Genomic DNA, 56,564 nt, shown 5'->3' with positions numbered 1-56,564 from the left:
GGACGGGGTGGAGGAGATCCGGCAGGTCATCGAGCTCATCGCCGCCGGCCCGGGGCCCGCGGTCTTCCACTGCACCTCGGGCAAGGACCGCACCGGCCTCATCGCCGCCCTGGTCCTGTCCCTCCTGGAGGTGTCGCAGGAGCAGATCCTGGCCGACTTCGCGCTGACGGAGCTGGCCACGCAGCGCCTGCTGGCCGACTGGCACGCCGCCAACCCGGGACGCACGATGCGCTGGCCCTCGTACGGCCGCGCCCCGGCCACGGTGCTCTCCCTGACCCTCGCCGACCTGGCCGCCCGCCACGGCTCGGTGGCCGCGTACCTCACCGACGGCGTGGGCATCACGGAGCAGACCGCGACCCGTCTTCGGCAGCGCCTGCTCGACTGACGGCGTATACCAAATCGCGTCGCCCCCTTGCTAGTTGACGAGGCGACTCCCAACAATGCACATGACAACCGAAGGATCTTCGGTTGTGTCGTCTCGTCATCAGAGGGGAACCCCCACATGAACAAGCCTCTCGTCGGCGCGATGCTCTCGCTGCTCCTCTTAGGAGCAGCGGCAGCCCCGGCCGCGGCCTCGACCACCACCCAGGACCGCGCAGCCGCGCCCGTCGCCGTGAACTTCGCGGGGACGGTCGCGCTCAGCAACTGCTCCGGCTCCGTCGTGCGCACGCCGAACTCGCAGCCGGGCGACCCCGCCCTCGTCCTGTCCAACGGGCACTGCCTGGAGACGGGCTTCCCGGCCGCGGGCGAGGTCATCAAGGACCAGCCGTCCAGCCGCTCCTTCACCCTGCTCACCGCCTCTGGCTCGCGGGCGGGCACGCTGCGGGCGAGCAAGGTGGCGTACGCGACGATGACCGACACGGACATCTCGATCTACCAGCTCACCAAGACGTACGCCCAGATCCAGAGCCAGTACGGCATCAGCGCCCTCACCCTGAACGACGCCCACCCGGTGCAGGGCACCGCGATCAAGGTGGTCTCCGGGTACTGGAAGCGGACCTACAGCTGCAACATCGACGGGTTCGCGTACCGCCTCAAGGAGGGCGCCTGGACCTGGAAGGACTCGGTCCGCTACACCTCGTCCTGCAACACCATCGGCGGAACCTCCGGCTCCCCGGTGATCGACACGACGACCGGCAAGGTCGTCGCGGTCAACAACACGGGCAATGAGGACGGCGGCCGCTGCACGGACAACAACCCGTGCGAGGTCGACGAGAACGGCGCGGTGACGGTCCGCCAGGGCATCAACTACGCCCAGGAGACCTACCAGATCGTCCCCTGCATCACCACGGGCAACAAGATCGACCTCACCCGCCCCGACTGCACCCTCCCGAAGCCGTAACCCCTACCCCGCCCGCCCCGCCCCGCTCGCCCACCTCGCCCGCCGAGGTGCGGGCGGGCGGGGCACGGGCGGCCCTCAGCCGTCCGGGGCGGCATCCGCCGACGGGCCGTGCCGCCTACGGGCACTGCTGCGGGAGTGTGCGGCCCAAGCCGCCGATAGGCGGTCCACCAGTTCCGCAGAGGTCTGCGCGGCGAAGGAGCAGGGGAGGCGGATGTGGTCGTCGTGGGCGCCGCTCGGATCCATGGCGTCGCCCGGGATGACCTCCGCGCCGTGGCGCAGCGCCACCTGGGCGTAGACCCGGGCGTCCGTGCCCTCGGGCAGCCGGATCCACAGGACGGAGCCGCCCCGCGGTTCCTGCCAGCTCCACTGCGGAAGCCGTTCGGCAAGGAGCCGGGTCATGGTGGCGAACTGCTCGCGGCGGATGCGGGCCCGCTCGGGCGCGAGGGCCGGGAGCGCGGGGAGCAGCCGGGCGGCGAGGGCCTGGTCCAGGAGCGGGCTGCCGAGGTCGCCGAGCGCCTTGAGCCGTGCCAGGCGGGCCACGACGTCCTGGGGTGCGCGGAGCCAGCCGATCCGCAGACCGCCCCATACGGCCTTGGTCAGCGAACCCACCGTCAGCACGGTTCCCCCGGCCGAGTGCGCGGCGATCGGCGGGGGAGCCTCACCGGGGGCGAGGGCCGCCTCGTGGGCACTGTCCTCCAGGACGGGGACACCGTGTTCGGCGGCGAGCTCGGCCACCCGGCGACGGCGGCCGGCGGACATCAGGACGCCCGTGGGGTTGTGGTAGGTCGGCATGAGGTAGAGCAGCGCGGGCCGGTGTCCGGCGAGCGCGGCGGCGAGCCGGTCGATCCGGACCCCGTCGGAGTCGACCGGGACGCCGACCAACCGGGCGCCGGCGGCCCTGAAGACGTCCAGGCAGCCCGGCCACCCCGGTGATTCCACCAGGGCGGTGGACCCGCGCCCGAGGTACAGCTGGGCGCTCAGGGCGACGGCCTGCGTGGCACCGGTGGTCACCACCACCTGCTCGGGCACGGTCGGCAGTCCGTGCCGGGTGTGGTGGGCGGCGATCGCCTTCCGCAGCGCGGGCAGTCCGGCCGGGTGGTAGCCCGCCTCGCGGAGCAGCCCGGGCAGGTCCTCCCGTACCAGCTCGAGCAGGGCCCGGCCCAGATCCGGACCGCCGCCCTCGGCCGCCTGCCCCAGCGAGATGAGGTCCGGCGGTCGTGTGATCAGCCGCTGGACCACCGCGGTGGCCCGGCCCCCGCGCACCCGCCCGTCCACCGGCGCCCGGCGGCCGGCCGCCCCTCCCGACACCCGCGTGCCGCTGCCCCGGCGCGTCTCGACCAGGCCCGACCCGCGCAGTACGTCGAACGCGGCGACCACCGTCGCCCGGCTGACCGAGAGGGCGTCGGCGAGCCGCCGCTCGGACGGGAGGCGGTCGCCGGCGCGCAGGTCCCCGGACCGCACGGCCCGGCCGAACGCCTCGGTGAGCCGCCGGTACAGCGGCCCCTCGCCCGAACTCCAGTCGCCCAGCAGGTCGATCAGCCCGTCCGGCTCGGGCGCTTCACGGTTCCGGTCCACATTCCCCTCCATTGGCACGGGAGCACGGGCTCCCGTGCCGCGAGGCTAACGGCATGACCTCCACATCCACCTCACCCCTTGATCCCCGGCTGGCGGCCGTCTGCGACCTCTCCGTCCCCGCGGCGCGCGACGGCGCGGGACGCCACGAGTACGACGGAACCGTCCAGGACCTGTCCCCGGACGGCGTACGGCGCGGCCTCGCCGCGCTCGGCGGACCGGCCGGACCGGCCGGCACCGAGCCCTACGCGGACCCGCACGACGAGGCGCACGCGGCGGCCGCGGAGGAAGCCCTCCGGGTCCGCTTCGGCGAACTCGAACTGCACCGCAGCAACCCCCTGTGGCACATCGAGAACCTGGACCCGACCGGCTACGACCGCCCCTACGCACCCGGGAACGAGCGGGACGCGGCCCGTACGGCCCACCTGGGCCGGTGGCCCGACGCCGTGGACGCGGCGATCGAGTCACTGGACCGCGTCCCCGCGCCGCTGGCCGGGGCCACGCTGCCGCTCGCCCGCGGTCTGGCCGCCTGCCTCGACCCCCGGGGCGGCCCGGTCCACGCCGCCGCCGGCCGGGCACACGCCCGTTTCGTGGCCCACCTGGAGCGGGCCGCCGTCCAGGGCCCGCCGTCAGCGGCGCTCGGCGGGCCGGCCCTCGCCCGGCTCCTCGGCTCGGCCGAAGCCCGCACCGTCGACCTGGCCGCGCTGTCCGCCCGGGTGGATGCGGAACGGGACCGCCTGCGCGCCCTGCTCGACGAATCGCTGCGCCGCGTCGACCCGAGGGCCGCGCCCGCCGATACCGTACGGGCCCTGCAGGCCGACCATCCCGAAGCCGACGGCCTGCTGGGGGAGTTCGCGGCGCTCGTCGACGAGACGGTCGCCTGGACCGCCCGGCACGATCTGGTCCCGCACCACGACGTCGAGGTGGACGTCCTGCCGATGCCGGAGTCCCAGCGCCGGTCCCTGGCCGGCCTCTTCGCGTCCGCGCCCCACGAGGCCGACGCCCCCAGCGCCTTCCGCGTCTCCCTCCCGGACACCGGGTGGACGGGGGCGGAGCGCGACCAGTGGCTGTCGACGGGCTTCAACCGGACCCTGATGCCCAACATGGCCGTCCACGAGGTGGCACCCGGACACGCCAGCCACGGCAGGGCGCTGCGCCGGGCCGCGACCGACGTCCGCCGCACGCTCCACTCGGACGCCTTCATCGAGGGCTGGGCCCACTACTGCGAGGAACTGGCCCTGGAGCAGGGCTTCCGCGACGGCGACCCGCGCGTCGCGGTCGCGGTCGCCCAGGACGCGCTGCGCCGCGTCACCCGCTTCGCCTGCGCCATCGGCCTCCACACCGGAGCGATGACCCTGTCGGACGCGGCGGCCCGGTTCACCGCGGACGTCTCGCTGGCCGGGCCCGCCGCCCTGCACGAGGCCGAGCGCGGGCTGTTCGACCCCACGTACGGCCGCTACACCTGGGGCAAGTTCGCCATCCTCGACCTGCGCGAGCAGGCCATGGCCCGCTGGGGCGGCGCCTTCTCGCTCCGCCGCTTCCACGGCGCCCTGTTCGACCTCGGGGCCCCGCCCCTCGGCCTGATGCACACGGCACTGGAACGCGGATGAACTCACTCGCCGCCTTCGCCCTCGCCACGCTCGTCCTGGTGGCGGTGCCGGGACCCAACCTGATCTACATCCTCACGCGCAGCGTGCAGGACGGAGGGCGGGCCGGCATCGTCTCGGCCCTCGGAGTCGAGACCGGCACCCTCGTCCACGTCCTGGTCGCCGTCTGCGGACTGGCGGCTTTCGTCACCGACCATCCGATCGTCTTCGCCGTGTTGCGTCATGCGGGAGCCGGCTACCTCGCGTACCTCGGCGTGGGAGCGCTCCGCCGCCCGCCCTCCGCCGTGGCGGCGGGCGACGCAGACGCCCCTCCCGATCGACGCCGACCGATCCGCGTCTATCGCGATGCCGTCCTCGTCAACCTGCTCAACCCGAAGGTCGTCCTGTTCTTCCTGGCCTTCCTCCCGCAGTTCCTGCCGGCCGGCCTGACCCCCGCGGACACCCGTAGCCACATGCTCGTACTCGGCGCGGTCTTCCTGGCCATCGCCCTCGCCTTCGACCTCTGCTACGCGCTCGTCGGTGCCGCCCTCGCGGGCCGCCTGCGCGGCACCCCGCGTCGAGAGCGCCGCCTGTCATACGTGACGGGCGGCATCCACCTCGGCCTGGCCGCGCTGGTCCTCGTCTGATGCGGTCAGTGCCACACCTGGTTCAGACCGGCGTTCCACGGCTCCGTGTACGTCCTCGAGCCGTCACTGTCGAGGTAGAAGCCCTGCACCCAGTCGGCGCCCCGGTGCTGCAGCTTCCAGCCGCCCGGCGTCCAGATCTGCTCCCACTGCTGCCACCAGTTCCCGTCCTGGCAGGTCTCCAGGTAGACGAGGGTGTTGTAGGACGTCAGACACATGTTGCTCTGGTGTCCGTTCACGGTGTCGTCGGGCCGGAACGTCCAGAACCTGCCGTCCACCGACACCTCCTTCCACTGCGACCAGCCGTGGTAGGAGGTGTCACAGGCTCCCGGCCGAGCCAGCTCGTAGTTGCCGAAGACGTCGTTGCCCCAGTTGAGGCATTTGTGCGTGGCTGCGTTCTCCCAGTGAACGGTATCGCTCTGGGGCGCCGCCGATGCGGACGTCGACACCGTCAACGCGAGGGCCGGTGCGGCCAGGGCGACCGTGATCATCCGTGCGATTGCGTTCTTCAGCATGAACATGCCTTCTCCTTGGTCGGAAACACAGGGGCGGTGCAGCCATCGACCCGGAGCCGATGCCAGTCAACTGCACTACAGCCGCCGGGTGTTGGTGTGTGTGTCGAACGTAGGACAGGCCGCCGTGACGGCTGGTGTCGTGCCGCACGGTGACGGCGGCATTCCGGTGCCTGCACGCACAGCGGGCCGTGGGCCGGGCCACTCGGGCGGTTTCCAACCTTCATTCCTCAAGGGGGTTCCCACGTGACCAGCAGGACGTCAGCGGCGCACACGAAGGAAGGAGTGCCAGGACGGGGAGTGCGACGGGCCGATGACGTGCTGGCCCTGCAGCGCGCTGCCCGCAAAGGGGGATCCCACGCGGTGCTCGGCTGGCTCGCCGACCACACCCGTACGGATGCGCTGTTGGTAGACGCCTCCGGAGCGGTCATGTCCTCGGGCCGGCATCCGAGGTACGCAACCGGCAGGGCCCTTCGGCAGGCCGTCCGCTCCGGGGTGCGCGAGCTCAGCCGGCGCCGGGCGGGGGCCATGGCCCTCGACGCGGAGGCCCACACCGTCTTCCTGCATTCCCTGGAGCGCCCTTCAGAGCCCGCGCCCGCCCCCGTACTCGTGGCGGTGGCGCCGCGGCCGGGCCCGGACGGCCTGGCACCGCTGCTCGCGGACGCCGCATCCACTCTGAGCCTGTGCTGGAGGGCCGAGCACGCCGAACGATTGCGCCACCGGGCTGCCACGGCCGAAGACCGCACACGCCAAGCGGCACTGCACCTGCTGATGAACGGCCACACGGCGCCGGCGCACCGGCTCTCGACAGGGCTGCAGCCTCAACTGCCCGGGGCGATCCGCGTCTGGATCCTCGAGGGAGCACCCGGGACACGCCGTGAGCTCGCCGGCCGCGTGAGGACGAACACCCCGAACGCGTGGACCGTGCCCTGTCCGGCGAACGAAGGACACGTCATCGTCCTCGCCCCGCCCCACGACGAGCCGGCCACGGACGGATGCCGGGTGGTGGGCGTGAGCGACGCCGTGGCGCTGTCGGACGCCTCCACCGGATACGCCCAGGCCGTCCACGCCCTGGCCGCTGCGCGCCTGCGCACCGACCGCCGGGCCGCCTTCGCCTCACACCCGGACCTGATCCTCGCGATCGGCCCCGCCGTGACCGGATGGGCGGAAAGCCTCCTGGCCCCGCTGCGCGAAGCCCACAGCGCCAGACGGCCCCAGGACCCCGGCAGCAGGGAACTGCTCGCCACCGCCGCAGCCTGGCTCAGCCGCCCCTCCCAGGCCACGGCACACCTCAGCATCCACCGCAACACCCTGTCCGCACGCCTCAGGCACATCGCCCGCCAACTCGCCCTCGACCTCGACCGACTCGCCGACCGGTCGGCCCTCGCCCTCGCCCTACGCGCCCTCGACGCGCCCTGGCCCGCCGGCGGGCCCCAGCACGGCGGGCCCGCACTCCGCAGCCTGGACGACCTGCTGGACCGGCCGGCCGTCACCCGGTGGGCCCACACCCAGCTCCAGCCCCTGACCGACCCCACCCACCCCCCACACCTGGCGCAGACCCTGACCGCATGGCTCCACCACGACGCCCGCACCGAAGCCACCGCCGCCGCCCTGTCGCTGTCCCCCACAGCCGTACGCAAACGCCTGGCCCGCGCGGAAGCCCTCCTCCAACGCCCCCTCCACTCCCCACCAACCCGCCACACCCTCTGGCTCGCCCACCACGCCCTCGGCCTCAGCCCGGTGGCGCGACGTTGCTCGGCAGGCCGGTGATCAGGTCGAAGCATTCCGTCCAGGATCCGCCATGACCGGGAAGGGAAACGGAGGGGCCGTCCATGCGGAGGTTGGCCGGTTCATGAGGAACCGCACCCCGGCGCCCAGCGCGCAGAACTTGCCGATGCGCAGCTTCTCCGATCCGTAGTGGTAGAGCGCGTTGCCGGTCTCGAACGCGGTCGGGTCCTCCGGGGCGTCGTAGTAGAAGTACTCCCCGACCTCGATGGAGGGCGTGGTCACCAGCGGTCAGCAGACTACGCACGGCTGGCCGGGAAACGGGGCCGGAACGCCTCCGCTCTGCGCATGAGGCTGCGCGGATCGCCGCCGTAGCGGCCCGCACCCGGAAACGGCGGGCAGCGCGAACCGCGCCGACGGCGGCGGGTGTCACCGGGGGCCGGGACGAGGACTACACCGGGGACGACACCGAGGAAGCCCGCCCAGCAGAGCGCTGGAGGACGAAACGCAGGTCATGCCGCAGATGGCGCCCAGGGTGGGGGAGGAGGATGGCGGCCCAGGAGGAGATCTTCTTGAAGTCGTCACCCTCACCCTGCTGACCTGCGGAAATCGCCTGGATGGGGGCCCGGCCTGCGGCGATCCACCTTTCAGGATCTTTCAGCGTTCTGGCGATCGATGCGACTGATTCTCCCCGGCCGCTCCCCAGCGGGGCTTCATTCTCCCCAGCCGCTCCCCAGCCGAGGCTGCCTCCGCAGGTCGGCGGGCCACCGGCCAGGAGGCGGCCCGGGGGAGGGCGGGGTTACGCATCGTACCAACGGGCGGGGTGGGCCCTCACGGAGAGCAGGGGCAATCGATTCCGCTGTTGTGGATGTGGAATCGATTGTTCAATGTGACTCTTGCGCCTGAATCGGGCGGATGCTTTGCTGGTTCCGTACAGGAGGTAATGGGTCATGGACGACATCGACAGGGCGATCCTGCGCGAGCTCCAGGCGGATGGACGGATCCCGTACGCCGATCTCGGGCCCAAGGTCGGGCTGTCGCCCTCGGCGGCCCGCCAGCGGCTCCAGCGGCTGATCGACGCCAAGGTGGTACAGGTGGTCGGGGTCACCGACCCCATGGCCATGGGCGGCCAGACCATGGCCATGCTCGGCCTCCGCGTGGACGGCGATCCGCGCGCCGTGGCCGACGAGCTCTCGCGCCACGACGAGATCGTCTACGCAGTTCTCACCTCCGGCACCTTCGATCTCTTCGCGGAGGTCGTCTGCCGTCGTCCGCACGACCTGCTGGACTTCGTCAACGACGTCGTACGCCCCATCGAGGGCGTCGCGGCGGTGGAGAACTTCCCGTACTTCGGGATCCACACCCACCGCTTCCTCTGGGACGTCGACTGAGCACGGCCCCCCGGGGCCGGACGGCCGGCGGTGTGACCACCCCGGCCCCCGCCTGCCGCCGCCCCGCCATCCGGCCCCCCGGCCTGCAATCCCCGGGCCCGGAGCGCTCCCGCCACCCCGCGACGTCCCCCGTCCACTGCGGGCCGGCGGTGTCATCCGTGCCGCCTTCCTGCCCGCCCGCGCCCCCCGGGACGGGTCGGCTCTGCATGCGCACGGCCCCCGCAGCCGCCACTTCCCCCCGTAGGCGCGCACCCATTCCTCCCCCACCCCGAGCACCCGAGGTCCCGGCATGACGTACGACCACCAGCCCCGTTCCCGCACCGTCGACTTCTTCACCCGCCAGGCCCTGCCCGCCCCGCGCGTCACGGCCGACCAGGCGCGGCGGATCGCCGCCGAGCACTTCGGGCTCGACGTACGCGCCGAGTCGCTGGGCAGCCAGCAGGACGCCAACTTCCTCCTGATCCACGGCGACGGATCACCGACGGCTGTGCTGAAGATCGCGAACCCGGCCTTCACCGGGACCGAGATCGACGCCCAGGACGCCGCCGCCGACCTGATCGCCGACGCGCAGCCCGGGCTGCGGCTGGCGACCGTCCTGCGTGACGCCGAGGGCAACCGCAGGGCGGCCTCCGTGGGCACCGACAGCGGTCCCGTCACCGCCCGGCTGCTCCGGCACCTGCCCGGCGGGACGCTTTCGGGGCCGCGCCACCTCGCGCCCCGCACGGTCGCCGCCATGGGCCGCATCGCCGGCCAGGTCAGCACCACCCTGAGCGGCTTCCGGCACCCCGGGCTGGACCGCGTACTGCAATGGGACCCCCGCCACGCCGAGCGCGTCGTCGAACAGCTCCTGGAGCACGTCACCGAGACGGACCGGCGTACCGCCGTACGCTCCGCGGCCGCGGAGGCGTGGGCCGCGCTGCTGGAGGTCGCCGACCGGCTCCCGCGCCAGGCCGTACACCTGGACCTCACCGACGACAACCTCGTCCGTTCGCCCGACAGCCCGCTGCCCCTGCCTGACGGCATCATCGACTTCGGCGACCTCACGGACACCTGGGCGGTGTGCGAGCTCGCGATACCCCTGTCCTCGATGCTCCACCACGACGGCATGGAGCCGCACCACGTCCTGCCCGCGGTCCGCGCCTTCCACGAGACCCGCCCGCTGTCCGCCGACGAGGCGGCCGCCCTGTGGCCGCTGGTCGTGCTCCGCGCCGCGACCCTGGTGGTCAGCGGACGTCAGCAGGCCGCCGTCGACGGCGACAACGCCTACGTCAACGCCGCCCTCGACCGCGAGTGGCGCATCTTCGAACAGGCCACGGCCGTCCCGGGGGCGGTCATGACCCGCCTGATCACCGAGACCCTCGGGCCGGTCCCCACCCGGAGCCCCGCTCCCGCACCCGCCCGCCCCCTGGTGCCCGCCCTCGATCCCGCCTCCATCGCCGTCCTCGACCTGTCCGCCGAGTCCGACGCCATGGACCACGGCACCTGGCTGGACCGGACGGCCGACGACCGCCTCGCCGCCGCCCTCCTCGCCGAGGGCGCCACCGCCGTCGCCACCGCGTACGGCAGGGCCCGGCTCACCGCCGCCCCCGCCCTGTCCGCCACCTCACCGGCGACCGTCGCCACCGGCATCGACGTATGGCTGGGCGAACCCGCCGGACTGAACGCACCGCACGACGGCCGGGTACTGGCGGCGGCCCCCGGTCACCTGGCCGTCACCTGCGGCCCGTACGCCCTGCACCTCTCCTTCCCCGACACCGTCCGGCCGGCCCCCGCCGCCGACACACCGGTATGTGCCGGTGACCCGCTGGCACTCCTCCCGGCGGGCGCCCGGTTCCACGTCTCGCTCCAGGAGCAGGCCGTACCGGCTGTCCCGCCGCTGGTCCGGCCCGAGTACGCCCCCGGCTGGCTCGCCCTCACGGCCGATCCCGCCCCGCTGCTCGGCCTGCCGGTATCCGCCGCCACGCCGCAGCCGGACCTCCTCGCCCGCCGAGAGGCCGCCTTCGCGACCGTCCAGGAGCACTACTACGACAACCCGCCCCGCATGGAACGCGGTTGGCGCCACCACATGACCTCCGCCGACGCCCGGTCATACCTGGACATGGTCAACAACGTCACCCCGCTCGGCCACGCCCACCCGCGCGTCGAGCAGGCCGTCTCCCGGCAACTCCGCCGCCTCAACACCAACTCCCGCTTCCACTACTCCGCCGTCGTGGAGTTCACCGAACGCCTCGCCGCGCTCCTGCCCGACCCCCTCGACACGGTCTTCCTGGTGAACTCCGGCTCCGAGGCGGTCGACCTGGGCATCCGCCTCGCCATCGGCGCCACCGGACAGCACGACGTCGTCGCCCTCCGAGAGGCGTACCACGGCTGGACGTACGCCTCCGACGCCGTCTCCACCTCCCTCCAGGACAACCCCAACGCCCTGGCCACCCGCCCCGGTTGGGTCCACACCGTCGACTCGCCCAATTCCTACCGGGGCCGCCACCGCGGCGAACAGGCCGCCTCCTACGCCCCGGAGGCCGTCCGGGTCATCGACGACCTGGCCGCCTCCGGCCGCCCCGCCGGCGCTTTCCTCAGCGAGTCCTACTACGGAAACGCGGGCGGCGTCGCCCTCCCCGACGGCTACCTCCGGCAGGTGTACGCCGCCGTACGCAGGCACGGCGGCCTGGCCGTCGCCGACGAGATCCAGGTCGGCTACGGCCGCCTGGGCCACTGGTTCTGGGGCTTCGAACAGCAGCAGGCCGTCCCCGACATCGTGTGCGTGGCCAAGGCCATGGGCAACGGCCACCCCCTCGGCGCCGTCATCACCAGCCGCGCCATCGCCGACCGCTACCGCGACCAGGGCTACTTCTTCTCCTCCACCGGCGGCAGCCCCGTCTCCAGCATGGCCGGCCTCACTGTCCTCGACGTCCTGCGCGACGAAGACCTCCAGGGCAACGCCACCCGCACCGGCGGCCGCCTCAAGTCTGCCCTCCAGGCCCTCGCCGCCCACCACCCGATCATCGGTGCCGTCCACGGCTCCGGCCTCTACCTCGGCCTGGAACTGGTCCGCGACCGCACCACCCTGGAACCCGCCACCGAGGAGACCGCCGAGCTCTGCGACCGGATGCTGGACCTCGGCGTCATCGTCCAGCCCACCGGCGACCACCTCAACATCCTCAAGATCAAGCCCCCGCTGTGCATCGACGAGCCCGCCGTCGATTTCTTCACCCACACCCTCGACCAGGCCCTGGCCGAACTCGGGCACCGCGGAACCGCATGACCCGTCACGCCCTCCGGGGCCGCCCCCGGTGGGCGGCTCACTCATCAGACGAGACGCGGCCGGTCTGCGGCGCTGCGGATTCCTGCCAGGCAGGATCTGGCTGTTACAACCAGTCCCGCTTCTTGAAGATGACGTACAGGCTGGTGCAGACGACGGCCATGAGGAGGATCGCGAAGGGATAGCCGCACACCCAGTGGAGTTCCGGCATCACCTCGAAGTTCATGCCGTAGATCGTGCCCACCAGCCGTACTCCTCTATGCGACCGCGCCGACCATGGCCATCGTCGGCATGGCGAGGATCTCCTCGGTGCAGGTGGCCAGCCCGCGTGAGGTTTGGACCGCCAGCCGCACGAGCGCTGGCATCAGCCGTCGAGAGTACGACGACTACATGAGCGGTGCGACCCGAGCCAGTGGCCTCTCGCTAGAGGAGCCGGTTACTTTCGAGGTGCCGGTTCCTCTGGCCGCTCTCAGGGCTTCCGGCCCGTTCCATCCACCGCAGAGCTACAGGTATTTGACCGGCGAGGACCTGCAGAAGCTGGCGGCGGCCACCCCTCTCAGGAGCGAATCCCTACAAGAGGCCCTCGGCGAGCTGACGCCTGCGTAAGCCATGCACACTCAGCGGCGACACCACGTTGGTGGCGATCGACTACCTGGTGCCTCAGCAGGAGCTTGCCGTGGCCTTCGAGCCGGTGTTTCCCTGATGGCTGACTGCAGCGTGGGTCGCCCAGGAGTTGGGCGCTGTACGTAGCTGCTGCCGGTCGGATGCGGTAGAGCGCTCGTGTCGCTCTGCGTCCCAATGGCTGCTCAGGTAAGAGGCGTGGAGCTTGCGGCCTTATGGCGGGACTGCTCGACCTGCCGTCTCGGACATGATCGAACAGGTCCTCTGTCAAGCCCGTGAGAGCCTCCACGCGGACGCGGTTGCAGTCAGGCTCAGAGCCTCGGAACAGCCATCGCGAATGCGGCGAGACGGAAGGCGTTGCGGATCTGCGTCAGAGGTTCGCGGTCGCGGTTGTAGCGGAGCTTGTTGGTGAGGAGGACGGCCCAGCGGCCCTGGGCCGGGCTGATCCACATGGCCGTGCCGGTAAAGCCGTAGTGGACCCAGATGTCCTCGGCGGGGTCGGTGCCGGGGGCGGGGTGCCAGAAGAGGCCGCGGGCGGGGGTGAGGGGGCCAGTCTGGAGGCGGAGGGAGTCCTTGATCCAGGGCGCGCCGAAGGCGGCCTTGGTGGGGGCGAACATGTGGCGGAGGAAGAGGGCGAGGTCGTCGAGGACGGAGAAGGTGCCGGCGATGCCGCAGACGCCGCCGAGGAGGCGGGCGGAGAAGTCGTGGGCGGTGCCCTTGAGGTGGGTGCCGGTGGTTTCGTCGTACTCGGTGGGGGCGCAGCGGGCAGCTTCGGGGGCGGGGAGGGGGCCGAAGCGGGTGCGGGTCATGCCCAGGGGGTGCCAGACGCGGTCGGTGGCGAGCCGGTCCAGCGGCTGGCCCGAGAGGTGTTCGGCGAGGTAGCCGAGGACGAGGGCGGCCCGGTCGGTGTACTCGACGGCCTCGCCCGGTGGGCGGTGGAGGGCTTCGTGGAGGACGCCGTCGCGGATGTCCTGGGGGTCGGTGCCATAGAGGTTCTTCAGGTTTGCGCGCAGGGGCAGGCCCGCGGTGTGGGTCAGGAGGTGGTGGGCCGTGGCCCGGGCCAGGGGGTGGCCGACGACCTCGTCCCAGAAGGTGCCCAGAGGGGCGTGGAGGTCGAGTTTGCCCTTTTCGGAGAGCGTGCCGATCGTGGACCAGACGGCGAGGATCTTGGTGAGGCTGGCTACGTCGAAGACGGTGTCCAGCTGCATGGGCTCGTCGGGCCGGTCGGGGTCGAGGAGGCCGACGGCTCCGCTCGCGCGGATGCCGTCGGCGTCCCCGACAGCCCACACCGCGCCGGGGTAGACCTCCTCGCGCACGCCGGTCTGGAGGAGGTCTTCGATACGGGCGGTGGAGGGCGTGGTCATGGTCTCCCGATCGTCGTACGGCCGCGGGTGGTCCGCTGGCCAGCCTAGTGACGTGCCCGGGGTCGGCCCGACTGCGCCACGGGTGGTGTCAGGTGAGCCGTCGGCCGAGTTCGGTTATGGCCGAGGCGGTGGCGCTGAGGGGGAAGCGGGCGGCGTTGGTACGGCCGGCCGCGCGGAGCAGTTCGAGCAGGCCCGGTGTGGTGCGGAGGCGGTTGAGGTCGTGGGCCGCGGTGGCCGGGGTGGTGAAGTCGGTGGCCATGCCGGTGCCGGCGAGGGCCTCGGTGAGGCCGGGGACGGGTTGGTAGAGGACGGGGAGGCCACAGGCCTGGGCTTCGAGGGCGACGAGGCCCATGGCCTCCAGGGTGGTGGAGGGCACGGCCAGGACGTCGTGGTCGGCGAAGACCCTCCACAGCTGCCGTCGGCGGAACCAGCCGAGGTAGCGGACGTGGACGCCGTGCTGGCGGATGACCGGTACGAGGTCCTGGAACTGGGACCGGGGCGCGGCGACGCTCAGTTCGAAGGAGGGTGTGGCCGCGACGGCTTGGAGGAGGGGTTCGATCCCTTCTCGGAGCTCACGCGGCCTGCGAAGAGGACGCGCAGGTGGTTGGTGCGGCGTCGTGCGGGGCGGGGTGGGGGAGCGGTCAGGAGCTATACCGTTCGCGGAGTCTGCTGCCGAGCACCGGCACCCGTTCCCCGTACGTGCCCTTCGCGATGTGCCCGTTGTGTGCCCAGACCATGACGCGCGCCTGGGGGTCGTCGTCCACGAGCCGTGCGACGGCCTCGGCCATGTAGCGGTCACGCGCGGCGAGCACGCCGTCCTCGCCGGCCGAGGCTTCGAAGGGCCGGGTCACCAGGTCGGCGGCGCGGACCAGGATCCGCGCGTGTTGCAAGGCCTCGTCGGCGTCGTCGCCGGGACCCGACCGTTCCACGTGGTCCGCGACGAGGCGGGCGATTTCCTCGGCGCGCCGCACCAGGGCCTTGTCCGGGTCCGGAAGCGAGGCTGGGCGGGCCCGGGCCAGTACGTCCAAGGCGCGGACCTGCCCCGCCTGATCGGGCGCCGTCCGGCGCAGAAGGGCGGAAACGGCCTCGATCGAGTCGGCGCAGAGCTGGGGGTCGATTCCCGCGAAGCGGATCCGGCGCTCTTCGGGCAGGGTGCGGTTGTGGGTGCGCAGCCACTTGACGAGGTCGACCATCTCGCGGGTGCGCCAGGTCCAGAAGCCCAGCCGGGCGACGAGCCGTATGGGGTCGCCAGTGCCGTACCGGACATACGCGTCGAGCGCGCGGGCGGCGGATTGGCTGGCCTCCATGGCGAGGGTGGTGAACCCCTCCTCGCGGACCAGGAACTCCAGGATGCGGTGCTTCAGCCGGAAGAACGTCCGGCACCGTCTTGCCTCTCCTCCCCACGTGCGGAAGGGCGGCACGTGGACGTGCCCCGTTCTCTCGCACCCGTTCATGGGTCAGTTCGTCGCCTTCCGGCAGGCCGCGAGGATCTCCTGGAGGTCCCGTACGGCGCCCTGTCGGCCATGCTCGGAATACACTCCCGCGACGTTGACGACAACTTCCTCCACCCCCGCCCGTTCGCATTCGGCCAGCTGGGCGGCGATGTTCCGGGGCGTGCGGCTTTCCTCGGCCCTTTGGTTACCGCTGTGCGTGGTTGCGGACAGTGGCCGTCCGCAATGGGCGTTACGTTGACTTCATGGCTTCCAGGATCTCCAGGGCGACGCATCCCGTACTTGATGTCCGGTCGTTGAACCGGGCCACGCTTGCTCGGCAGTTGTTGCTGGGGCGCGCTGAGATGTCCGCCTCGGATGCCGTTGAGCATCTGCTCGGGCTGCAGGCGCAGAACGTGAAGCCGCCGTACTTCCAGCTGCACGCGCGGCTTGCCGGGTTTCGGCCCGCCGAGCTCGCCGGGCTGATGGAGTCGCGCCGGGTGGTCCGGATGGTCACCATGCGCTCCACCCTGCACACCCACACCGCCCGCGACGCGTTCACCCTGCGGTCGCTCGTCCAGGGGGCCCGGGACCGGGAGGTCGGCCACTTCCGCAAGGGGCTCGTGGGGGTGGAGCTCGATCGGCTCGCCGAGCGGGCCCGCGCGTTCGTCGAGGCGGAGCCGCGCACCATGGCCGAGATCCGTGCGGAGCTGCAACGGGAGTGGCCCGGCGCCGACCCGCAGGCCCTGTCCGTCGCCGCGCGCTGCCTGCTGCCGCTCGTGCAGGTGACGCCGCGCGGGGTGTGGGGGCGCAGCGGGCAAGTGCGGTTGACCACCCTGGAGGCATGGGTTCCGGACGCGGCTGAGGACGGGGAGTCGGGCGCGCGGGTGGACGGGCTCGTGTTGCGGTATCTCGGGGCCTTCGGGCCTGCCTCGGTGAAGGACATGCAGGTCTGGGCCGGGCTCACCCGGCTGCGGGAGGCCTTCGAGCGGCTGCGGCCGCAGTTGGCCGTCTTCCGAGGGGGGAATGGCGTCGAGCTGTTCGATCTGCCCGACGCGCCCCGGCCCGACGCGGACACGCCGGCACCGCCCCGTTTCCTGCCTGAGTTCGACAACCTCCTGCTGTCGCATGCCGACCGGACCCGTGTGGTCCCGGCCGAGCTCAAAGGGCGGGCCTGGTCCGGGAACCAGGCGTACTGCACCCTCCTCGTGGACGGGTTCCTCGGCGGGCTGTGGCGGTTGGGGGAGGACGGGGTGCTCACCGTGGAGCTCTTCGGACCTGTCACGGACGCCGTGAAGGAGCTCGTCGTCGACGAGGGGGAGCGGTTGATCGCCGGGATGGCAGCCGAAGGCAGGGGTTCCGTGCGCTTCGGGTCAATCCACGGCTGACGCCGCTCTGGTGGGGCGTACGCGGCGCACGGCACCATGCCTCCCATGACGGAGAACAGCGCCACCGACACCTTCCTGGACGCCCGCGACTTCCTGCTCGCGCACGGCCGGGACTACGACGCCGCCCGCGCCGGCTTCACCTGGCCCCGCCCCGAGCGCTTCAACTGGGCGCTCGACTGGTTCGACCGCCTTGCCGACCGCTCCCCCCGCACCGCCGAGGCGCTGCGCATCGTCGAGGAGGACGGCAGCAGCGAGGGCGTCTCCTTCGCCAACCTCGCCGCCCGGTCGGGGTCGGCCGCCAACTGGCTGCGCGCCCAGGGCGTCGCGGCGGGCGACCGGATCCTGGTGATGCTCGGCAACCAGCGCGAGCTGTGGGAGGTGATGCTCGCCGCGATCAAGCTGCGGGCCGTGGTCATCCCCGCCACCCCGCTGCTCGGCCCCGCCGACCTGCGCGACCGCGTCGAACGGGGCCGGGTGCGGCACGTCATCGCCCGCACCGAGGACACCGCCAAGTTCGCCGAGGTGCCCGGCACCTATACGCGGATCGCCGCGGGGGCCGACGTACCCACCGGCTGGCGGCGGCTCGCCGACCTGTACGAGGCCGACCCCGCCTTCACCCCGGACGGCGAGACCCTCGCCACCGACCCGCTGATGCTGTACTTCACCTCCGGCACCACCGCCCGCCCCAAGCTCGTCGAGCACACGCACGCCTCGTACCCCATCGGGCACCTCTCCACCATGTACTGGCTCGGGCTGCGCCCCGGCGACGTCCACCTCAACATCGCCTCGCCCGGCTGGGCCAAGCACGCCTGGTCCAACCTCTTCGCGCCGTGGAACGCCGGGGCCACCGTCTTCGTGTACAACTACACCCGCTTCGACGCCGAGCGGCTGATGGCCGAGATGGACCGGCACGGCGTGACCACCTTCTGCGCCCCGCCCACCGTGTGGCGGATGCTGATCCAGTCCGACCTGGGCAAGCTCCAGGCCCCGCCGCGCGAGTGCGTCGCCGCCGGCGAGCCGCTCAACCCGGAGGTCATCGAGAAGGTGCGCGAGGCCTGGGGCGTCACCATCCGCGACGGCTTCGGCCAGACCGAGACCACCCTCCAGGTCGGGAACTTCCCCGGGGCCGCGGTGAAGCCCGGCTCCATGGGGCGGCCCGCGCCCGGGTACGAGATCGTGCTGCTCGACCCGGTCACGGGCAAGGTCTCCCCGGACGAGGGCGAGCTGTGCGTGGACCTCGGTCCGCGGCCCGCCGGGGTGATGACCGGCTACCGGGACGACGAGGAGCGCACCGCCGAGGCGATGGCCGACGGGCTGTACCGCACCGGGGACATCGCCTCGCGCGATGCCGACGGCTACCTCACGTACGTGGGTCGGGCCGACGACGTGTTCAAGGCCTCGGACTACAAGATCAGCCCGTTCGAGCTGGAGAGCGCGCTGCTGGAGCACGAGGCGGTCGCGGAGGCCGCGGTCGTGCCCGCGCCGGATCCGCTGCGGCTGGCGGTGCCGAAGGCGTACGTGGCGCTCGCGGCGGGCTGGGAACCCGGGCCGGAGACGGCCCGGGCGCTGTTCGCGCACTCCCGGGCGGTGCTGTCCCCGTACAAGCGGATCCGGCGGATCGAGTTCGCGGAGCTGCCTAAGACGGTGTCCGGGAAGATCCGCCGGGTGGAGCTGAGGGAGCTGACCGAGGCAGGCTCGGGGGCGGAGTACGACGAGGCCGAGCTGGGCTGAGCGTCCGGCCGCGGCCGCGCGGGGGCGGGCTGACTGCACGGTCCCCGCCGGGGCGGGCTGACTGCGCGGTCAGCCCGCCCCGCATGCATGTGCCCGTCAGGCGGGCAGGAGCGCCTCGATCGCGGCGATGACCTCGGGGGCCTCGGGCTCGGTCCGCGGACGGAAGCGGGCGACGACCTCGCCGGCGGGGGAGATCAGGAACTTCTCGAAGTTCCACTGGATGTCGCCGGCCTCGCCGTCCGCGTCCGGGGTCTTGACCAGCTCGCGGTAGAGCGGGTGCCGGTTCTCGCCGTTGACCTCGGACTTCTCCAGCATCGGGAACGTCACGCCGAAGCCGGCCGCGCAGAACGTCTGGATGTCCTCGGCGGTGCCGGGCTCCTGCCCGCCGAACTGGTTGCACGGCACACCGATGACGGTGAAGCCCTTCGCCTCGTACGCGAACTGCAGCCGGGCGAGCCCCGAGTACTGCGGGGTGAGCCCGCACTGCGAGGCGGTGTTCACCAGCAGGATCACCTTGCCCTTGTGGGCCGCGAGGCTCGTGGGCTCGTCGGACAGGGTGGTCAGCGGGATGTCGTACAGGCTCATCGGGCTCTCCTCGGCAGAAAGGGCAGGCCGCGCAGGCTGCAACCAGCGGCTATCGCCTCCGAAGCCTACGTCCTGCCCGAACGGAACCGAACGGGACCCGACCCCGGGCCGGCGCCGGGCCGGCGGCGGCCGGGCGGTCGTCTACGCGCCCGTGTCGAGGAGGGCGTCCGCCGGGTCGTTCAGGGGTTGGGGCATGCCCGTGAGGTCCATGACGAACAGTGGTATGCCGAGGTCGTCCGCGCGGGAGCGGGCCTCCTGGGTGTAGCCCGCGAGGGCGAAGTAGACGCTCGTCGCCGAGGCCGTGAGGCCGTTCAGCCAGACGCACTCCACCGCGCGGAGCCCGGCCGGGGCCGTGGTGGGGTCCACCTGGGCGACGAGGCCGGGGGCCCGCAGGTCCACCGCCGCCGAGGGGATGGGTCGGCCGTCGGGTTGGCGGACGTCCTGGAAGCCGAGCCACCGCAGGTACAGCGCGGCTGTGGCCACGGCGTCGCGGGCCGTGCGGATGGTGACGGGGCGGAAGGCCGGCCGGAGGGCAGGGGTGGCGGTGTTCCCTGAGGCTGCGGTGTCCGCGGATGCTGCCGAGGCCCCAGAGGCTGCCGTGTCCCCGGGGGCTGCCGAGGCCCCGGAGTTTGTCGTGGTCCCGGAGGCTGTCGTGTCCCCGGGGTGCGCGGGTGCCGGGTCGGGTGCGGCGGACTCCGGCGCGGGTGCCGGGGGCTGAGGGGCCTCCGAGGTGGGGGCCGCACCCGTGCCCGGATCCGCCGGAGCCACCGGGTGGACCGGGATCCGCACCACCGTCCCGCACGAGCCGCAGCCCAGCTCCGGATGCGGCCACTCGCTCACCTCCCCGCACGCCCCGCACCGCACCGCCACCCACGCGTCCGACCAGGTGCGGTGCGTCAGCGGCACGGGCGGCGCCGTCAGGTCCAGCGGCAGCGCGGCCGGGCTGCCGCAGGAGCAGGGGAAGACCGGGGCGGTGTAGCCGTTCTCCCGCAGGCACGCCGGGCAGCGCACCGGTACCGCATCCGCCATCAGAGCTCGACCCCCTCGTCGCTGTGCGTGGGTCCATGCTCCACCACCTGCGACCGCCGGGGCGACCGAGCCCGCGATTTTCGGCCCGGTCCCGGTCTTTCGTACAAGTCGCTTGAGCGAGACGCGGCTTTTGGTGCGTTCCGGGGTGTCCCACCGCCTTGACGTGCGAGGACTCGGCCTTTAGCTTGTTCCGTATAGCAGAACAAAACTTCCGGATTACGGAAACAGTCTGACGCCAGACCTGCAGGAGACCTCGATGCCTCGTATGACAGCCGCAGCCGCCGCCGTTGAGATCCTCAAGCGCGAGGGTGTTTCGCAAGCGTTCGGCGTGCCCGGCGCTGCGATCAACCCGTTCTACCGAGAGCTCAAGAACGTGGGCGGCATCAACCACACCCTCGCCCGTCACGTCGAGGGCGCCTCGCACATGGCCGAGGGCTACACCCGTGCCCAGGCGGGCAACATCGGTGTCTGCATCGGTACGTCCGGCCCCGCCGGCACCGACATGATCACCGGCCTGTACTCCGCGATCGCCGACTCGATCCCGATCCTGTGCATCACCGGCCAGGCCCCGGTCTCGAAGCTCCACAAGGAGGACTTCCAGGCCGTCGACATCGCCACGATCGCCAAGCCGGTCACCAAGGCGGCCACGACCGTTCTGGAGGCCGCGCAGGTTCCCGGCGTCTTCCAGCAGGCCTTCCACCTGATGCGCTCCGGCCGTCCCGGCCCGGTCCTCATCGACCTGCCGATCGACGTCCAGCTGACCGAGATCGAGTTCGACCCCGAGACGTACGAGCCGCTGCCGGTCTACAAGCCGTCCGCGAGCCGCGCCCAGGCCGAGAAGGCCCTGAGCTTCCTGCTGGAGTCGGAGCGCCCGCTGATCGTCGCCGGCGGCGGCATCATCAACGCCGACGCCTCCGACCTGCTGGTCGAGTTCGCCGAGCTCACGGGCATCCCGGTCATCTCCACCCTCATGGGCTGGGGCACCATCCCGGACGACCACGAGCTGGCAGCCGGCATGGTCGGCGTCCAGACCGCGCACCGCTACGGCAACGCGACGTTCCTCGAGTCGGACTTCGTCCTCGGCATCGGCAACCGCTGGGCCAACCGTCACACGGGCTACAACCTGGACGCGTACACCAAGGGCCGCAAGTTCGTCCACGTCGACATCGAGCCCACCCAGCTCGGCAAGATCTTCGCCCCCGACTACGGCATCGCCTCCGACGCCAAGGTCGCCCTGGAGCTCTTCATCGAGATCGCCAAGGAGCTCAAGGCCGCGGGCAAGCTGCCGGACTTCTCCGCCTGGGCCGCCTCCGCGCAGGAGCGCAAGGCCACCCTGCAGCGCCGTACGCACTTCGAGAACATCCCGATGAAGCCGCAGCGCGTCTACGAGGAGATGAACAAGGCGTTCGGCCCGGAGACCCGCTACGTCACCACCATCGGCCTCTCCCAGATCGCCGCCGCGCAGTTCCTGCACGTCTACAAGCCGCGCCACTGGGTCAACTGCGGCCAGGCCGGCCCGCTCGGCTGGACCATCCCGGCCGCCATCGGTGCCGCCACCGCGCAGCCGGACGTCCCGGTCGTCGCCCTGTCCGGCGACTACGACTTCCAGTTCATGATCGAGGAGCTGGCGGTCGCCGCCCAGCACAAGGTCCCCTACGTCCACGTCCTCGTGAACAACGCCTACCTCGGCCTGATCCGCCAGGCGCAGGGCGGCCTCGGCATCAACTTCGAGGTCAACCTCGAGTTCGAGAACATCAACACCCCGGAGATCGGCGTCTACGGCGTCGACCACGTCAAGGTCGCCGAGGGCCTGGGCGTCAAGGCCATCCGCGTCACCGACCCGGAGAAGCTGGGCGAGGCCTTCGAAGAGGCCAAGAAGCTGGCGCAGGAGTTCCAGGTCCCGGTCGTCGTCGAGGCCATCCTGGAGCGCGTCACCAACATCGCCATGAGCAAGACGGTCGACATGAGCGACGTCACCGAGTTCGAGGAGCTCGCCACCCAGCCGGGCCACGCCCCGACCGCGATCAAGGCCCTGAAGGTCTGACCCGCGGGTCCGAAGACCGGGCCGGCCCGGCAGCCCTGACATCGCCGGACCGGCTCATACGACGGCCCCCGTCCCTCCGCACGAACGGAGGGACGGGGGCCGTTCGCGTCAGGGGCCTTCCGCGGCCGGGCCTTCCGCGGGCGGGGTGGCCGGCCCCTGTGCCCCCTGTGCCCGCTGCGGCTTGATCGCGGACGCACCCGGATGCAGTCCGGCCGATGCGGCTAACGGCACTCCGCCGCAAGACCGCTGATCAGGACCTCGATGCCGAGCGCGAGGCGGCTCGCGGCCGGGCCGGAGGCCAGCTCCGCCGTGCTGGAGGCGAGGTGCGGATGGCGCGCCGGGTCGAGTCCGGCGAGCCGCTCCTCGAGGGAGGCCCGGGCATGGCGGTGCTCCAGGGCGCCCTGCAGGGCGCCGGCGCCGTCCCCGGCCTCCGGGGCCGCGACGGAGACCTCGTAGGTCACCGCGCCGATGTGAAGGGCGATCAGGTCGCAGCCCCACGCGGCCCGTTGCCGGTCGATCCCGCCCGCCAGCAGCAGCCCGAGGATCCGGTCGAAGAGGTCGAGCCAGGCCGGGCCGGCCGGGATCGAGCCGAGCGAGACCCGGCCGATGCCCGGGTGGGCGTTGAGGGCGTGGATCACATCGGTGATCAGGCCCGCCAGGACCTCGCGCCAGTTGCCGGGCGGATCGGCGGGCAGTTCCGGCAGCGGTACGGTCGCCACCACCGCGTCGAGCATCAGCCGCAGCAGCTCCTCGCGCTGGGCGACGTAGACGTACAAGGACGCGGGGCCGGTGTCCAGTTCGGCCGCCACCTTGCGCATGGTCACCGCGTCCAGGCCCTCGCGGCGCAGGACCCGAAGGCCCGCGTCCACCACGGCCCGTTCGCTGAGCGCGGGCTTCGCGGGGCGGGTGCGGGTGCTGGGGCGGCGGGGAGGCGGCGTCGGCATGGCACCAGGCTAGCACTTGACAGCGAACGGTGTTCGTAGCGAACGTTGTTCGTGACGAACGGCGTTCGTTCGTCTCTGTCGCACGCGGTCGTTCACCGCCCTGTACAGCCACCCCAGGAGTGTCTCCGTGTCCCGTCTCGCATTGCGTCCCGAACCCGCGGTCCCGAAAGCAGGCCCGTACCGCCGCCGTTGGGCCGTCCTCGCCGTCGTGCTCCTCGCCGAGGTGATGGACCTCCTGGACGCCACCGTCACGGGGGTCGCCGCCCCCGCCATCGCCGCGGACCTCGGCGGTGGCCGCGAGGTCGCCCAGTGGCTCCAGGCCGGCTACACCCTGCCCTTCGCCGTCCTGCTGATCACCGCCGGGCGGCTCGGGGACCGGTACGGGCGGCGCCGGCTCTTCCTCCTCGGCGCCAGCGGATTCACCCTCGCCTCCGTCCTGTGCGCGCTGGCGCCCGGCCCGGGCACTCTGATCGCCGCACGCGCCCTCCAGGGCGCGTGCGGCGCCCTGCTGCTGCCCCAGGGCTTCGGCATCGTCAAGGAGGCCTTCCCCCAGGCCGAACTGGCCAAGGCCTTCGGACTCTTCGGCCCGGTCATGGGCCTGTGCGCGGTCGGCGGTCCGGTGGCCGGCGGGCTGCTGACCGGGGCGGACCTGTTCGGCACCGGCTGGCGGATGGTGTTCCTCGTCAACCTGCCCCTCGGCCTGGCGGCCCTGGCAGGCGCCCTGCGCTGGATACCGGGCGGGGCGCCCGACCCCGGGCTGCGGCTCGACGTGCCGAGCATGCTACTGGCGGGGGTGGCTTCCGGGGCGCTGGTCTACCCGCTCGTCCAGGGCCGGGAGCTGGGCTGGCCCCTCTGGGCGCTCGCCCTGCTCGCCGCCGGTCCCGCCGGCTTCCTGTTGTTCGCCCGGCTCCAGACGCGGCGGCCGTCCCCGCTGGTGGCGCCGGGCCTGCTGGCCAACCGCGCCTACACCGGAGGGATCCTGGTCGCCGTGGTCTTCTTCGCCGCGTTCACCGGCCTGACGCTCGTTCTGTCCCTGTTCCTCCAAGGCCCGCTGGGCCTCTCCCCGCAGGGCGCCGGCTACGCCATCGCCCCGGTCGCCCTGGGCATCGCCGTGACCGCGGGCCCGGCCGGGTCGCTCGCCCGCCGCCACGGCCGGGCGGTGATCCAGGCGGGCATCGCCCTGACCGCTGCGGGCCTGGCGGTGCTGGCCGTCGTGGCGGGTGCGGCCGGCGGGGTCCACGACGGCTGGCGGCTGGTACCCGGGACCCTGGTCACCGGACTCGGCATGGGGCTGGTGATCCCTCCGCTGTTCGACGTCATCCTGGCGGGGGTGGACGATGCGGAGGTGGGCTCGGCGTCCGGCGTGCTCAACGCCGTGCAGCAGCTGGCCAATGCGGTGGGCGCGGCCCTGCTCGTGACGGTGTGGTCGGCCTTCACCGACCACGGCCGCACCGCCTCCGCCGCGCTCGCGGGTACTGCCCTGGTCACGGCCGGCCTGCTGGCCGCTGCGCTGCTGCTCTCCGTACGGCTGCCCCGTCAGGCGCGCGCCTGACGGAACGCCGGCAGTGACCCCGTACGGACACGTACGGAGACGCGGCACGGACCACGTATGGACGCGGGCACGACAAAGCGCCGAGTCACGGGACCGTCCGTGACTCGGCGCTTTGGGTGTTACCGCCCGACGGAGCGAGGCTGGCGCGACAGGACGTTCGCACCGCCGGGCGGAGTGTGTGGGAGATCCGAGGTTCTGCCCTGCTCCACAGGGGACCCTGTGCGTGGCCCCTGGAGAGCAGGGAAGGTTTGGCCGGGACCGTGGCGGACGGCGACGGGAACTTCGGCTTCGTCTCCCTCAGGTCAAGAGACGGGCCTCGGAACCCATTACCACCGCACTGGCTCGCACGCCCGCCACGGTCCTCACGCGGCGCCAGCCGCATGGACTGGCGCAGTCTGCCCTCGCTGCGCACCACCCCTCATCCGGGTACGCAGTCCGGGCGGCACCCGGAGCCCGACCTCCCGCCAGGCTCCCGGTGCGGCTCTTCGGCTCAGCCCTCGCGCAGCGCGCGCACGGCCTCCTCGACGCGCTTGCCGTAGTCGGCGTCCGCGGCGTGGAAGTGAGCCAGGTTCTTCTCGATGACGTCCTCGCGGGAGACCTGCGACAGACCGCCGGCGATGTTCGCCACCAGACGCTCCTTCTCGGCCTCCGACATCAGGCGGTAGAGCTCACCGGCCTGGAAGAAGTCGTCGTCCTTGGTGTGGGTCGGGGCGGCGTGGGTGCCGGTGTAGCCGGAGACGGCCTTCGGGGCACCGAGCGCCAGGCCGGTCTCGGCCGGACCCTGGTACGAGTTGGGCTCGTAGTTCTTGTCGGTCCGCGACCCGTTGCGGGTGGCCATGAGGCCGTCGCGGCCGTAGTTGTCCGCCACGGTCGCCTTCGGCGCGTTGACCGGCAGCTGGGTGTGGTTCACACCGAGGCGGTAGCGCTGGGCGTCGGCGTACGCGAACAGGCGGCCCTGGAGCATCTTGTCCGGCGAGGCGGTGATGCCCGGGACGAAGTTGTTCGGGGAGAAGGCGGACTGCTCGACCTCGGCGAAGACGTTGTCCGGGTTGCGGTCGAGGACCAGGCGGCCCACGCGCTGCAGCGGGTAGTCGCTGTGCGGCCACACCTTGGTGAGGTCGAACGGGTTGAAGCGGTAGTCCGCGGCCTCGGCGGCCGGCATGATCTGGACGTAGAGGGTCCAGGACGGGTTCACACCGCGCTCGATGGCCTGGAGCAGGTCGGTCTGGTGCGAGTTCGGGTCCTTGCCCGCGAGCTCGGCGCCCTGCTCGGAGGACAGGCAGCGGATGCCCTGGTTCGTCTTGAAGTGGTACTTGACGAAGAAGGCCTCGCCCTGCTCGTTCGTCCACTGGTAGGTGTGCGAACCGTAGCCGTTCATGTGGCGGTAGGACGCCGGTATGCCGCGGTCACCCATCAGCCAGGTGATCTGGTGCGTCGCCTCGGGGGCGTGCGCCCAGAAGTCCCAGACGTTGTCCGGCTCCTGCTTGCCCGTGAAGGGGTCGCGCTTCTGGGAGTGGATGAAGTCGGGGAACTTGATCGGGTCCTTGATGAAGAACACCGGGGTGTTGTTGCCGACGAGGTCGTAGTTGCCCTCTTCGGTGTAGAACTTCAGCGCGAAGCCGCGCGGGTCGCGGACCGCGTCCGCGCCGCCGAGGGAGTCCGCGACGGTGGAGAACCGCAGGAAGGTCTCGGTCTTCTTGCCGACCGTGTTCAGGAACGCGGCGCTGGTGTAGGCGGTGACGTCGTCGGTCACCTCGAAGTAGCCGTACGCAGCCGAGCCGCGCGCGTGCACCACACGCTCCGGGATGCGCTCACGGTTGAAGCGGGCGAGCTTCTCGAGGAGCTGCTGGTCCTGGATCAGGAGCGGGCCACCGACGCCGGCGGTGGCGGAGTTCTGGTTGTCGGCGACCGGGGCGCCGGACTCGGTCGTCAGCGTGCGCTTCGACATGGTGACCTTCCGTACGGGTAACTGCTGACGGAAAGCGTCTTCCGTCATGCGGAACACAGCCTAGATTTCGGCTGAAGGCAACGTCAACAGTTTGTTGAACAAAGATGGAGGTGATCCGGACGGTGCCGGCGCTTGGGCGCGACAGGACAGGTGTCAGCACCGGCACCATCCGGAAACTCAGGTCCCCCGCGGGGGAGCCAGGTCTCAGACCTGGGAGCCCGAGAGGCGCTCGACGGCGCGCAGCAGGGCGGAGTGGTCCAGGCCGCCGTCACCCTGGGCGCGCAGCGAGGCGACCAGCTGGGCGACGACCGCGCCGACCGGGAGGGCGGCACCGACGTTGCGGGCGGCGTCGGTGACGATGCCCATGTCCTTGTGGTGCAGGTCGATGCGGAAACCGGGCTTGAAGTCGCGGTTCAGGAAGTTGTCCTTCTTGCGGGTCAGGACCGTGGAGCCGGCCAGACCGCCGTTGAGGACGTCGAGGGCGGCCTCGAGGTTCACGCCGGACTTCTCGAGGAAGACGACGGCCTCGGCGCACGCCTGGATGTTCACCGCGACGATGAGCTGGTTGGCGGCCTTCACCGTCTGGCCGGAGCCGTGCGGGCCGCACAGGACGATGACCTTGCCGAGGGCTTCGAGGATCGGCAGGGCCGCGTCGAAGTCGGCCTGCTCGCCACCCACCATGATCGACAGGACGGCCTCGATGGCGCCGGCCTCGCCGCCGGACACCGGGGCGTCGATGACGCGGATGCCCTTCTCGGCGGCGTTCTTCGCCAGGTCGATGGAGGTCTGCGGGGTGATCGACGACATGTCGATGATCAGCGCGCCGGACTTGGCGTTCTCGAGGATGCCGTTCGGGCCGTAGTTGATGGCCTCGACCTGCGGGGAGGCGGGCACCATCGTGATGATGACGTCGGCGTCCTTGACGGCCTCGGCGATCGAGCCGGCAGCGGTACCGCCGGCGGCGGCCAGGCGGTCCAGCTTGTCCTGCTCCAGGGTGAAGCCGGTGACGGAGTAGCCGGCCTTCAGGAGGTTCTCGGACATGGGGGAGCCCATGATGCCGAGACCGATCCACGCAATCGACGGGAGCGCAGTGGGGTTGCTCATGATGAGGTCCTTCTCTTAAAGCTATGTACGAAAAGTGACGGGGGCGTCCGGAGGAAAGCCCGGACTTCGCCCCCTACTTCGCGGCGCGGGCCTCGGCCGGCAGCCAGTCGAAGGACGCGGCGGCGTCGGCGGCCTTGTACTCGAGGCCGACAAAGCCCTGGTAGCCGGCCTTCTTGAGCTGGTCGAGGAGGTCCTCGAGGGGCAGCTCACCCGTGCCCGGGGCACCCCGGCCCGGCTTGTCCGCGATCTGGACGTGGCCGGTCTTGGCGGCGTACTTTTCGATGACCTCGGAGAGGTCCTCATCGTTCATCGCCAGGTGGTACAGGTCGAGCAGGAACTTGGCGTTCCCCAGACCGGTCGCCTCGTTCACCTTGTCCACGACCTCGATCGCGGACGGGGCGCTCACCAGCGGGTAGAGCGGCGACTCGGGCTTGTTCAGGGTCTCGATCAGCAGGATCGCACCGACCCGGTCCGCGGCGCGGGCCGCGATGACCAGGTTCTCCAGGGCGAGCTCGTCCTGGACGGCCGGGTCCACACCCTCGACGCGGTTGCCGTAGAGCGCGTTGAGCGCCTTGCAGCCGACCGACGCGGCGAAGTCCGCCGCGATGTCGATGTTGGCGCGGAAGCGGTCCGACTCCTCACCGGGTACGGAGACCGCGCCGCGGTCCGGCCCGGGGAGCTGGCCGGCGTAGAAGTTCAGGCCCACCAGCTGGGTGCCCGCGTCCTCGAGAGCCTTCTTGAGGGCGTCGAGCTCCTCCTGAGCCGGGGTGGGGGTCTCGATCCAGGGCCACCACAGCTCGACCGCGGTGAAGCCCGCCGCGGCGGCGGCCGCGGGGCGCTCCAGGAGCGGGAGTTCCGTGAAGAGGATCGAAAGGTTCACATCGAAGCGCTGGTCCGTGTATCCCATGAGGGGCGGCGCTCCTTCCGTATTGCGGAAGTTTCTTTCTGCTTGATGGAAGACTGCATGGGCCTGCGTGTGGATGTCAAGTGGGGGCTGCCGGTTTTTCCGTACCTCGGGGTAGCTTGACCGGGTGCGATTGAGAGTGGAGTTCACGACCGAGCCCTTCGACCTCGAAGAGGCGCCCGCCCATGCCGTGGCCGCTCGCGAGGTCATCCAGAAGGCGGAACTGGACGCGGTCGACGTCGGCCCGTTCGGCAACACCGCCGAGGGCGAGGCCGGCGCGGTGATCGAGGCGGTGTCCGCGCTGCTGCGCGACTCGCTGCAGGCCGGGGCCACCCGCGTCTCCCTGCAGGTGAACGTGATCAGGGAGGGCATCGAATGACCGAGCCTCGCGACCACCCGTTCGTCGCGGCGGTCAAGCCGCTCGTCGACGCGATGGGCGGGGTGCTGATGGATCCCGCGCAGGCCCAGCGCGACGACGTGGTGCTCGCCTGGGAGGGGCGGGACGTGGTCGCGGTGCGCCTGCCGCAGCTGGGCGAGTCGCTGGACCACATCCTGGCCGCCTTGGAGCGCCGCCACGGCGTACCGTTGTCCCAGCTGGACCGCAAGGCGAAGCAGGACGTCGTACGGATACTGGAGGCGCGCGGCGCCTTCTCCGTGCGCCACGGCGTCGAGACCGTCGCCGGCGCCCTCGGCGTAAGCCGCTTCACCGTCTACAACTACTTGAACAGGGAAAACCCCAACAAAAACCACCAAGGGTGATTCAGGCTTCACCCACGGTCACGAGCCGCCGCCCGAATCAACCGGACGGCGGCTTTTGTGTACGGGAAGTTTCAACAAAGTGTTGACGCCGTGTTGTCCAGGGCGTTAGCTATGCGCAGCCCGTCAAAGCAATCAGGCCACGGAGGCTTCCCGTGACTTCGAGTCCGACCCCGGGGCTTACCCGGTTCAACACCTTGGACGATGCAGCGGCCACGGCCGAGCTGCACGAGGTGTGCGCCAGTTCGGCATGGGGCAGCAAGCTGCTCGCCCAGCGCCCGTACACCAGCGCCGACGCCCTGTTCGCCGCGAGCGACGCCGCCATGGCGGAGCTCACCGCGGCGGACCTGGAGGAGGCGATGGCGGGCCACCCGCCGATCGGCCGGCCGAAGCCGGGAGACCCGACCTCCGCCCGCGAGCAGCGGGGCATGGCCGGGGCCTCCGAAGAGCTCAAGGCCGAACTGCTCGAACTGAACCTGGCCTACCAGGAGAAGTTCGGCCACGTCTTCCTGATCTGCGCCACCGGTGCGACCGGTGAGCAGATGCGGGACGCGGTCAAGGTCCGGATCCAGAACACCGCCGAGGTCGAGCGGGAGATCGCCCGCGGAGAGCTCGTCAAGATCAACCGGATCCGTCTGACCCGACTCGCCGAAGGAGAGTGAAACGTCCCATGAGCACTGAGACCACGGCCTCGGTGTCCACGCACATCCTGGACACCAGCATCGGCCGCCCCGCCGAGGGCGTCGTCATCTCGCTCGCAGCCCGCAGCGGCTTCGACGCCGAGTGGACCGCCCTGGGCGGCTCCGCCACCGACGCCGACGGGCGTTGCAAGGACCTGCCGGCACTGCCGGAGGGCACCACCCACGTACGCCTCGACTTCGAGACCGAGGCGTACTTCGCCAAGAAGCAAGCCGCCGAGGCGCAGCAGGACGCCCCCCGCGTAAGGGACAGCGGTGCGTTTTTCCCCGAGGTGACCATCACGTTCGCGGTCAACCCGGGCGAGCACTACCACGTACCGCTGCTGCTCAACCCGTTCGGCTACTCCGTTTACCGAGGGAGCTAGCAGACCATGCCCACGATTCTCGGCCAGAACCAGTACGGCAAAGCAGAGAACCGCGTCGTCAAGATCACGCGGGACGGCGACACCCACCACATCAAGGACCTGAACGTCTCGGTCGCCCTCTCCGGCGACATGGACGACGTCCACTACTCCGGCTCGAACGCGAACGTCCTCCCGACGGACACCACCAAGAACACGGTGTACGCCTTCGCCAAGGAGTACGGGATCGAGTCCGCCGAGCAGTTCGGCATCCACCTGGCCCGCTGGTTCGTAGGCAGCCAGGAGCCGATCCAGCGCGCGCGCATCCGGATCGAGGAGTACGCCTGGGAGCGGATCCAGACCTCCGACGCCAACTCCAAGTTCATCGGCGCCGACGAGGTCAAGCACTCCTTCGTCCGCAAGGGCCAGGAGACCCGCGTCACCCAGATCACGTACGACGGCCAGAACTGGGAGGTCATCTCCGGCCTCAAGGACCTGATCGTCATGAACTCCACCAACTCGGAGTTCTGGGGCTACGTGAAGGACAAGTACACGACCCTGCAGGAGGCGTACGACCGCATCCTGGCCACCCAGGTGTCGGGCCGCTGGCGGTTCAACTGGACCGACGACGAGCAGCGGATGCCCAACTGGGAGAAGTCCTACGAGCTCACCAAGAAGCACATGCTCGAGGCCTTCGCGGAGACCTACTCCCTGTCGCTGCAGCAGACCCTGTACCAGATGGGCTCGCGCATCATCAACCACCGTTCGGAGATCGACGAGGTCCGCTTCTCGCTCCCGAACAAGCACCACTTCCTCGTCGACCTCGAGCCCTTCGGCCTGAAGAACGACAACGAGGTGTACTTCGCCGCGGACCGTCCCTACGGTCTGATCGAGGCCACGATCCTGCGGGACGGCGCCGACGCGCGCATCCCGGTGGACCTGACCAACCTCTAGAGCCGGCACCCGCGTCCCGGGGCTCCGCAGTGGCCCCGGGACCCGGTCCCCCCGCAACACGCTCACTTCCTGAAACTCGGCACCCGGAGCATCAGACGGGGCGGCAGTACTGTCAGCTGTCAGGCCCCCGGTTTCGGCACTCAAATCCCCTGGGTCCTGCCGTGCCCGCACCGCCACTGAAAGCACGAGGAAGCCCCATGGCAGCCACTGACAGCGCGGTCGAGCGCATCGTCATCGAGAACTGTGCGATCGCGACCGTCGACGCGAACGACACCGAGTACGCCTCGGGTCACATCGTCATCGCCGGCAACAAGATCGAGGCCATCGGCGCGGGCAACGCCCCCGAGAACCTCGAGAACGTGGTACGCCGCATCGACGGCACCGGCCACCTCGTGACCCCCGGTCTGGTCAACACCCACCACCACTTCTACCAGTGGATCACCCGTGGCCTGGCCACCGACCACAACCTCTTCAACTGGCTCGTCGCGCTGTACCCGACCTGGGCGCGCATCGACGAGCAGATGGCCTACTCCGCCGCCCAGGGCTCCCTGGCCGCGATGGCCCGTGGCGGTGTCACCACCGCCATGGACCACCACTACGTGTACCCCAAGGGTGCCGGCGACCTCTCCGGCTCGATCATCCGCGCCGCGTCCGAGATGGGCGTCCGCTTCACCCTGGCGCGCGGCTCCATGGACCGCAGCGTGAAGGACGGCGGCCTGCCGCCGGACCACGCCGTCGAGACCCTCGAGGGCGCCCTCGCCGACACCGAGGCGACGATCAAGAAGTTCCACGACGCCTCCTTCGACGCGATGACCCAGGTCGCCGTCGCCCCGTGCTCCCCCTTCTCGGTCTCCACCGAGCTGCTCAAGCAGGGTGCCGAGCTGGCCCGCCGCCTCGGTGTGCGCATGCACACGCACGGCAGCGAGACGGTCGAGGAAGAGAAGTTCTGCCACGAGCTCTTCGGCATGGGCCCGACCGACTACTTCGAGTCGACCGGCTGGCTGGGCGAGGACGTGTGGATGGCGCACAGCGTCCACATGAACGACTCCGACATCGCCGCGTTCGCCCGGACCAAGACCGGTGTGGCGCACTGCCCGTCCTCCAACGCCCGCCTGGCCGCCGGCATCGCCCGCGTCCCGGACATGCTCGCCGCCGGCGTCCCGGTCGGCCTCGGCGTGGACGGCACCGCCTCCAACGAGTCCGGTGAGCTGCACACCGAGCTGCGCAACGCGCTGCTGATCAACCGTCTGAACCCGGTCCACCGCGAGGCCGCCCTCAACGCCCGCCAGTCGCTGCGCCTCGGCACGTACGGCGGCGCGCAGGTCCTCGGCCGCGCCGACAACATCGGCTCGCTGGAGGTCGGCAAGCTCGCCGACCTGGTGCTGTGGAACCTCAGCACGTTCCTGCACTCCTCCATCGCCGACCCGGTCACGGCCCTGGTCTTCGGTGCGGCCGCCCCGGTGACCGCCTCCTTCGTCAACGGCAAGCAGATCGTCGAGAACAACCGACTGCTCACCGCCGACGAGGACGCCATCGCCCGCTCCACGCGGGAAGAGGCCCAGCGCCTGGCGCGGATCTCCGCGCAGGGCTGATCCCACCGGGGGGCATCCCCAGGAATCCGGCCGGGGGGGACGGCCCCCGGCCGGTGGCCGCGGACCCGAGCGGGGTCCGCGGCAGCCGTTCCCGGGAAGCGCCCGAGGTAGCCGACGGCGCCCCCGGGGGCGGTGACTCGTGTCACCCGCCTCACCTCACCGCATATCCCCTCAGCGCACCGCATCACACGGCACCGCATCACACGGCGCCGCATCGCACTGCATCGCACCGCATCACACCGCGCCGCACCGCACCTGTTCTTCGCACCACCTCCCTGACACCCACGTCCCTGCCGACGTGTTACCCGACCGGAGGAAGCCGTGGCCCAGGCGCCCAGGTTTCGCAAAGAAGCAGCCGCACCGACAGGGGACGTGGACGTCCATCCCGTGGACGGGACCCTGCCCCCGCTGAAAATGTTCACGAGCGGCCTCCAGCACGTGGCCGCCATGTACGCGGGCGTCGTCGCCCCGCCCATGATCGTCGGCCCCGCCCTCGGACTCTCCGCCACCGACACCGCGTTCCTGATGGGCGCGTCCCTGTTCACGGCCGGCCTCGCCACCCTCCTGCAGACCCTCGGCTTCTGGCGCATCGGCGCCAGGCTCCCCTTCGTCAACGGCGTCTCCTTCGCCGGTGTGACCCCGATGATCGCCATCGGCAAGGGCCAGGGCCACGACGCGATACCGGTCGTCTTCGGCGCGATCATCGTCGCCGGCGCGCTCGGCTTCGTCGCCGCCCCCTACTTCGGCAGGCTCGTCCGCTTCTTCCCGCCCGTGGTCACCGGTACGGTCATCACCCTCATCGGCGTCTCGCTGCTCCCGGTGGCCTTCAACTGGTCCCAGGGCGGCAACCGGACCGCCGCCGACTACGGCTCGATGAAGAACATCGGCGTGGCCGCCGCCACCCTGGTGATCGTCCTGCTGCTGCGCAAGCTCCTGCGCGGCTTCCTCCAGCAGATCGCGATCCTCCTCGGCCTGGCCGCGGGCACGCTGCTCGCCATCCCGCTCGGCATGGCGAACTTCGACACCGTCAAGAACGCATCCCTGGTGGGATTCCCGACCCCCTTCCACTTCGGCGCGCCCCAGTTCCAGGTCGCCGCCGTCGTCTCGATGTGCATCGTCATGCTGGTCTGCATGACCGAGTCCACCGCCGACATCCTGGCCCTCGGCCGGATCGTCGACCGGCCGGCCGACGCCCGGACGATCGAGGGCGGCCTGCGCGCCGACGCCCTCGGCAGCGCGCTCAGCCCGGTGTTCAACGGGTTCATGTGCAGCGCCTTCGCGCAGAACATCGGCCTGGTCGCCATGACCAAGGTGCGCAGCCGGTTCGTCGTCGCCGCCGGCGGGGGCATCCTGATCCTGCTCGGGCTGTGCCCGGTGGCCGCCTCCGTCATCGGCGTGGTCCCGCTGCCGGTCCTCGGCGGCGCCGGCATCGTCCTGTTCGGCTCGGTCGCCGCCAGCGGCATCCAGACCCTGGCCGGCGCGTCCATGGAGCGCGGCGAGAACGCCCTGATCGTCGCCGCCTCGGTCGGTATCGGCCTGATCCCGATCGCCGCGCCGGACTTCTACCACGCCTTCCCCAAGGACCTCCTGGTCGTCCTGGACTCCGGCATCAGCACCGGCTGCGTGACCGCCATCGTGCTCAACCTGGCCTTCAACCACCTCGGCGCCCGGCGCGGCGCCGCCGCCGACGGGCTCGCGGAACCGGTGCCCGCGCACTGAACCCCGTACGCCCACCGGCCGGTGCGGCGGTGCGTACGCCACCCACTGCGGGCGTGGCGTACCCACCGCCGCACCGGCGCGTCGGCCGCCGGTCCTTCTAATTGCGGCGGAAGATCAGCGCGGCCGCCCCCGCGGTGACGATGGTCGCGAGCATCCAGCCGAGGACCACGAGCAGCAGGGCGATCCACTGCGAGGCGCCGGAGGTCCGCCAGGCGGTCTCCTGCCCGAGGTCGAGGAAGGGCAGCAGGAGGTCGAGCGTGTAGATGGGGGCGCTCCAGGTGGGCGCCTCCTCCGCGTTGAGCGGCGGCGGACGGTGCGTGCCGAACCACACGGACCCGCAGGCCCACAGCACCATCAGCCACACCATGCCCCGCCCGGGCCGGTACCCGTAGCCGAGGGCGAGGTCCTGGAAGTAGTCCCACATCCTGAGCGCCGGGGGAAGGGTATCCCGCCGCCGGCGGGCCTGGGCCAGGAGCACCTCGTTCGCGTCGGCGTCCTCGCCCGCGGTGCGCAGGACGGCCGCCAGGCGTTCGTACGGCTCGGGCGCGTACTCGGGGGTGGCGTCCGCCAGCCACTGCAGGCGCTGCGCCAGCGGGAAGGGGCCGGCGGGGGCGAGGTCCTCGTACGTGAAGTTCCGCATGCGCAGCCCTCCCGGCCCCGGCCAGCTGTGTGAGGTGTCCACCAGCCGTCCCACCACGGCATTGCCCAGGTCCACGCGGCCTCCCTCCGGGCGGGCGGGCATGAAGCGCAGTTCGGGCGTCTGCACGTTGCGCAGCGACAGCTCCTGGTCGGGCGCGAGGTCGACCCGGAGCCGGTCGAGGACGAGGGAGGTGCCGAACGAGGCCCCGTCCAGGCGGAAGTTCCCCCGGACCGAGGCCCGGCGCATCCGGGGTCCTCCTTCCGGGTCGATCGCGTAGGCGTAGGGCGCGAGGACGAGGCTCTCCTCGACCACCAGCCGGGCGGCGTTGAGCGCCGTCCCGGCCGGATGGTGCAGCATGCATCCGCGCAGGCTGACGGTGCCGCCGACGCGTGCCGCGCGCAGGGTGAGCTCACCGGTGGCGTGGAGCCCGTCGGCCTCCAGGTCCTGGCCGACGTTGAGCCCGTCGCCGTCGAGGGCCTGCCCGGGCCGGCTGTGCCCCAGCCTCAGGCCGGCCAGGACCAGGTCCATGCCGATCCGGGCCTGCGGCAGGGCGATGCCCGAGGGCACGGTGCAGCCGCGCAGGCTCAGGTCCCCCTGGACGGCCAGCCGGGCCGCGTTGACGCGCGGGATGTGGGAGCCGTCGAGGATGATGCTGCCGGCCGTGCAGTCGACGAGTTCGACCGGCTGTTCCAAGCGGCAGTCGCGCAGCTCCAGGGGCATGGTCACCTGCGAGTTGGACAGGTCCAGCCGACCGGTGACGAAGGCGCCCCTGACCTTGAGCGCCGGGGCCCGGCCGGGGAGCGCGGGCGGCCCGTTCAGCAGCAGGCGCGCGATCACCCGTGCGCGCAGGGCGCGCTCCTCGCCCCAGGGGCGGCCGTCCGTGCCGGGGTCGTCCGCGGCCGGATCCCCGGCCCGCAGGTCATAGGCACTGCCGTTCCGGAACGACTGCCAGAGCCCCAGCTCCGCCGTCGTCAGGTCCTCCGGAGGATCCTCGCCCCACCCCGCCACCTGCGCGCCCCCTTCCGCGGCCGAGTGCACTCGCCGCCGAAGTGTCGCAGGAATCCGGTCAGTTGGGGGAGGAACGCAGGTCCTTGCCGCCCTCGGGGCCCTCCCAAAGCATGAGGTTGCTCATCAGCTCCGCCTGCTCCACGGCGTCGTCGAGGGCGTGGTGGGTGTGGCGGCGGGTGGAGCGCAGTGCGGCCGGCATCCGGCCCTTGACGGCCGCGCGCAACGGGACCCGCGCCTTCGCCGCGTACAGGGTCTTCATGTCGAGGCAGCCCGAGTGTCCGAACGGGCTGTCGCCGCCGAACCGCATCAGGTACCAGTACAGGAACGTCCAGTCGAAGGAGGCCGGGTAGCCGCACATCACCGGCTGCGCCCCCGCCTCCTCGGCCACCTCGCGCACCCAGCTGCGGAAGGCGGCCATCGCCTCGGCGGGGTCGGTGCCCTCCCGCAGGAGCCGGTCCCGGTCGAGCCCGCTGACGGCGAGCGCCTCGGGGACGTACTGGTCGCTGATCGGGCGCAGTTCGCGGTAGAAGGTCCGCGCCTGCGGATCGGCGGCCGTATACGAGGCATCGGTCTGACGACCGGCGACGGCGGCGCCGAAGCTGATCATGGAGTAGGGGCCGGGGATCGGGCCGTCGGCCTCGATGTCGACGGAGATGTAGAGGGAGGGACGTGCGGTGCGGGCTGCCATGCGCCTGAGCATGCCAGCCCGCACCGCGGCCGATCATCCGGATTTTCAGGAGGCCGGCGTCAGGTACATCCCGGTCTGGTCACCGCCCGCGGTGTTCTTGCAGCCGACGTTGGACGTGGCCGGCTGGGCCACGGTCAGGGCCAGGCAGCGGCCGACCGCGAGCTGGCCGAAGTAGTTGGGGTGCATGGACTCCTGGACGAGCCCCTGGGTCTCGTTGTTGTCGATCCAGCGCGCCCACTCGCTCGTCTTCGCCGAGGCCGGCGCGGTCGAGCTCACCTGCTTGCTCGCCTTGGCGCACACCTCGCGCCCCTGGAGCATGTCGCGCAGGTCCAGGAACTGCACGCCCTTCGCGGCGGCGACGGCCTTCAGGCGGTTGGCGATCTGCGGGACGAGCGAGTCCCGGGCCCAGTCGGAGTCGCGGTTCCAGAAGGGGCAGCCGCCGGTGTTGAGCCGGCTCCAGTCGCTCTGCGTGTAGCGGTTCTCCGCCCCGCGCGGGATGGGCGAGGGGTAGGACTGCAGCACGATCCGGTACGCGGAGTCCCCGTACCCGGCGGCGCGCATGACCGCCCGGACCTCGTCCACGGACTTGCCGACGTTCGCCATCACGCCGTCGATCTTCTGGTCGACGCCGTACTGCTGGTCGTCGTAGCAGTACGAGTTCCAGAGGACGAAGTCGTACGCGCACTCCTTGATGATGTCGGCGAAGCCGAGGTCGTTGCCGCCGATGGACAGGGCGATGACCTTGACGTCGTGGCTCGCGGCGACCGCGGCGAGCTGGTCGGCCTGCGGGGCCTCACCCTTGAAGGGGGCGCCGCCGTTGCTCGCGCGGAAGACGTTCTCGGTGGTCGCGCCGGAGCAGGCCAGGTTCACGGCCACGTCGGCGATGGCTCCGGCGCTCACGGCCTCGGCCGAGTCGGAGCGGTGGCAGCCGCCGGCGGTGGCGCCGTACACCTTCGACGGGTCGTAGGTGGAGCCGGTGGTCCAGGCGCGGTCGGTGCCGCTGCGGCTCCCGGAGTTGGTGAGGCTGTTGCCCTTCCAGCGCCCGGCCTCGCCGGAGATGTAGCTGTCGCCCATGGACACCACCGCGGTGGGCCCGGTCCCGGGGCTCGCCGCCGCGGTGCCGGCCGCGCCGCCGACCAGAGCGGTGAGGGCGAGCGGCAGTGCCATGCCGGCCCCGGCGAGCCGTCGCACGCGGCCGCGGGTCCTGTCCTTGCCGGTGTTGCGGAATCCGATCACAGCGGAACTCCTGCGGTAGGCCATGCCGGAGCCGGAGCGAACTCCGGGGCATGGCTGGGGAAGTGGGGGATACCGCCGGCCGGTGGCACCGGAAAGGTGACATGGCGCACGTTGTTACCGCTAGGTAGCCGCAGATTACGATGACGTAACGACCGACCGGTCGTTCGGCCCCCGGAAGTTCCGCTTCCCGCCCCGCCCGCCCTTCCGGTTTTCCGGACTCCCGCTTCCTCCTGAGGATTTTGGCGGACGCTGCCGAGTAGGGCCCTTGCAGGCCAGTGCCGAAGCCTCCCGTTCAGGGGGCGCTTCGGCACTGGCGGCAGGGACGCGCGACAGCGCACATTGCCTCAGGTGTGGTGAGCGCCCAGGGGAACTACGAGGTTTCAAGGTTGGCTCCGCACTGCGACGGTCAGGTCTGCGGTGAGGCAGCCGTCGATCAGGTCGGGGCGGAAGAGGCGTTGGTTCGGTCAACCTGTGGCTCGTCGGCCTGGCCAACCCAACCGTGCCCGCGTACTTGCGTACACACGGGCTTATGAAACGTCCCGTCCTCGCGAGTAGCCTGCGACGCCTCTCTCGGCTTCCACGCTGCCGTTCACGCGTCTGCCTCAGTTGGCCTTCGTGGCCTTCGTGGCGTTCGACGCGCTCCTCCAGCTCCTCGATCCGCTCCAGGGCACGTTCCAGCTTGTAAGCCAGATCCTCACTACGGCCCGCTGCCGGGAACTACTTCTGCGGGGCAGTCGAGGGTTCCTCCGACTCGTCCACCGGCTGCACTGCGACTGGCACCTCTGTGCCGAACTCGCCCCCTACGACGACATACGCCATCGGCCCGTTCCGCTGGAGGCCTTCTTCATCCTGCCCTCCAGGGCGAGAAAGGTCAGGGCCTGGTCTGCGGATTCCGGGTCGCCGCCGATCGTGTCGACGACGTCGTCCATGGTGACCCTGGCCCCCTGGCCAGTGACCCGTCCCTGCTCTTGCGGACCAGGCGGCCGTGGATGAGCTCGGTGGCGAAGCCGTGGTCCTCCGAGTCTTGCACGTCAACCTCGTCGCCCGGCTGTTCGCTGGGGTAGCGCAGGAGGAAGTTACCGGCCAGGAGGGCGATGGCGTTGGTGACCATGTTCAGCGGCACCGCGTAGTGCTCCGCCAGGACCTCGCGCGCGGGCAGTCTCTCCCAGACTCTCCCTAAAGAAGCACAAACAGCACAGGACACGGAGCGAGAGACAGCAGGGTCAGCTTGGCAGGACAGCGGCCTCGTCTTCACCACCCCTGCGGCCGGCCTCTCGATCCGGCCAACCTCACCCGCCGCTTCCGCAGCTTCCTCGACCAAGGTGGCCTCCGACGCATCCGCTTCCACGACCTGCGCCCCTCCGCCGCCACCCTGCTCCTCGAACAAGGCGTCGACTTCGTCGTCATCAAGGAACTCCTCGGCCACGCCCACATCGGCGTCACTGCCACCGTCTACGCCCACGTCCGACTCCGCTCCGGCGCAACGCCATCGACACCCTCAGCACCGTCCTCAGCACCCCGAGATCACCAAGACGGTCAACAGCAACGACGACACCAACCGCCCTGCCCCACCCTCGTGCGCTGACGTTGCTGTCAACTACTGCCGTCACGAACGCAGGAGCCCCGCCGGACCAAGGTCGGCGGGGCTCCTTATTTACTGAAGCGAACGCGTCATTCGTCGCTCGCGAGAGCTTCAGAAGCCACAGTAAGGGCCTCCCTCAAAGAATGTACGACCGTCGGGTCGAGCAATCGAGGCTTCTCCACACGGTAGGAACCTCCAGAAAGTGGAGTAATGCTCACTTCCTGGACCCCTTGCTGTCGGCGCACCGATCTAAGCCGTAGCGTTCCATGGCTGAGAGTTGGGAAGAAATAGTCGAACCGGCCATCTGTGTAAGCTGCTTCCACTAGCGGGCGCTCCTCGGAGAACTCCTGAGCGGTCCGCAACCAATTCCACTGAGCGGGTACCGAGTCTCCCGATTCGTGGGCTCTCGCCAGCCGCCCCGGCATCATGAATGGGAACCTTCCAGCGAAGTCATCCACCGAAATGCCATCCCGCCAGGCAGCCAATGCCTCAATTAGATCGTTCAGATCATCAGTGGCGCCTTCGGCCCATGTGAATCCCTGTCCCTGGATTGCTACGTAGAAGGTCCTGCTCTGGCTACCGAGCTGAATAGAAGCCTTTCCGCGACCCGAATCTAGTTCAGCCGTGGCTAGCAGGCCAGGTCCCGATGCGTAGTGACTGTAGAGCCGCCCCAGGTCGAGATTCTTCTTCCCTGACGCTAGCTCCATCGCCGAGATAAGGCCGCCCGCAGCGAAGAGGTCTGGGTAAAGGTCAGGGTCAAACGCATCCATGCTCATAAAACCCTCTTCGGTTCGATTTGCTAGCAGCCACAGAGCTTCCCTGCATCCGATATGAAGGGCCGGAGCCTACCGAAGCTTGCCCAATCTGGTTCCGCGACATCGAATCTCTCAAGAGCTCCCTTCGCGTTCGGTCGATAGAAGTTAATGGAGGACCATGACCGTTCGCCATTAGCGACGGCTCTGGCGATCCAGCCCATCTCCATATCAGTGGCGTACGCGCCCGGCTGGAGCCCGGCCTTCGCTGATTCGGTGAAGTTGCCTAGGCCGCGGAGATTTACGTGAAGTGTCACCGATGAGTCCCGGATCGCGTTCTCCACTGGGCCCTGCCATGCGTCAGGGGCATAGCTGCCAAAGTGCTTGTAACCCTTGCTGTCCGCCCATGAATAGGTGCCTTCGGCCTTCTGCCCCAGCGCCACGTTGCAGTTGTGGACGAGGAGCGGGGTAGCGCCTGCGAGCACATAGTACGTGTGGAGGTCGGCGACGGTGAGGTTGTGGACCTTTGCCTGCCGGGCCGTGTAACGCTTGACCGCTGCCACCTGGACGTGGGTTCCGGTACTTGTGCGGAGCCACTGGCCAGGCTGGAGGTCAGTGGCGTCGACCCACTCAGCAAGGTCCACCACCCAGAACGGGTGTTTGTCCGTCGCGGTTATGACGTCGGAGGCCGTGCCGGTCTCGTTGTCTGTGACCGTCACCTCGACGAGGTTCTTCTCGCCTTCACCGAGGATGGTGGCCGTGACGTCCTTGGCGACCGTTTCTCCGGTTTCGGGGTCGGTGGCGAGCACCCTGTCACCGGGTTCGAGCTTCTCGATCGGCTTGGTGGTGCCGTCCGCCATCAGAACCATGGTTCCTGGCGCAAAGCTGTTGGGTGCGGGGCAGCCGCCCTTGGATGCGAGCTTGGAGAGGAACTGGCCCGCTCCCTTGCCGACAGCCTTGCCTATTGCCGCGATGACTGGAGCTGCTGCTGCGCCTGCTGCGCCTCCCGCTGCGCCCCAGAGGGCACCGCTTCCCATGTCCTTAAGGACGCCCAAGGTGCTGTGGTCGGCGTTCGGGTTCATTGCGTTGGCGACGGCTGCGCCTGCGGCTCCTGCGATGGCTCCGCAGCCGGCGGCCACGGCGAAGCCGACGCCTCCTGTTGCCACGCCTGCCGCGCCGGCAGCAGCGACGCACGCCGTTCCGACGACGATCTCGGTCGTGACCGAGACGATCATCACCTTGTTCTCGTTCCAGAACTTCTTGGCGTTGTTGACCGTCTTGTTCCAGTTGCACTTCGAGAAGAAGCCGCAGCTCTTGGGCTTGTTTGAGCTGCTGGTTCCCTTCGGCGGCGGCGGGGCGCCGAGCTGCTTGAGTACCTCGTGGTCCGACTCGTCGAGCGTGCCGCCGTTGGCGGTGCAGTTCGGGTGGTAGGCGCAGTTGTCGTCCTTGAGGCCCGTTGGGTCCGACCTCGTGACCGGGTTGCCGCTGGCGTACGTGTAGCCGTTCATCTGCATCGGGTCGGTGATGTCGATGACCGGGTCGACGCTGATGAAGCGGCCGGTGGTGGACTCGTACTCGCGGGCTCCGATGTGGGTCAGGCCCGTGCTGGTGTCGTCGACGCCCGTGCCGAGGAAGGTGCGGCTGCCGGGCCAGTTGCCGGGCTGGGCGCCGCGTGGGTTGCCGTACGGGTCGGACTTGCGGCGGGTGACCTGCTGGTCGCCGGCCATGTCCACCGAGGTGGTGGCGGTGTTGTGATGGTCGGCGAGCAGGACCGACAGGGTGTGGCCCGTGGTCTTGCCGCCGGTGCGGCGGACGGTGGTCGGGGCGCCGGGGCTGCTGTAGTAGCGGGCGGCGTCGACGGCCTGGCCGGCCAGGTTGACGGTGATCTCGGCTTCGCCGAGGTAGAGGGTGCGGGAGCTGCCGGTTTCCTCGATCAGCCGGTTTCCGTCGGCGTCGTAGAGGTAGCTGGCTGTGTTGTCGGCGAAGCTCCACTGCTGGTTAGTGGCGCCGCTTGCGCAGTTGTAGAAGATCAGGTCTGTGCCGTCAGCGGCGTTGCCTCCGGTGACGTCGAGGCATGCCGTGGCGGCGTTGCTGTAAAGGGACTTGTCGCCGGCTCGGTAGGTGAACTTCTGGTCGTTGGAGCCGTTGCAGGGGGCGAGGACGGCCTTGCCGTTCCTGGCGGTCAGGCACTTGCCCAGGGCCTGGACGGTGTCGCCGGTGAAGCGCCACTGCTGGGCCTTGGTCTCCTTGCAGGACATCAGCTGGACCGGCGTGTCGGCCGAGGGGTTTCCGTCCTCGGCGTCGAGGCATTTGCCGGACAGGCCGGTAACGGAGACTGCGCCGATGCCGGGGCTTGATGCCGATGTCAGCTTGTTGCGCCGGTCCCAGTTCAGGGTCTGGGTGTCGCCGCCGATGCGGCGGGTGGTGGTGTTGCCGGACGCGTCGTAGGTGTAGGTGGATATGGAGTTGATCGTGGAGCCCGGCTTGCGGGTGGTCTTCTCGACCTTGGTCAGTGCGTGGGGCTGGGTGCCCTCGTAGCGGTAGGCGGTCTCGTCGTCCAGAGCCTTGTCTGCAAGGTCGTGTTCGACGAGCCGGGTGCGGTTGCCGATGGAGTCGAAGCCGTACTCCTGCCAGAACCCGTCGCCGTCCGGCCCGGCCGTGACATCGGTGAGCGTGGGTCCGGCACACGTCTTGCCGGTCCAGGCGTGCGCGAGCTGCCCCATCGGGTTGTACGCGTAGCACTCGCGGTCGGTGGTGCCGTCACCGCGCGTGTCGGAGACGGCCGTGATGTTGCCCGCGGTGTCGTACGTGTAGGAGACGTCGCTGATACGGCTGGAGCCGGGCTTCTCCCGGTCGCTGGTGGACTGGGTGAGCATGCCGGTGCTCGGGTCGAACCTGTTGGTGGTCCACACGCGGTTCGGCGCGCTGCCGGAAGCAGTGCGCAGGACCTGGCCGAAGGGGCTGTAGACGGTTTCGGCGGTGTACCAGTTCAGTCCGGACATGCTCTGGGGCATGCCGTCGCGGTTGTAGCGGGTGATCAGTTTCTCGGCGGCCAGGCCACCGGGGGTGGCGGGCAGGGTCGTGGACTGGACCTTGCCCGTCGGCGTGTAGGTGGTGGTGTAGGCGTAGCTGCCGGCGAGGCCCTTCGTGGCGGGGGTGTCCGGGATCGTGATCCGCGAGCCGGTGGGCCGGTATTCGCTGTCGTAGCCGGTGACCTCGGTCTTGTACTGGTTGGTGCCTTCGTGGCGGATGGACGCGACCGGCTTGCCCTTGCCGCCCGGAAGGGTGTCGAAGGTCCAGGACGCGACGAGGGGCCCGGTCGGGGAGTCGTCGCGGAGCTGGGTGGCGCGGCCGAGTGCGTCGTAGACGGTGTACTCGGTGCGGCCGCTGGAGTCCTTGGCCCAGATCTGCTGGTCGAGCTTGTCGAAGCCGAAGGTCGACTGGCCGGTGTCCGGGTCCGTCGAGGACGTCATGCGGCCGCGGGCGTCGTAGGCGTACGTCCACTGGTTGCCGGCGGCGTCCTTGACCGCGGTCAGCTTGTTGCGGTGGTCGTAGGTGTACTCCGTCCTGTTCCACGTGGTGCTGCCGAGGTCGGTCGACGTCGCGTACTCGACCGCGGAGGTGCGGCCCAGGGCGTCCGTCGAGGTCCTCGTGGCCTGGCTTCCCGCCAGGGGGCTCAGGCCGTCTGCGTCCATGGCCGACCGGGCGAGGGTCGTGTCACCCGTGTACTGGACCGTGGAGGAGTACTGCTTGACGCCCTTGTGGAGCGTGGTGGTGCGGACCGGCCGGCCGAGGCCGTCGTAGGCCGCCTGGGCGGAGTTGGGAACGGCGGTCACCGACTCCGGCACGAAGATCTTCATCTCCGGGTCGCCGTCGGCGTGGTAGGCGTTGTCGGTCCGCCGGACTGCGCCTTGTGAGTTGTAGAAGGTGTCGGTGATCAGGCGTCCGCCGCCGGGAGCCTCGCCCTGGGTCTGACGGGGGCGCAGCAGTCCGTCGTAGATCGCGACGGTCTTGGTGTACGTGCCGTCGTCCTGCAGCGTTCCGCTGGAGACGATCGGCAGCTTGTCCGCGTCGATCTGGTAGCCGAAGGTGAAGGCGGCCTTGTCGATGCCCGGCTTTTGGGACGGGGTCCACACCGCCGTGGAGCGCCCCAGCTCGTCGTACTCGGTCGTGGTCTTGCGCCCGTTGGCGTCCGTGTCCTCGAGCGGCGTGCCGCGTCCGGGGTCGAACTTGGTCGTGTTCATGTGGCCGAGCGCGTTGGTGCTGGTCACGGAGTAGACCGGGCCGGTGGCCGGGGTGTAGGTCGTCGCAACGGCGTTGCCGGCGGCGTCGAGGACCTTGACCGAGCGGCCGAGCACGTCGTACTCGGTGCGTGCGGTGGTGATCCAGCCGGTGCCGGCCTCGTCATTGGTGTCGACCTGTCGGACGAGCCCCTTGGTGGGGGCGGTTCCGAAAGCGTCGAGGGCGTCGTAGGAGGTACGGGAGGTGGAGATCAGCGCGCCGGTGCCCGCCTGCGCGCAGTCCCCGGCCGTGGTGCGGATCTGCTGCGGCAGGCCGATCAGGTTGTTGGCGGGGTTGTGAACGTAGGTCGTGGTCGCGCAGGTCTGGCTGACGGTCTTCGGGCCGCTGCCGCCAGTGCCTGGTTCGATGGCCTCGGTCTGGACCTTGTTGATCAGGCCGTAGTCGGGCTCGCCCTGCTGCGGCTCGTGGAAGTAGAGCGTACGCACCGTCCGGGTGCCTTTGCTGGTGGTCTGGAGCGCGTCGCTGCGTGCGCTGCCGGAGCGGTAGGCCTTGAGGGCGGTCGTACCGGTGCGGTCGCGAGAAGCGGTTTCCTGGCTCCAGGGCCAGGTCAGGGAGCGGGAGGCGATGCTGCCGCCGGCCTTCTGGTAGGTGACGGTTTCGAAGGCGCGGCCCTGGTACTGGGGCAGGTCCTCGCCGAGGTCTTCGGTGCCGGTGGAGTCCTTGACCTTGATCTCTTCGCGGCCGGCGTCCTTGGACATGCCGCGGAAGTAGCGGGTACGGCTCTGGGACTGCTCGGCCGCCTCGGGGCCGGACGCTTCGGCCGCAGTGCCCTTCGTCGTCGTCACGCTGGCGTAGCCGCGCCACTGGCTGTAGGTGCGCAGCTCGGGCTTGGTGAACTCGTCGTCTTCCTTGGCCCAGGCAGGGTCGCCCTCGTAGTTATAGGTGGTAACTGCATCGGACTGGCGGGCGACGCGGTCCCGTTCGGTGACCTTGTTGACCAGGTACTTGTTGAACCAGGCAAGTGGCGGCTTCTCCAGTTCGCTGTCCGGGGACCAGTGGACGGGGAAGCAGAGCGTGTTGTTCTTCTCCGGTGCCGGGTGGGGGTCGCCCACCTTGCAAGGGGCGGAGTAGTCGACCGAGATCTCACCGCCGGTCTCGGTGCGGATGGTCTGCACACGCAGCCGGTCGAACTCCGGCGTCTTCTCGTCGACGCCGGCGGCGACGCGGTTGGGCATGTCGACGGCGTTGGCGATGAACGTCACCGGCGGGAGGCTCACGCCCGTCTGGCCGGACTTGGCTCCGAACCCCGTTCGGGTGATGGAGTCCAGCCAGAGCGGGGGATGTGAGTCGGTGCGCTGCTTGGGGAACGTCTGGGCCAGCGACCACTGGTCGACCTTGGTCAGGGCCGTGGAGCCCTCGGTGCGCTGTGCGAGCGTGGTGACGGCGGTGAGGCGCTTACGGGACCAGAAGGTGGGGGAGCCGATGTAGCAGCTCTCCGCGTCCTTCTTGCAGAACAACGTGGCGGGGGTGTCCCACCACGCCTGCTTGTCGCCGTAGTTCTTGGACTGGAAGGCCGTGTCGTCGCACTTGCCCTCCAGGCAGCGCTCGTCGACCTTGAAGTCGACCCGGGCGGCCGGGGCTGCCGCCAGGTTGTCCGCGCGCAGGCCGTACGAGATCTGGACGGGGTAGCCGCCGCGGATGTAGGTGCCGGACTTGTCCTTGAACTTCTGGTTCTTGGCGTAGCGGTTCTCTTCGCCGGCCCAGTCGATGATCATGGCGTTGCCGTGGATGTCCTCGACGTAGTCGAGGTTCCAGCGCCAGGCCTGGTTGCAGGAGGAGTCGGCGAAGCTCGCCTGGTGGCAGGGCTCTCCGGGGTGGTTGCCGAAGACCGGCACGGTGAACACGGAGTTGGTGACGGCTGTCGTGGCGGAGTCGCCGAGGGCATGGGTGCCGACGTTGTGCAGACCGAAGTGGTACCGCGTGCCGTCACGGGTCGTCAGGATCCAGTAGTCGCCGTCCTTCGTGCCGTTCGGCTTGTTCGCGTCGGCCTTCAGTTCGATCTTGGAGCCGTCGTCGGAGGCGGGAATCCACTGCCCCGTCTTGCCGTCGTGCACCAGTTCGGTGGTCGATCCGCCGAAGGACATCACCACGTTGTCGCCGGCCCAGCAGAGGTCCGACTTCTTCTTGTCCGTGGCGTTGTCGTTGTTGGGAGCGCCCTGCGCTGTGCTGCGGTCGTCGGCGCAGGAGCGGTAGCGCCGCTCGATGAAGCCGGGGTTGTAGTCCCAGCCGTCACCGATCCAGGACGCCTGGCCGTTGGCGACGGACGTCTTGCCGTCCACCGCCTGAGAGGAGTACGAGAAAGCGATCTTCGGTGACGGCCCGGCAGGAGGCGCCGGCACGGTGAGCGGGTAGGTCCACGAGAACCCGCCGCTGCTGCCGCCCGCGCTCCAGGTTCCGGACGGGGAGAGGGGGGTGGCCTTGTAGGTGCCGCCTGCGCCGGCGCCCCCGTCGGTGGCGGCGAGCACGGTCGCTCCGCCACCGGTGCTGCCACTGCTCAGGGCCATCGTGCGCAGGCCCTGAACGGGCATGGAGGCCGGGTCGACGGTCGCTCGGACCGTCTTGGTCACCGGGTCGTTGGTGCTGGGGATGTCCGTACCGACGGAGCACTCGGCAAGGCTCGGCGTGTCGAGGAAGCACTCCGGGTACTGCTTGATCTTCAGCCGAGTGGCCCACTCGTTGCCGAAGAGGTCCTTGAACTTTGCGTAATCCAGTTGGGCCACCGGCACCGACGCGAGCCAGTTCCTCTTCCTCGGCTCGCGAACGGCGATCGGCGGCGCGAGCGGCCGGGACGAAGACGGCTGGAACACCTTCCTCACCATCGGCTGACCAAACGACGGTTCGGCCGGCGCGGCCCGGCCGAACCGTCCCCCCCAACGCCAACCCGACTTCCAAATGGACCGCTTGCCGGCTCCACCACACCAAGGAGTCCTTCATGAGCCTCGCCGCAGTACTGCTGACAGCCGGCCCGATCTGCATCGTCGCCGGAGGCAGCGTCGCACTGAACATCCGCGGCAGCGCGCAGGCGCTCGCACGCCGGGCGGCCGACAACAGCCAAAGGGCCATGCACGCCCGAGGCGATCTCGGACCAGCCCCGCTCGTCGTGTCCGCCGGGGTCTACCGCTTCCTGGCCACAGCAATGGCCTTCGGGGGCCTCGTCCTGACCCTCGGCGGACTCCTCGAACTCGCCTGACCTCACTCCTCGACCGGCTCGCCCTCACACGGCTCCGCCCCCGGACCGCGGGGGCCGGGGGCGGAGTCGGTGCGTTCGGCTGCTGTGCGATCAGCCGACGAGGCGCTCGTACGCGGGGAGGGTGAGGAAGTCCGCGTAGTCGGCGTCCAGGGAGACCTGCAGGAACAGGTCGTGGGCCTGCTGCCACTTGCCGGCCGCGTAGGCCTCGTCGCCGAGCTCGGCGCGGATGGCGGCCAGTTCCTCGGCGGCGATGGTGCGGGTCAGCTCGGCGGTGGCCGTCTCGCCGTTCTCGAAGACGACGCCGGCGTTGATCCACTGCCAGATCTGCGAGCGGGAGATCTCGGCGGTGGCCGCGTCCTCCATCAGGCCGAAGATGCCCACGGCGCCCAGGCCCCGCAGCCAGGCCTCGATGTAGCGGATGCCGACCTGGACGGCGTTGCGCAGGCCCTCGTACGTGGGCTTGGCGTCCAGGGAGTCGATGGCGATGAGCTCGCCCGGGGCCACCGAGACGTCCTCGCGCAGGCGGTCCTTCTGGTTCGGCTTCTCGCCGAGCACCGCGTCGAAGGAGGCCATCGCGATCGGGACCAGGTCGGGGTGGGCGACCCAGGAGCCGTCGAAGCCGTCGTTCGCCTCGCGGTCCTTGTCGGCCTTGACCTTCTCGAACGCAACGCGGTTGGCCTCGGCGTCCTTGCGGGACGGGATGAAGGCCGCCATGCCGCCGATGGCGTGCGCGCCGCGCTTGTGGCAGGTGCGGACCAGGAGCTCGGTGTACGCCCGCATGAACGGGGCGGTCATGGTGACCGCGTTGCGGTCCGGCAGGACGAACTTCTCGCCGCCGTCGCGGAAGTTCTTCACGATCGAGAACAGGTAGTCCCAGCGGCCGGCGTTCAGGCCCGCGGCGTGGTCGCGCAGTTCGTAGAGGATCTCCTCCATCTCGTACGCGGCCGTGATGGTCTCGATGAGGACGGTGGCGCGGACGGTGCCCTGCGGGATGCCGACGTAGTCCTGGGCGAAGACGAAGATCTCGTTCCACAGGCGCGCCTCGAGGTGCGACTCCGTCTTCGGCAGGTAGAAGTACGGGCCCTTCCCCAGGTCGATCAGGCGCTGCGCGTTGTGGAAGAAGTACAGGCCGAAGTCCACCAGCGCACCCGGCACCGACCGGCCGTCGACCCGGACGTGCCGCTCCTCCAGGTGCCAGCCGCGCGGCCGCATCACGACGGTCGCCAGCTGCTCGGCGGGCTTGAGGGCGTACGACTTGCCCGTGCGCGCGTCGGTGAAGTCGATGCGGCGCTCGTAGGCGTCGATCAGGTTGAGCTGGCCGAGGACCACGTTCTCCCAGGTGGGCGCCGAGGCGTCCTCGAAGTCGGCGAGCCAGACCCTGGCGCCCGAGTTCAGGGCGTTGATGGTCATCTTGCGGTCCGTCGGACCGGTGATCTCCACACGGCGGTCGTTCAGGGCGGCCGGGGCCGGCGCGACCTGCCACTCGCCCTCGCGGACCTGTGCGGTGTCCGGGAGGAAGTCGAGGTGCGAGGTGCGGGCGATCTTGGCGCGGCGCTCGGCGCGGCGGGCGAGGAGCTCGTCACGGCGGGGCGTGAACCGCCGGTGGAGCTCGGCCACGAAGGCGAGGGCGGCCTCGGTCAGGACCTCGTCCTGGCGGGGGAGGGGCTCGGCGTCGACGATGGCCAGCGATGACGGCGCTGGTGCGGACATATCTGTCACTCCTTCAGCGGCGGTGCCTGGCGGCCGCGGGGGAATGCTCGCGCGGGACGGCACGCAGTGCCGTCGGGTGTGGAGAGTTCCGGGATACGGTCGCGGGCGCCGTCTGGGGGTTCAGGGCGCTTCTGACCAGTGGATAGTAATTTCCTTATGGTGGAAGTTCAATGGTTTGTTGATATCGAGATTCTCTGAGTCGACAGACTCCGGTCCCTTGTGGCCCTCAGTGCCACCACCGTCACGCCCTGCTCAGGCCTACCCCGAGCCGGACTCACGCAAGTCGTGCCAGGTCGGGCGGGGTGTCGATGTCGTAGGCCTCCGCGACGTCCCCGCACTCCACCAGCGTGAGCTCCGCCGCGTGCGCTGTCAGGTGCACCCGCGCGCCCTTGTCACCGGTGGCCGTCGCCGCGATGTCGGCCCACCGGTCCGACCCGAAGAGCACCGGATGGCCGCGCTCCCCGCCGTACGCCGCCGCCACCAGGCTGGACGGCGAGCGGTACGCCTCCCGGACCCGGGCCACCGCCGCGGGCCCGATGCCCGGCTGGTCCACCAGCGACACCAGGGCCGCGCCGGCGCCCGTACCGGCCAGGGAGGCGAGGCCGACGCGCAGCGACGAGCCCATGCCCTCGGCCCAGTCCGGGTTGTCCACGACCACGCAGCCGCCCAGGTCCGCCCGCTCGCGGACCTCGGCCGCCGAGGCGCCGAGCACCACGTGCACCGGGCCGCAGCCCGCCTCCCGCAGCACCCGCACCGCGTTCTCCACCAGCGGGCGGCCGCGGTAGGGGAGCAGGGCCTTGGGGCGGCCGCCGAGCCGGCGCCCGCCGCCGGCCGCCAGCAGCAGACCCGCGATCACGGGGACGCTGGTCGGGTTCGCTGAGTTCGCTGAGTTGAGTGAGTCGGCTGACATGACAGCGATTCTCGCGCCTCGGCCGGCGCCGGTGGCCGGCGTACCAGGATCCGGCGCAGCGCGCGCCGTACGGCGGCGGGCGCCGCACCCAGCCGCAGCGGTTCGCAGATGCGGTTCTCGGCGGCGGCCGCCAGCGCACGCTCGTCGCGGTCGGTCAGCAGGTTCTGCATGGCGGATCTCCTTGCCAATCGGGAGCCAATACCGCGAGTCTGGTCACCGATTGGCCTGGACGGCAGAGCCAATCAGGGGAGGTTGGCATGGCAAACGGGCGAGTCGTCCAGACGGCGGACAGAACGATCGGCAGCCGCCAGCTCGCGGCACTCCTGCCCCCCGAGGTGCTCGCGCGCCCCGGCTACCGCTCCCTCGCCGACGCCCTGCGCACCCTGCTCCTCGACGGCCGCGTCGCCCTGCACGTACGGCTGCCCGCCGAACGGGACCTGGCCGAGGCGCTCGGCGCCAGCCGGGCCACCGTCACCGGGGCCTACGACCTGCTGCGCGAGAGCGGCTACGTCCGCAGCCGGCGCGGCTCCGGCACCTGGACCGAGCTGCCGGAGGGGCACGCCCCGGTCGGCGCCCACCTCCTGGGCGGCACCGGCGGCTACCGCCCCGACGGCGAGGACGGCCTCGACCTCGCCATCGCCGCCATGGGCGCGCCCGTCGACAACCTCGCCGAGGCCCTCTCCTGGGCCGCGCTCCAGCTGCCCCGCTTCGCCCGCAACCCCGGCTACCACCCCTTCGGCCTGCCCGACCTGCGCACCGCCATCGCCGACCGCTTCACCCGGCGCGGCCTGGCGACCCACCCCGGGCAGATCCTGGTCACGGCCGGCGCCCAGCAGGCCTTCGCGCTGGTCGTGAACCTGCTGTGCCGGCCCGGCGACCGGGTGGTGACCGAGAACCCCACGTACGCCAACGCCCTCGACGCACTGCGCCAGGCCCGGCTGCGCACCGGCTCGATCGCCGTCTCCGACGCCGGCTGGGACATGGAGATCGCCGAGTCCACCCTGCGCCAGACCGTGCCGAAGCTGGCGTACGTGATCCCGGACTTCCACAATCCGACCGGCGCACTGATGCCCCGCGAGCAGCGGCTTCGGCTGCTGGCGGCGACCCGCCGCACCGGGACCTGGCTGGTCGTGGACGAGACCATCGCCGACATCGCCCTCGACGTGCCGGCGCCCGCGCCGCTGCCCTCGCTCGCGCCGCGCGGCGAGGCGGACCACGTGGTGGTGATCGGCTCGCTCAGCAAGACCCACTGGGGCGGACTGCGCGTGGGCTGGGTCCGGGCCGCCGAGAAGGTGATCACCGAGCTGGCCGCGGTGCGGGTCGCCGCCGACATGACCGGCTCGGTACTGGACCAGCTCGTCGCGCTGCCCCTGCTGGAGGACATGGAGCGCTCCCTGCAGCCCCGCCTGGCCGAACTGCGCAGCCGTCGCGAGGTGCTGGTGCGGGCGCTGGAGGAGCACACCCCGGAGTGGTCCTGGCGGGTGCCGCCGGGCGGGCTGTCCCTGTGGGTGGACCTGGGCGAGCCGGTGAGCTCGGCGCTGGCCGAGCGGGCCGCCGCCGACGGGGTGCACATCGGCCGCGGAGCCCGCTTCGGCGTGGACCCCGGGACCTTCGAGCACCGCATCCGGATCCCGTACACCCTGCCCGAGGACCGCCTGGAGGAGGCCGTGCGCCGCCTCGCCGCGGCCTTCCACGACGGCGTGCCCCTGGCCCCGTCGGTCGACCGCCCCCACTGGGTGGCCTGACCGCCGCCCCGGCAGTCCGCCGGGGCGGTTACGGGGTGCGGATGAGGCGGCGGGTGGCGGCCGCGGCCACCGCCGCCGTACGGGAGTCCACGCCGAGCTTCGCGTACACGTGGACCAGGTGCGACTTGACCGTGGCCTGGCTGAGGAACAGCCGCTTGGAGATCTGCTGGTTCGACAGGCCGTCCGCGACCAGCTGGAGCACCTCCAGCTCCCGCTTGGTCAGCGCCTCCGCGGGCGTGCGCATCCGGTCCATCAGGCGCAGGGCCACCGCCGGGGCCAGCGCCGACTGGCCGGCGGCCGCCGTGCGCACCGCCGCCGCCAGCTCCTCCGGCGGAGCGTCCTTCAGCAGATAGCCCGAAGCGCCCGCCTCGACCGCCGCCAGGATGTCCGCGTCCGTGTCGTACGTCGTGAGCACCAGCACCCGCGGGGCCCCCGGCCGGGCCGTGATCGCCGCCGTCGCCGCCGAGCCGTGCATGCCCGGGCCGAACTGCAGGTCCATCAGCACCACGTCCACCGGCTCGGCCGCGGCCAGCTCGACGGCCCGCTCGGCGGTCGCCGCCTCCGCGACCACCGTGAAGTCCGGCTCCGTGTCCAGCACCGCGCGCAGCCCGGCCCGCACCACCGGGTGGTCGTCGGCCAGCAGCAGCCGGATCGTCATCGGGAAGCCTCCGCATCCGTGTCCGTGTCGGTTTCCGTGTCCGTGTCCGTGTCCGTGTCCGTGGCCGTCCGGGTCACGGTGCCCGCGCGGGTGTCCGTGGGCAGCGTGACGGCCACCGCCGTGCCCTGCCCCGGCGCGGACTCCACCGTGAACAGCCCGCCCAGCGACTCCGCCCGCGCCCGCATCGCCGGCAGCCCGAAGCCGCCGTCCCCGGAGGGGGCGCGGGCCGGATCGAAGCCCGCCCCGTCGTCCACGATGTCCAGCGTCACCGAGGCGTCCATGAACGTCAGGGTGATCCCGGCGCGCCCGGCGCCCGCGTGCCGCACCACATTGGCCAGCGCCGACTGCGCGATCCGCAGCAAGGCCACCTCGTACGGGGTGGGCAGCTCCCGCGGCGTCCCGCTCAGCGAGAACCGGGCCTGCGGCACCCCCGCGCACAGCCGCTCCAGCGCGGCGGCCAGCGAGCCGCGGTCCAGGTCCGGCGGTGTCAGAGCCCGTACGAACCGGCGCGCCTCGGCCAGGTTGTCCTGCGCGGCCTCCCGGGCCCGGCCGATGTGCTCCAGGGCCGGGGCCAGCTCCGGGTCCCCCTCGGGCAGTGCCCGCTCGGCGGCCCGCAGCAGCAGCTGGATCGAGGAGAGCCCCTGGGCCAGCGTGTCGTGGATCTCGCGGGCCAGCCGCTCCCGCTCGGCCGTGGTCCCGGCGGCCCGCTCGGCCGCGGCGAGCTCGGCCCGCGTGGCGATGAGCTCCTCGATCAGCTCGCGGCGGCGTTCGCTCTCCCGGTACAGGGCCTGATAGCCGAGCACCGTCGCGACGGCCACCGCGGCGCCCAGCAGCGGCCCGAGGAAGGCGCCCGGGCTCACCGTGCCGCTGTGCGCGAGGAACGAGCCGATGGCCGCGCAGGCGGTCACCGCCACGGCCGCCAGCCCCCAGCGCAGCCGCAGCAGGTGCAGTTCGAGGAAGTACAGCGGGAAGGCCAGCCACAGCCCGTCGGGGGACAGCACGAGCAGCCCCGCCCAGACCGCGCCGAGTGCCGCGAGCCAGCCCCCGGCGGCCGCCGGCGAGCGGCCGACGGCGGGGGAGCGCACCCCGGCCGCGTACACGGCGGCGAGCGCGGCGCAGACGGCCACGACGGCCCCCGCCCCGGGGTCGGAACGGCTGACGGCCCGGCCCGCGGCGAGCGCGAGCAGCGCGAGCAGCAGGGCGTGCAGGCACAGCCGCAGGACGCGGGTGACGGGTGTGAGCGGGCGGGAAGCGGCCGAAGCGGTGCGGGAGGGCGAGGGTGACGCGGTCATGGCCCGACCAGCCTAAGCGGGCCCCGACCCGGCCCGGTCAATCGAAAGTTTGATGTCGGGATGCGTCCTTCGATACCAGGAACGCTCCCGTGGCGCGATGCCCCGGGCGCACCGGGACGACCAAGGTGGGGGACATGTTCGTCGCATGGAGAGATCTACGGTTCGCGAAGGGCCGCTTCGCGCTCATGGGCTCGGTCGTCCTGCTGATCACGCTGCTGGTCGGCCTGCTGTCCGGGCTCACCGCCGGCCTGGCCCGGGAGAACACCTCGGCCGTCACCGGCCTGCCCGCCACCCACCTGGCCTTCGCCGAGCCCGGCGGGGAGCAGAAGGTGTCCTTCACCAACTCCCAGCTGCCCGAGAAGGCCTGGCAGGCCTGGCGGGCTCAGCCCGGCGTACGGTCGGCGCAGCCGCTCGGCATCCGGACCACCAACGCCGCCGCGGGCGAGCGCACCGCCGCCGTGTCGGTCTTCGGCACCGACCCGGCCGGACCGCTCGCCCCGAAGGCGGGCGGCGGCCCCGCGCAGGGCCGGGTGGTCCTCTCCGAGAAGGCCGCGAAGGAGCTCGGCGGCCTCACCGCCGGCTCCCGGCTGAAGATCGGCCCGCTCGACCTGACCGTCGCCGCGGTCTCGGGCACCGCCGCCTACAGCCACACCCCCGTCGTCTGGGCGGACCTGGCCGACTGGCAGCGCATCGGCAACCCCGGCACCTCCCTCGACACCGTGGCCACCGTCATCGCCCTCGACGCGCCGGGCGGCGGCGCCGACCTCGCCGCCGGGGACCGGGCCGCCGGCACCCGTGCGCAGACCGTCGACGAAGCACTCGGCGCCATAGGGTCCTACCAGGCCGAGAACGGCTCGCTCCAGCTGATGCGCGGCTTCCTCTTCGCCATCTCCGCCCTGGTCATAGGGGCCTTCTTCACCGTCTGGACGATCCAGCGCAGCGGTGACATCGCCGTCCTGAAGGCCCTGGGCGCCTCCACCCCGTACCTGCTGCGGGACGCCCTCGGCCAGGCCGTGGTGATGCTGGCCATCGGCACCGGGGCCGGCACCGCGCTCGCCGCCGGGATCGGCGCGCTCATCAGCGGCGGCGACGTGCCGTTCGTCCTGGAGACCGCCACCGTCCTCGCACCCGCCGCCATCATGATCGTGCTCGGCGCGCTTGGTGCGGCCCTGTCCATCCGGCGGATCACCGCCGTCGACCCCCTGACCGCCCTCGGGAGCGCCCGATGACCCTGCTCGTGGACGACGTCACGCTCACCTACCCGGACGGCGAGAGCCGGCTCACCGCCCTGGACCGGGTCCGCCTGGAGGTGCCCGCGGGCACGCTGACGGCCGTGGTCGGACCCTCCGGCTCCGGCAAGTCCAGCCTGCTCGCGGTCGCCGCCACGCTGGTGACCCCGGACTCCGGCCGGGTGGTCGTGGCCGGCCGGGACACGGCGGGGCTGAGCGCCGCCGAGAAGTCGGCGCTGCGCCGCGAGAAGATCGGCATCGTCTTCCAGCAGCCGAACCTGCTGGCCTCGCTGACCGCCGCCGAGCAGCTCCAGGTCATGGCGCACCTGTCGGGCAGGCCCTCGCGGGCGCTGCGCCGGCGGGCGCTGGAGCTGCTGGACGCGGTCGGTCTGGCCGACAAGGCCGACAAGCGGCCGCACCAGCTCTCGGGCGGGCAGCGGCAGCGGGTCAACATCGCCCGCGCCCTGATGAACGAGCCGGCGGTGCTGCTGGTCGACGAACCCACCAGTGCCCTTGACCACGAGCGGGGGGCCGCCGTTCTCGACCTGCTGGTCGGGCTCACGCGGGAGCGGGGTACGGCGACCGTGCTCGTCACGCACGACCGGGCCCACCTCGAGCGGATGGACTGTGCCGCGACCATGACGGACGGCCGCCTGACGGAGCCCGTCCCGGCCGCCTGATCCGCTCGTGCCGAAAGATCGGGGCTCCGCCCCGGACCCCGCGCCTCAAACGCCGGCGGGGCTGGATTTGCCGGGCCCCCGGCCCAGGAGGCGGGGGATCCGGCCGGGCTTGCGGGGCTCCGCCCCGGACCCCGCGCCTCAAACGCCGGCGGGGCTGGATTTGCCGGGCCCCCGGCCCAGGAGGCGGGGGATCCGGCCGGGCTTGCG

General features: G+C 71.1%; 43 protein-coding genes and 4 pseudogenes (1 of these 47 running past the window's edge). 23 read left to right on the top strand and 24 right to left on the bottom strand.

The window, feature by feature from the left end; genetic code table 11:
• Positions 1-385, top strand: partial view of a tyrosine-protein phosphatase gene (locus tag ABZ924_RS21025; RefSeq protein WP_361911709.1) — the 3' end only. The gene continues 401 nt to the left of window position 1, outside the view; 385 of the gene's 786 nt are visible here — the last part of the coding sequence; the start codon falls outside the window, past its left edge; its stop codon occupies positions 383-385.
• A 117-nt stretch (positions 386-502) separates the two neighbouring features.
• Positions 503-1,342, top strand: coding sequence for a serine protease (locus ABZ924_RS21020; protein WP_361911706.1), 840 nt, complete (start codon positions 503-505; stop codon positions 1,340-1,342).
• Between the two features lie 75 nt (positions 1,343-1,417).
• Here ABZ924_RS21020 and ABZ924_RS21015 read toward each other — a convergent pair whose 3' ends face one another.
• Positions 1,418-2,917, bottom strand: coding sequence for a PLP-dependent aminotransferase family protein (locus tag ABZ924_RS21015; RefSeq protein ID WP_361911703.1), 1,500 nt, complete (start codon positions 2,915-2,917; stop codon positions 1,418-1,420).
• Between the two features lie 53 nt (positions 2,918-2,970).
• On the opposite strand from ABZ924_RS21015, the gene ABZ924_RS21010 reads away from it, so the two are divergent.
• A complete protein-coding gene (locus tag ABZ924_RS21010; protein WP_361911700.1) occupies positions 2,971-4,524 on the top strand; it encodes a DUF885 family protein in 1,554 nt (517 codons plus the stop codon).
• Positions 4,521-5,147, top strand: coding sequence for a LysE family translocator (locus ABZ924_RS21005; RefSeq protein WP_361911697.1), 627 nt, complete (start codon positions 4,521-4,523; stop codon positions 5,145-5,147). The genes ABZ924_RS21010 and ABZ924_RS21005 overlap by 4 nt, the downstream gene beginning before the upstream one ends.
• Before the next feature lie 5 nt (positions 5,148-5,152).
• Here the strand turns inward: ABZ924_RS21005 and ABZ924_RS21000 are convergent, their stop codons facing one another.
• A complete protein-coding gene (locus ABZ924_RS21000; protein ID WP_361911694.1) occupies positions 5,153-5,659 on the bottom strand; it encodes a hypothetical protein in 507 nt (168 codons plus the stop codon).
• Positions 5,660-6,085: 426 nt separating this feature from the next.
• Between ABZ924_RS21000 and ABZ924_RS20995 the strand changes: the two genes are divergently transcribed.
• Positions 6,086-7,426, top strand: a complete 1,341-nt coding sequence (locus tag ABZ924_RS20995; protein WP_361911729.1) for a helix-turn-helix domain-containing protein — start codon at positions 6,086-6,088, stop codon at positions 7,424-7,426.
• Here the strand turns inward: ABZ924_RS20995 and ABZ924_RS20990 are convergent.
• A pseudogene (locus ABZ924_RS20990) lies at positions 7,413-7,669 on the bottom strand (antibiotic acetyltransferase); the annotation flags it as partial. The gene ABZ924_RS20995 and the pseudogene ABZ924_RS20990 sit on opposite strands and share 14 nt — an antisense overlap.
• 662 nt (positions 7,670-8,331) lie before the next feature.
• Here ABZ924_RS20990 and ABZ924_RS20985 point away from each other — a divergent pair.
• Positions 8,332-8,772, top strand: a complete 441-nt coding sequence (locus ABZ924_RS20985; RefSeq protein WP_361911691.1) for an Lrp/AsnC family transcriptional regulator — start codon at positions 8,332-8,334, stop codon at positions 8,770-8,772.
• Between the two features lie 289 nt (positions 8,773-9,061).
• Positions 9,062-12,034 carry an aminotransferase gene (locus ABZ924_RS20980; RefSeq protein WP_361911689.1) on the top strand — a complete coding sequence of 991 codons (2,973 nt, stop codon included), beginning with the start codon at positions 9,062-9,064 and terminating at the stop codon, positions 12,032-12,034.
• A 103-nt stretch (positions 12,035-12,137) separates the two neighbouring features.
• On the opposite strand, the pseudogene ABZ924_RS20975 reads toward ABZ924_RS20980, so the two are convergent.
• From ABZ924_RS20975 to ABZ924_RS20960, 4 genes and pseudogenes are all read right to left on the bottom strand, one after another.
• Positions 12,138-12,278: pseudogene (locus ABZ924_RS20975) on the bottom strand (CorA family divalent cation transporter); the annotation flags it as partial.
• 685 nt (positions 12,279-12,963) lie between these two features.
• On the bottom strand, positions 12,964-14,016 hold the full coding sequence (locus ABZ924_RS20970) for a serine hydrolase domain-containing protein (protein ID WP_361911686.1): 1,053 nt from the start codon (positions 14,014-14,016) through the stop codon (positions 12,964-12,966).
• An 88-nt stretch (positions 14,017-14,104) separates the two neighbouring features.
• A pseudogene (locus ABZ924_RS20965) lies at positions 14,105-14,664 on the bottom strand (glycosyltransferase family 4 protein); the annotation flags it as partial.
• The gene (locus ABZ924_RS20960) at positions 14,658-15,323 is read right to left on the bottom strand and encodes an erythromycin esterase family protein (protein WP_361911726.1); all 666 of its coding nucleotides are present in this window, start codon (positions 15,321-15,323) and stop codon (positions 14,658-14,660) included. The pseudogene ABZ924_RS20965 and the gene ABZ924_RS20960, both read right to left, overlap by 7 nt.
• 389 nt (positions 15,324-15,712) lie before the next feature.
• On the opposite strand from ABZ924_RS20960, the gene ABZ924_RS20955 reads away from it, so the two are divergent.
• Positions 15,713-16,834 (top strand): winged helix DNA-binding domain-containing protein, encoded by a 1,122-nt coding sequence (locus ABZ924_RS20955; RefSeq protein WP_361911723.1) that lies wholly within the window; start codon positions 15,713-15,715, stop codon positions 16,832-16,834.
• A gap of 45 nt (positions 16,835-16,879) precedes the next feature.
• Positions 16,880-18,565: an AMP-binding protein gene (locus tag ABZ924_RS20950; protein ID WP_361911683.1), complete on the top strand. Its 1,686-nt coding sequence runs from the start codon at positions 16,880-16,882 to the stop codon at positions 18,563-18,565.
• Positions 18,566-18,661: 96 nt separating this feature from the next.
• On the opposite strand, the gene ABZ924_RS20945 is transcribed toward ABZ924_RS20950, so the two are convergent.
• Together ABZ924_RS20945 and ABZ924_RS20940 are read right to left on the bottom strand one after the other, a co-directional pair.
• On the bottom strand, positions 18,662-19,150 hold the full coding sequence (locus ABZ924_RS20945; RefSeq protein WP_361911680.1) for a glutathione peroxidase: 489 nt from the start codon (positions 19,148-19,150) through the stop codon (positions 18,662-18,664).
• A gap of 141 nt (positions 19,151-19,291) precedes the next feature.
• Positions 19,292-20,179: a hypothetical protein gene (locus tag ABZ924_RS20940; protein WP_361911677.1), complete on the bottom strand. Its 888-nt coding sequence runs from the start codon at positions 20,177-20,179 to the stop codon at positions 19,292-19,294.
• A gap of 256 nt (positions 20,180-20,435) precedes the next feature.
• On the opposite strand from ABZ924_RS20940, the gene gcl reads away from it, so the two are divergent.
• Positions 20,436-22,223 (top strand): glyoxylate carboligase, encoded by a 1,788-nt coding sequence (gcl, locus tag ABZ924_RS20935; protein ID WP_361911674.1) that lies wholly within the window; start codon positions 20,436-20,438, stop codon positions 22,221-22,223.
• 221 nt (positions 22,224-22,444) lie between these two features.
• On the opposite strand, the gene ABZ924_RS20930 is transcribed toward gcl, so the two are convergent.
• Entirely contained in the window at positions 22,445-23,167 is a 723-nt protein-coding gene (locus ABZ924_RS20930; RefSeq protein WP_361911671.1) for a TetR/AcrR family transcriptional regulator, read from the bottom strand.
• Positions 23,168-23,294: 127 nt separating this feature from the next.
• On the opposite strand from ABZ924_RS20930, the gene ABZ924_RS20925 reads away from it, so the two are divergent.
• On the top strand, positions 23,295-24,719 hold the full coding sequence (locus ABZ924_RS20925; protein ID WP_361911668.1) for an MFS transporter: 1,425 nt from the start codon (positions 23,295-23,297) through the stop codon (positions 24,717-24,719).
• Between the two features lie 490 nt (positions 24,720-25,209).
• Here ABZ924_RS20925 and ABZ924_RS20920 read toward each other — a convergent pair whose 3' ends face one another.
• The 3 genes from ABZ924_RS20920 to ABZ924_RS20910 form a co-directional block, all read right to left on the bottom strand.
• Positions 25,210-26,667, bottom strand: coding sequence for a catalase (locus ABZ924_RS20920; RefSeq protein WP_361911665.1), 1,458 nt, complete (start codon positions 26,665-26,667; stop codon positions 25,210-25,212).
• A gap of 204 nt (positions 26,668-26,871) precedes the next feature.
• On the bottom strand, positions 26,872-27,771 hold the full coding sequence (locus tag ABZ924_RS20915; protein WP_361911662.1) for a 2-hydroxy-3-oxopropionate reductase: 900 nt from the start codon (positions 27,769-27,771) through the stop codon (positions 26,872-26,874).
• A 73-nt stretch (positions 27,772-27,844) separates the two neighbouring features.
• The gene (locus ABZ924_RS20910) at positions 27,845-28,678 is read right to left on the bottom strand and encodes a TIM barrel protein (protein ID WP_361911660.1); all 834 of its coding nucleotides are present in this window, start codon (positions 28,676-28,678) and stop codon (positions 27,845-27,847) included.
• Positions 28,679-28,802: 124 nt separating this feature from the next.
• Here ABZ924_RS20910 and ABZ924_RS20905 point away from each other — a divergent pair, with 124 nt between their 5' ends.
• The 7 genes from ABZ924_RS20905 (at position 28,803) to ABZ924_RS20875 (ending at position 34,735) form a co-directional block, all read left to right on the top strand.
• Complete coding sequence (locus tag ABZ924_RS20905; protein ID WP_361911657.1) at positions 28,803-29,054, top strand: hypothetical protein; 252 nt, start codon at positions 28,803-28,805, stop codon at positions 29,052-29,054.
• The gene (locus tag ABZ924_RS20900) at positions 29,051-29,434 is read left to right on the top strand and encodes a helix-turn-helix domain-containing protein (protein WP_361911654.1); all 384 of its coding nucleotides are present in this window, start codon (positions 29,051-29,053) and stop codon (positions 29,432-29,434) included. Before ABZ924_RS20905 ends, ABZ924_RS20900 begins: the two co-directional genes overlap by 4 nt.
• 152 nt (positions 29,435-29,586) lie before the next feature.
• A complete protein-coding gene (uraD, locus tag ABZ924_RS20895) occupies positions 29,587-30,093 on the top strand; it encodes a 2-oxo-4-hydroxy-4-carboxy-5-ureidoimidazoline decarboxylase (protein ID WP_361911651.1) in 507 nt (168 codons plus the stop codon).
• Between the two features lie 8 nt (positions 30,094-30,101).
• Positions 30,102-30,494 carry a hydroxyisourate hydrolase gene (uraH, locus tag ABZ924_RS20890; protein ID WP_361911648.1) on the top strand — a complete coding sequence of 131 codons (393 nt, stop codon included), beginning with the start codon at positions 30,102-30,104 and terminating at the stop codon, positions 30,492-30,494.
• Between the two features lie 6 nt (positions 30,495-30,500).
• Positions 30,501-31,424, top strand: coding sequence for a factor-independent urate hydroxylase (gene pucL / locus ABZ924_RS20885; RefSeq protein ID WP_361911646.1), 924 nt, complete (start codon positions 30,501-30,503; stop codon positions 31,422-31,424).
• Positions 31,425-31,621: 197 nt separating this feature from the next.
• The gene (locus tag ABZ924_RS20880; protein WP_361911644.1) at positions 31,622-33,016 is read left to right on the top strand and encodes an 8-oxoguanine deaminase; all 1,395 of its coding nucleotides are present in this window, start codon (positions 31,622-31,624) and stop codon (positions 33,014-33,016) included.
• A 321-nt stretch (positions 33,017-33,337) separates the two neighbouring features.
• Positions 33,338-34,735: a nucleobase:cation symporter-2 family protein gene (locus ABZ924_RS20875; protein ID WP_361911641.1), complete on the top strand. Its 1,398-nt coding sequence runs from the start codon at positions 33,338-33,340 to the stop codon at positions 34,733-34,735.
• 97 nt (positions 34,736-34,832) lie between these two features.
• Here ABZ924_RS20875 and ABZ924_RS20870 read toward each other — a convergent pair whose 3' ends face one another.
• The 4 genes from ABZ924_RS20870 to ABZ924_RS20855 form a co-directional block, all read right to left on the bottom strand.
• A complete protein-coding gene (locus ABZ924_RS20870) occupies positions 34,833-36,413 on the bottom strand; it encodes an oxidoreductase (RefSeq protein WP_361911639.1) in 1,581 nt (526 codons plus the stop codon).
• 28 nt (positions 36,414-36,441) lie between these two features.
• Complete coding sequence (locus ABZ924_RS20865) at positions 36,442-37,071, bottom strand: 3'-5' exoribonuclease (protein WP_361911636.1); 630 nt, start codon at positions 37,069-37,071, stop codon at positions 36,442-36,444.
• Between the two features lie 45 nt (positions 37,072-37,116).
• Positions 37,117-38,307 carry a GDSL-type esterase/lipase family protein gene (locus tag ABZ924_RS20860; RefSeq protein ID WP_361911633.1) on the bottom strand — a complete coding sequence of 397 codons (1,191 nt, stop codon included), beginning with the start codon at positions 38,305-38,307 and terminating at the stop codon, positions 37,117-37,119.
• A gap of 800 nt (positions 38,308-39,107) precedes the next feature.
• The gene (locus ABZ924_RS20855) at positions 39,108-39,236 is read right to left on the bottom strand and encodes a hypothetical protein (protein ID WP_361911630.1); all 129 of its coding nucleotides are present in this window, start codon (positions 39,234-39,236) and stop codon (positions 39,108-39,110) included.
• Positions 39,237-39,512: 276 nt separating this feature from the next.
• On the opposite strand from ABZ924_RS20855, the pseudogene ABZ924_RS20850 reads away from it, so the two are divergent.
• Positions 39,513-39,807: pseudogene (locus tag ABZ924_RS20850) on the top strand (tyrosine-type recombinase/integrase); the annotation flags it as partial.
• 171 nt (positions 39,808-39,978) lie between these two features.
• Here the strand turns inward: ABZ924_RS20850 and ABZ924_RS20845 are convergent.
• Together ABZ924_RS20845 and ABZ924_RS20840 are read right to left on the bottom strand one after the other, a co-directional pair.
• A complete protein-coding gene (locus ABZ924_RS20845) occupies positions 39,979-40,665 on the bottom strand; it encodes a DUF6193 family natural product biosynthesis protein (protein WP_361911627.1) in 687 nt (228 codons plus the stop codon).
• A gap of 23 nt (positions 40,666-40,688) precedes the next feature.
• Positions 40,689-47,762 (bottom strand): ricin-type beta-trefoil lectin domain protein, encoded by a 7,074-nt coding sequence (locus tag ABZ924_RS20840; protein ID WP_361911624.1) that lies wholly within the window; start codon positions 47,760-47,762, stop codon positions 40,689-40,691.
• 113 nt (positions 47,763-47,875) lie between these two features.
• On the opposite strand from ABZ924_RS20840, the gene ABZ924_RS20835 reads away from it, so the two are divergent.
• Positions 47,876-48,133 carry a hypothetical protein gene (locus tag ABZ924_RS20835; protein ID WP_361911622.1) on the top strand — a complete coding sequence of 86 codons (258 nt, stop codon included), beginning with the start codon at positions 47,876-47,878 and terminating at the stop codon, positions 48,131-48,133.
• Between the two features lie 90 nt (positions 48,134-48,223).
• On the opposite strand, the gene aceB is transcribed toward ABZ924_RS20835, so the two are convergent.
• The 3 genes from aceB to ABZ924_RS20820 all read right to left on the bottom strand — a co-directional run bounded on the left by aceB (position 48,224) and on the right by ABZ924_RS20820 (position 50,923).
• Complete coding sequence (gene aceB / locus ABZ924_RS20830) at positions 48,224-49,843, bottom strand: malate synthase A (protein ID WP_361911619.1); 1,620 nt, start codon at positions 49,841-49,843, stop codon at positions 48,224-48,226.
• A gap of 274 nt (positions 49,844-50,117) precedes the next feature.
• On the bottom strand, positions 50,118-50,753 hold the full coding sequence (locus ABZ924_RS20825; protein ID WP_361911617.1) for a nucleotidyltransferase family protein: 636 nt from the start codon (positions 50,751-50,753) through the stop codon (positions 50,118-50,120).
• Entirely contained in the window at positions 50,696-50,923 is a 228-nt protein-coding gene (locus ABZ924_RS20820) for a hypothetical protein (RefSeq protein ID WP_361911614.1), read from the bottom strand. The genes ABZ924_RS20825 and ABZ924_RS20820 overlap by 58 nt, the downstream gene beginning before the upstream one ends.
• Positions 50,924-51,010: 87 nt before the next feature.
• Here ABZ924_RS20820 and ABZ924_RS20815 point away from each other — a divergent pair, with 87 nt between their 5' ends.
• Positions 51,011-52,498: a PLP-dependent aminotransferase family protein gene (locus ABZ924_RS20815; RefSeq protein ID WP_361911611.1), complete on the top strand. Its 1,488-nt coding sequence runs from the start codon at positions 51,011-51,013 to the stop codon at positions 52,496-52,498.
• Positions 52,499-52,526: 28 nt separating this feature from the next.
• Here the strand turns inward: ABZ924_RS20815 and ABZ924_RS20810 are convergent, their stop codons facing one another.
• Together ABZ924_RS20810 and ABZ924_RS20805 are read right to left on the bottom strand one after the other, a co-directional pair.
• Entirely contained in the window at positions 52,527-53,156 is a 630-nt protein-coding gene (locus ABZ924_RS20810) for a response regulator transcription factor (RefSeq protein ID WP_361911608.1), read from the bottom strand.
• Positions 53,153-54,448 (bottom strand): sensor histidine kinase, encoded by a 1,296-nt coding sequence (locus ABZ924_RS20805; protein WP_361911606.1) that lies wholly within the window; start codon positions 54,446-54,448, stop codon positions 53,153-53,155. The genes ABZ924_RS20810 and ABZ924_RS20805 overlap by 4 nt, the downstream gene beginning before the upstream one ends.
• A gap of 134 nt (positions 54,449-54,582) precedes the next feature.
• Between ABZ924_RS20805 and ABZ924_RS20800 the strand changes: the two genes are divergently transcribed.
• Complete coding sequence (locus tag ABZ924_RS20800) at positions 54,583-55,677, top strand: ABC transporter permease (protein ID WP_361911603.1); 1,095 nt, start codon at positions 54,583-54,585, stop codon at positions 55,675-55,677.
• Entirely contained in the window at positions 55,674-56,357 is a 684-nt protein-coding gene (locus tag ABZ924_RS20795) for an ABC transporter ATP-binding protein (RefSeq protein WP_361911600.1), read from the top strand. Before ABZ924_RS20800 ends, ABZ924_RS20795 begins: the two co-directional genes overlap by 4 nt.
• Positions 56,358-56,564: the final 207 nt, after the last annotated feature.

Source organism: Streptomyces sp. NPDC046876 (assembly GCF_040645035.1).
Lineage (GTDB): Bacteria > Actinomycetota > Actinomycetes > Streptomycetales > Streptomycetaceae > Streptomyces.
Note: the sequence above shows the minus strand (reverse complement) of the source record. Positions and strands in the feature narration are given on the sequence as shown.

What these genes read in the sequence shown, in the direction of transcription:
- ABZ924_RS21020 (WP_361911706.1), top strand. Translation starts at nt 503, where the DNA reads ATGAACAAGCCTCTCGTCGGCGCGATGCTCTCGCTGCTCCTCTTAGGA.
- ABZ924_RS21010 (WP_361911700.1), top strand. Translation starts at nt 2,971, where the DNA reads ATGACCTCCACATCCACCTCACCCCTTGATCCCCGGCTGGCGGCCGTC.
- ABZ924_RS21005 (WP_361911697.1), top strand. Translation starts at nt 4,521, where the DNA reads ATGAACTCACTCGCCGCCTTCGCCCTCGCCACGCTCGTCCTGGTGGCG.
- ABZ924_RS21000 (WP_361911694.1), bottom strand. Translation starts at nt 5,659, where the DNA reads ATGCTGAAGAACGCAATCGCACGGATGATCACGGTCGCCCTGGCCGCA.
- ABZ924_RS20995 (WP_361911729.1), top strand. Translation starts at nt 6,086, where the DNA reads ATGTCCTCGGGCCGGCATCCGAGGTACGCAACCGGCAGGGCCCTTCGG.
- ABZ924_RS20985 (WP_361911691.1), top strand. Translation starts at nt 8,332, where the DNA reads ATGGACGACATCGACAGGGCGATCCTGCGCGAGCTCCAGGCGGATGGA.
- ABZ924_RS20980 (WP_361911689.1), top strand. Translation starts at nt 9,062, where the DNA reads ATGACGTACGACCACCAGCCCCGTTCCCGCACCGTCGACTTCTTCACC.
- ABZ924_RS20970 (WP_361911686.1), bottom strand. Translation starts at nt 14,016, where the DNA reads ATGACCACGCCCTCCACCGCCCGTATCGAAGACCTCCTCCAGACCGGC.
- ABZ924_RS20960 (WP_361911726.1), bottom strand. Translation starts at nt 15,323, where the DNA reads ATGGAGGCCAGCCAATCCGCCGCCCGCGCGCTCGACGCGTATGTCCGG.
- ABZ924_RS20955 (WP_361911723.1), top strand. Translation starts at nt 15,713, where the DNA reads ATGGCTTCCAGGATCTCCAGGGCGACGCATCCCGTACTTGATGTCCGG.
- ABZ924_RS20950 (WP_361911683.1), top strand. Translation starts at nt 16,880, where the DNA reads ATGACGGAGAACAGCGCCACCGACACCTTCCTGGACGCCCGCGACTTC.
- ABZ924_RS20945 (WP_361911680.1), bottom strand. Translation starts at nt 19,150, where the DNA reads ATGAGCCTGTACGACATCCCGCTGACCACCCTGTCCGACGAGCCCACG.
- ABZ924_RS20940 (WP_361911677.1), bottom strand. Translation starts at nt 20,179, where the DNA reads ATGGCGGATGCGGTACCGGTGCGCTGCCCGGCGTGCCTGCGGGAGAAC.
- gcl (WP_361911674.1), top strand. Translation starts at nt 20,436, where the DNA reads ATGCCTCGTATGACAGCCGCAGCCGCCGCCGTTGAGATCCTCAAGCGC.
- ABZ924_RS20930 (WP_361911671.1), bottom strand. Translation starts at nt 23,167, where the DNA reads ATGCCGACGCCGCCTCCCCGCCGCCCCAGCACCCGCACCCGCCCCGCG.
- ABZ924_RS20920 (WP_361911665.1), bottom strand. Translation starts at nt 26,667, where the DNA reads ATGTCGAAGCGCACGCTGACGACCGAGTCCGGCGCCCCGGTCGCCGAC.
- ABZ924_RS20915 (WP_361911662.1), bottom strand. Translation starts at nt 27,771, where the DNA reads ATGAGCAACCCCACTGCGCTCCCGTCGATTGCGTGGATCGGTCTCGGC.
- ABZ924_RS20910 (WP_361911660.1), bottom strand. Translation starts at nt 28,678, where the DNA reads ATGGGATACACGGACCAGCGCTTCGATGTGAACCTTTCGATCCTCTTC.
- ABZ924_RS20900 (WP_361911654.1), top strand. Translation starts at nt 29,051, where the DNA reads ATGACCGAGCCTCGCGACCACCCGTTCGTCGCGGCGGTCAAGCCGCTC.
- uraH (WP_361911648.1), top strand. Translation starts at nt 30,102, where the DNA reads ATGAGCACTGAGACCACGGCCTCGGTGTCCACGCACATCCTGGACACC.
- pucL (WP_361911646.1), top strand. Translation starts at nt 30,501, where the DNA reads ATGCCCACGATTCTCGGCCAGAACCAGTACGGCAAAGCAGAGAACCGC.
- ABZ924_RS20880 (WP_361911644.1), top strand. Translation starts at nt 31,622, where the DNA reads ATGGCAGCCACTGACAGCGCGGTCGAGCGCATCGTCATCGAGAACTGT.
- ABZ924_RS20865 (WP_361911636.1), bottom strand. Translation starts at nt 37,071, where the DNA reads ATGGCAGCCCGCACCGCACGTCCCTCCCTCTACATCTCCGTCGACATC.
- ABZ924_RS20855 (WP_361911630.1), bottom strand. Translation starts at nt 39,236, where the DNA reads ATGGACGACGTCGTCGACACGATCGGCGGCGACCCGGAATCCGCAGAC.
- ABZ924_RS20845 (WP_361911627.1), bottom strand. Translation starts at nt 40,665, where the DNA reads ATGAGCATGGATGCGTTTGACCCTGACCTTTACCCAGACCTCTTCGCT.
- ABZ924_RS20840 (WP_361911624.1), bottom strand. Translation starts at nt 47,762, where the DNA reads ATGGTGAGGAAGGTGTTCCAGCCGTCTTCGTCCCGGCCGCTCGCGCCG.
- ABZ924_RS20835 (WP_361911622.1), top strand. Translation starts at nt 47,876, where the DNA reads ATGAGCCTCGCCGCAGTACTGCTGACAGCCGGCCCGATCTGCATCGTC.
- aceB (WP_361911619.1), bottom strand. Translation starts at nt 49,843, where the DNA reads ATGTCCGCACCAGCGCCGTCATCGCTGGCCATCGTCGACGCCGAGCCC.
- ABZ924_RS20825 (WP_361911617.1), bottom strand. Translation starts at nt 50,753, where the DNA reads ATGTCAGCCGACTCACTCAACTCAGCGAACTCAGCGAACCCGACCAGC.
- ABZ924_RS20820 (WP_361911614.1), bottom strand. Translation starts at nt 50,923, where the DNA reads ATGCAGAACCTGCTGACCGACCGCGACGAGCGTGCGCTGGCGGCCGCC.
- ABZ924_RS20815 (WP_361911611.1), top strand. Translation starts at nt 51,011, where the DNA reads ATGGCAAACGGGCGAGTCGTCCAGACGGCGGACAGAACGATCGGCAGC.
- ABZ924_RS20810 (WP_361911608.1), bottom strand. Translation starts at nt 53,156, where the DNA reads ATGACGATCCGGCTGCTGCTGGCCGACGACCACCCGGTGGTGCGGGCC.
- ABZ924_RS20805 (WP_361911606.1), bottom strand. Translation starts at nt 54,448, where the DNA reads ATGACCGCGTCACCCTCGCCCTCCCGCACCGCTTCGGCCGCTTCCCGC.
- ABZ924_RS20800 (WP_361911603.1), top strand. Translation starts at nt 54,583, where the DNA reads ATGTTCGTCGCATGGAGAGATCTACGGTTCGCGAAGGGCCGCTTCGCG.
- ABZ924_RS20795 (WP_361911600.1), top strand. Translation starts at nt 55,674, where the DNA reads ATGACCCTGCTCGTGGACGACGTCACGCTCACCTACCCGGACGGCGAG.